At 56.5% G+C, this 57,671-nt stretch carries 52 protein-coding genes and 1 pseudogene (2 of these 53 cut by a window edge); 23 read left to right on the forward strand and 30 right to left on the reverse strand.

All coding sequences use genetic code 11. The annotated features are described in order from the left end of the window. The 9 genes from DSM25558_RS12335 to DSM25558_RS12375 all read left to right on the forward strand — a co-directional run. Positions 1-281, forward strand: partial view of a LysR family transcriptional regulator gene (locus DSM25558_RS12335; protein WP_077105062.1) — the final stretch only. Its footprint begins 652 nt before the window's first position; 281 of the gene's 933 nt are visible here — the last part of the coding sequence; the start codon falls outside the window, past its left edge; the stop codon is at positions 279-281. After that, positions 274-1,182, forward strand: coding sequence for an alpha/beta fold hydrolase (locus DSM25558_RS12340; protein WP_077105063.1), 909 nt, complete (start codon positions 274-276; stop codon positions 1,180-1,182). The genes DSM25558_RS12335 and DSM25558_RS12340 overlap by 8 nt, the downstream gene beginning before the upstream one ends. After that, a complete protein-coding gene (locus tag DSM25558_RS12345) occupies positions 1,172-2,152 on the forward strand; it encodes a LysR family transcriptional regulator (RefSeq protein WP_077105064.1) in 981 nt (326 codons plus the stop codon). The genes DSM25558_RS12340 and DSM25558_RS12345 overlap by 11 nt, the downstream gene beginning before the upstream one ends. A gap of 102 nt (positions 2,153-2,254) precedes the next feature. Next, positions 2,255-3,277, forward strand: a complete 1,023-nt coding sequence (locus tag DSM25558_RS12350) for an ABC transporter substrate-binding protein (protein ID WP_077105065.1) — start codon at positions 2,255-2,257, stop codon at positions 3,275-3,277. Between the two features lie 49 nt (positions 3,278-3,326). Continuing rightward, positions 3,327-4,094, forward strand: a complete 768-nt coding sequence (locus tag DSM25558_RS12355; protein WP_077105066.1) for an ABC transporter ATP-binding protein — start codon at positions 3,327-3,329, stop codon at positions 4,092-4,094. A gap of 7 nt (positions 4,095-4,101) precedes the next feature. Then, on the forward strand, positions 4,102-4,944 hold the full coding sequence (locus DSM25558_RS12360; RefSeq protein WP_083716433.1) for an ABC transporter permease: 843 nt from the start codon (positions 4,102-4,104) through the stop codon (positions 4,942-4,944). A gap of 29 nt (positions 4,945-4,973) precedes the next feature. Next, positions 4,974-6,005, forward strand: a complete 1,032-nt coding sequence (locus DSM25558_RS12365) for a zinc-dependent alcohol dehydrogenase (RefSeq protein WP_077105068.1) — start codon at positions 4,974-4,976, stop codon at positions 6,003-6,005. Continuing rightward, complete coding sequence (locus DSM25558_RS12370; protein ID WP_077105069.1) at positions 6,005-6,736, forward strand: DUF4286 family protein; 732 nt, start codon at positions 6,005-6,007, stop codon at positions 6,734-6,736. The genes DSM25558_RS12365 and DSM25558_RS12370 overlap by 1 nt, the downstream gene beginning before the upstream one ends. 79 nt (positions 6,737-6,815) lie before the next feature. Further along, on the forward strand, positions 6,816-8,288 hold the full coding sequence (locus DSM25558_RS12375) for a DHA2 family efflux MFS transporter permease subunit (protein ID WP_077105070.1): 1,473 nt from the start codon (positions 6,816-6,818) through the stop codon (positions 8,286-8,288). Positions 8,289-8,312: 24 nt separating this feature from the next. Here DSM25558_RS12375 and DSM25558_RS12380 read toward each other — a convergent pair whose 3' ends face one another. After that, complete coding sequence (locus DSM25558_RS12380) at positions 8,313-10,667, reverse strand: helix-turn-helix transcriptional regulator (protein ID WP_077105128.1); 2,355 nt, start codon at positions 10,665-10,667, stop codon at positions 8,313-8,315. A 135-nt stretch (positions 10,668-10,802) separates the two neighbouring features. Between DSM25558_RS12380 and DSM25558_RS12385 the strand changes: the two genes are divergently transcribed. From DSM25558_RS12385 to DSM25558_RS12420, 8 genes are all read left to right on the forward strand, one after another. Further along, positions 10,803-11,831: an ABC transporter permease gene (locus DSM25558_RS12385; RefSeq protein WP_077105129.1), complete on the forward strand. Its 1,029-nt coding sequence runs from the start codon at positions 10,803-10,805 to the stop codon at positions 11,829-11,831. Next, positions 11,831-12,712: an ABC transporter permease gene (locus DSM25558_RS12390; RefSeq protein ID WP_077105071.1), complete on the forward strand. Its 882-nt coding sequence runs from the start codon at positions 11,831-11,833 to the stop codon at positions 12,710-12,712. Before DSM25558_RS12385 ends, DSM25558_RS12390 begins: the two co-directional genes overlap by 1 nt. 3 nt (positions 12,713-12,715) lie before the next feature. Further along, a complete protein-coding gene (gene nikE, locus DSM25558_RS12395; RefSeq protein WP_077105072.1) occupies positions 12,716-14,362 on the forward strand; it encodes a nickel ABC transporter ATP-binding protein NikE in 1,647 nt (548 codons plus the stop codon). 16 nt (positions 14,363-14,378) lie between these two features. After that, a complete protein-coding gene (locus DSM25558_RS12400; protein ID WP_077105073.1) occupies positions 14,379-15,935 on the forward strand; it encodes a hydantoinase/oxoprolinase N-terminal domain-containing protein in 1,557 nt (518 codons plus the stop codon). After that, a complete protein-coding gene (locus DSM25558_RS12405; RefSeq protein WP_077105074.1) occupies positions 15,928-17,061 on the forward strand; it encodes a DUF917 domain-containing protein in 1,134 nt (377 codons plus the stop codon). Before DSM25558_RS12400 ends, DSM25558_RS12405 begins: the two co-directional genes overlap by 8 nt. A gap of 47 nt (positions 17,062-17,108) precedes the next feature. Continuing rightward, positions 17,109-18,704 carry an ABC transporter substrate-binding protein gene (locus tag DSM25558_RS12410; protein WP_077105075.1) on the forward strand — a complete coding sequence of 532 codons (1,596 nt, stop codon included), beginning with the start codon at positions 17,109-17,111 and terminating at the stop codon, positions 18,702-18,704. Between the two features lie 64 nt (positions 18,705-18,768). Beyond that, positions 18,769-19,845, forward strand: a complete 1,077-nt coding sequence (locus DSM25558_RS12415) for a DUF917 domain-containing protein (RefSeq protein ID WP_077105076.1) — start codon at positions 18,769-18,771, stop codon at positions 19,843-19,845. Then, a complete protein-coding gene (locus DSM25558_RS12420; RefSeq protein WP_077105077.1) occupies positions 19,842-21,380 on the forward strand; it encodes a hydantoinase/oxoprolinase N-terminal domain-containing protein in 1,539 nt (512 codons plus the stop codon). Before DSM25558_RS12415 ends, DSM25558_RS12420 begins: the two co-directional genes overlap by 4 nt. Before the next feature lie 69 nt (positions 21,381-21,449). On the opposite strand, the gene treY is transcribed toward DSM25558_RS12420, so the two are convergent. From treY to DSM25558_RS12480, 12 genes are all read right to left on the reverse strand, one after another. Further along, positions 21,450-23,942, reverse strand: a complete 2,493-nt coding sequence (gene treY, locus DSM25558_RS12425; RefSeq protein WP_077105078.1) for a malto-oligosyltrehalose synthase — start codon at positions 23,940-23,942, stop codon at positions 21,450-21,452. Between the two features lie 83 nt (positions 23,943-24,025). Continuing rightward, entirely contained in the window at positions 24,026-24,913 is an 888-nt protein-coding gene (locus tag DSM25558_RS12430; protein ID WP_077105079.1) for a ribokinase, read from the reverse strand. Beyond that, positions 24,910-25,785 carry a MurR/RpiR family transcriptional regulator gene (locus tag DSM25558_RS12435; RefSeq protein WP_077105080.1) on the reverse strand — a complete coding sequence of 292 codons (876 nt, stop codon included), beginning with the start codon at positions 25,783-25,785 and terminating at the stop codon, positions 24,910-24,912. Before DSM25558_RS12435 ends, DSM25558_RS12430 begins: the two co-directional genes overlap by 4 nt. Next, on the reverse strand, positions 25,782-26,759 hold the full coding sequence (locus tag DSM25558_RS12440) for an ABC transporter permease (RefSeq protein ID WP_077105081.1): 978 nt from the start codon (positions 26,757-26,759) through the stop codon (positions 25,782-25,784). The genes DSM25558_RS12435 and DSM25558_RS12440 overlap by 4 nt, the downstream gene beginning before the upstream one ends. A gap of 16 nt (positions 26,760-26,775) precedes the next feature. Beyond that, positions 26,776-28,302, reverse strand: coding sequence for a sugar ABC transporter ATP-binding protein (locus tag DSM25558_RS12445; RefSeq protein WP_077105082.1), 1,527 nt, complete (start codon positions 28,300-28,302; stop codon positions 26,776-26,778). Between the two features lie 60 nt (positions 28,303-28,362). Continuing rightward, on the reverse strand, positions 28,363-29,427 hold the full coding sequence (locus tag DSM25558_RS12450; RefSeq protein WP_077105083.1) for a sugar ABC transporter substrate-binding protein: 1,065 nt from the start codon (positions 29,425-29,427) through the stop codon (positions 28,363-28,365). 92 nt (positions 29,428-29,519) lie between these two features. Further along, positions 29,520-30,491, reverse strand: a complete 972-nt coding sequence (locus tag DSM25558_RS12455; protein WP_077105130.1) for a sugar phosphate isomerase/epimerase family protein — start codon at positions 30,489-30,491, stop codon at positions 29,520-29,522. Positions 30,492-30,720: 229 nt separating this feature from the next. Then, positions 30,721-31,641, reverse strand: a complete 921-nt coding sequence (gene rbsK / locus DSM25558_RS12460) for a ribokinase (RefSeq protein WP_077105084.1) — start codon at positions 31,639-31,641, stop codon at positions 30,721-30,723. 8 nt (positions 31,642-31,649) lie between these two features. Next, positions 31,650-32,510, reverse strand: a complete 861-nt coding sequence (locus DSM25558_RS12465) for a carbohydrate ABC transporter permease (RefSeq protein ID WP_244554181.1) — start codon at positions 32,508-32,510, stop codon at positions 31,650-31,652. Positions 32,511-32,583: 73 nt separating this feature from the next. Continuing rightward, positions 32,584-33,693, reverse strand: a complete 1,110-nt coding sequence (locus DSM25558_RS12470) for a carbohydrate ABC transporter permease (protein ID WP_077105086.1) — start codon at positions 33,691-33,693, stop codon at positions 32,584-32,586. Between the two features lie 99 nt (positions 33,694-33,792). Continuing rightward, positions 33,793-35,454 carry an ABC transporter substrate-binding protein gene (locus DSM25558_RS12475; protein ID WP_077105087.1) on the reverse strand — a complete coding sequence of 554 codons (1,662 nt, stop codon included), beginning with the start codon at positions 35,452-35,454 and terminating at the stop codon, positions 33,793-33,795. Positions 35,455-35,514: 60 nt separating this feature from the next. Further along, positions 35,515-36,576: an ABC transporter ATP-binding protein gene (locus tag DSM25558_RS12480; protein ID WP_077105088.1), complete on the reverse strand. Its 1,062-nt coding sequence runs from the start codon at positions 36,574-36,576 to the stop codon at positions 35,515-35,517. Positions 36,577-36,937: 361 nt separating this feature from the next. Between DSM25558_RS12480 and DSM25558_RS12485 the strand changes: the two genes are divergently transcribed. Next, complete coding sequence (locus DSM25558_RS12485; RefSeq protein ID WP_077105089.1) at positions 36,938-37,378, forward strand: RbsD/FucU family protein; 441 nt, start codon at positions 36,938-36,940, stop codon at positions 37,376-37,378. Between the two features lie 105 nt (positions 37,379-37,483). Here DSM25558_RS12485 and DSM25558_RS12490 read toward each other — a convergent pair whose 3' ends face one another. Together DSM25558_RS12490 and DSM25558_RS12500 are read right to left on the reverse strand one after the other, a co-directional pair. Beyond that, positions 37,484-37,993, reverse strand: coding sequence for an RNA polymerase sigma factor (locus tag DSM25558_RS12490; RefSeq protein WP_077105090.1), 510 nt, complete (start codon positions 37,991-37,993; stop codon positions 37,484-37,486). Positions 37,994-38,212: 219 nt separating this feature from the next. Continuing rightward, positions 38,213-38,446 (reverse strand): DUF6894 family protein, encoded by a 234-nt coding sequence (locus DSM25558_RS12500; protein ID WP_077105092.1) that lies wholly within the window; start codon positions 38,444-38,446, stop codon positions 38,213-38,215. 140 nt (positions 38,447-38,586) lie between these two features. Between DSM25558_RS12500 and DSM25558_RS12505 the strand changes: the two genes are divergently transcribed. Continuing rightward, complete coding sequence (locus DSM25558_RS12505; protein WP_077105093.1) at positions 38,587-39,279, forward strand: Crp/Fnr family transcriptional regulator; 693 nt, start codon at positions 38,587-38,589, stop codon at positions 39,277-39,279. A 33-nt stretch (positions 39,280-39,312) separates the two neighbouring features. On the opposite strand, the gene DSM25558_RS12510 is transcribed toward DSM25558_RS12505, so the two are convergent. The 4 genes from DSM25558_RS12510 to DSM25558_RS12525 form a co-directional block, all read right to left on the reverse strand. Next, positions 39,313-40,383 (reverse strand): lipocalin-like domain-containing protein, encoded by a 1,071-nt coding sequence (locus DSM25558_RS12510; RefSeq protein ID WP_077105094.1) that lies wholly within the window; start codon positions 40,381-40,383, stop codon positions 39,313-39,315. Continuing rightward, positions 40,373-42,778: an ABC transporter permease gene (locus DSM25558_RS12515; RefSeq protein WP_077105095.1), complete on the reverse strand. Its 2,406-nt coding sequence runs from the start codon at positions 42,776-42,778 to the stop codon at positions 40,373-40,375. The genes DSM25558_RS12510 and DSM25558_RS12515 overlap by 11 nt, the downstream gene beginning before the upstream one ends. Continuing rightward, complete coding sequence (locus DSM25558_RS12520) at positions 42,775-43,434, reverse strand: ABC transporter ATP-binding protein (protein ID WP_077105096.1); 660 nt, start codon at positions 43,432-43,434, stop codon at positions 42,775-42,777. Before DSM25558_RS12520 ends, DSM25558_RS12515 begins: the two co-directional genes overlap by 4 nt. 102 nt (positions 43,435-43,536) lie before the next feature. Continuing rightward, a complete protein-coding gene (locus DSM25558_RS12525) occupies positions 43,537-43,788 on the reverse strand; it encodes a hypothetical protein (protein WP_077105097.1) in 252 nt (83 codons plus the stop codon). A 324-nt stretch (positions 43,789-44,112) separates the two neighbouring features. Here DSM25558_RS12525 and DSM25558_RS12530 point away from each other — a divergent pair, with 324 nt between their 5' ends. Beyond that, a complete protein-coding gene (locus DSM25558_RS12530; RefSeq protein ID WP_077105131.1) occupies positions 44,113-44,721 on the forward strand; it encodes a J domain-containing protein in 609 nt (202 codons plus the stop codon). 55 nt (positions 44,722-44,776) lie between these two features. Here DSM25558_RS12530 and comJ read toward each other — a convergent pair whose 3' ends face one another. From comJ to tssH, 11 genes and pseudogenes are all read right to left on the reverse strand, one after another. Further along, positions 44,777-45,259, reverse strand: a complete 483-nt coding sequence (comJ, locus tag DSM25558_RS12535) for a competence protein ComJ (protein ID WP_077105098.1) — start codon at positions 45,257-45,259, stop codon at positions 44,777-44,779. 1 nt (position 45,260) lies between these two features. Then, positions 45,261-45,824, reverse strand: coding sequence for a NucA/NucB deoxyribonuclease domain-containing protein (locus tag DSM25558_RS27740; RefSeq protein WP_200800748.1), 564 nt, complete (start codon positions 45,822-45,824; stop codon positions 45,261-45,263). A gap of 3 nt (positions 45,825-45,827) precedes the next feature. Beyond that, entirely contained in the window at positions 45,828-47,057 is a 1,230-nt protein-coding gene (locus tag DSM25558_RS12545; protein ID WP_077118150.1) for a DUF4123 domain-containing protein, read from the reverse strand. 5 nt (positions 47,058-47,062) lie between these two features. Beyond that, complete coding sequence (locus DSM25558_RS12550; protein WP_077105100.1) at positions 47,063-47,458, reverse strand: PAAR domain-containing protein; 396 nt, start codon at positions 47,456-47,458, stop codon at positions 47,063-47,065. 75 nt (positions 47,459-47,533) lie between these two features. Beyond that, entirely contained in the window at positions 47,534-48,577 is a 1,044-nt protein-coding gene (locus tag DSM25558_RS12555) for a hypothetical protein (protein WP_077105101.1), read from the reverse strand. Beyond that, the gene (locus tag DSM25558_RS12560; protein WP_200800749.1) at positions 48,574-49,173 is read right to left on the reverse strand and encodes a hypothetical protein; all 600 of its coding nucleotides are present in this window, start codon (positions 49,171-49,173) and stop codon (positions 48,574-48,576) included. The genes DSM25558_RS12555 and DSM25558_RS12560 overlap by 4 nt, the downstream gene beginning before the upstream one ends. Before the next feature lie 24 nt (positions 49,174-49,197). Continuing rightward, positions 49,198-49,548 carry a hypothetical protein gene (locus DSM25558_RS29315; protein ID WP_244554178.1) on the reverse strand — a complete coding sequence of 117 codons (351 nt, stop codon included), beginning with the start codon at positions 49,546-49,548 and terminating at the stop codon, positions 49,198-49,200. 146 nt (positions 49,549-49,694) lie between these two features. Next, positions 49,695-51,322, reverse strand: a pseudogene (gene tssI / locus DSM25558_RS12565) (type VI secretion system tip protein TssI/VgrG); the annotation flags it as partial. Positions 51,323-51,481: 159 nt separating this feature from the next. After that, a complete protein-coding gene (locus DSM25558_RS12570) occupies positions 51,482-51,982 on the reverse strand; it encodes a hypothetical protein (RefSeq protein WP_077105102.1) in 501 nt (166 codons plus the stop codon). A gap of 136 nt (positions 51,983-52,118) precedes the next feature. After that, positions 52,119-52,595 (reverse strand): Hcp family type VI secretion system effector, encoded by a 477-nt coding sequence (locus DSM25558_RS12575; protein ID WP_077105103.1) that lies wholly within the window; start codon positions 52,593-52,595, stop codon positions 52,119-52,121. 61 nt (positions 52,596-52,656) lie between these two features. Further along, positions 52,657-55,308 carry a type VI secretion system ATPase TssH gene (gene tssH, locus DSM25558_RS12580; RefSeq protein WP_077105104.1) on the reverse strand — a complete coding sequence of 884 codons (2,652 nt, stop codon included), beginning with the start codon at positions 55,306-55,308 and terminating at the stop codon, positions 52,657-52,659. A gap of 218 nt (positions 55,309-55,526) precedes the next feature. Here tssH and tssA point away from each other — a divergent pair, with 218 nt between their 5' ends. The 3 genes from tssA to tssC form a co-directional block, all read left to right on the forward strand. Continuing rightward, positions 55,527-56,585 (forward strand): type VI secretion system protein TssA, encoded by a 1,059-nt coding sequence (gene tssA / locus DSM25558_RS12585; protein ID WP_244554179.1) that lies wholly within the window; start codon positions 55,527-55,529, stop codon positions 56,583-56,585. A gap of 66 nt (positions 56,586-56,651) precedes the next feature. Further along, complete coding sequence (gene tssB, locus DSM25558_RS12590) at positions 56,652-57,161, forward strand: type VI secretion system contractile sheath small subunit (protein ID WP_077105106.1); 510 nt, start codon at positions 56,652-56,654, stop codon at positions 57,159-57,161. 103 nt (positions 57,162-57,264) lie between these two features. Next, positions 57,265-57,671, forward strand: the beginning of a protein-coding gene (tssC, locus tag DSM25558_RS12595; protein WP_077105107.1) for a type VI secretion system contractile sheath large subunit. The gene runs 1,075 nt beyond the window's last position; 407 of the gene's 1,482 nt are visible here — the first part of the coding sequence; it begins with the start codon at positions 57,265-57,267; its stop codon lies beyond the right edge, outside the window.

The raw sequence follows: 57,671 nt of genomic DNA on the forward strand, positions 1-57,671 counted from the left end.
TGTCCCGGACAACGGCGGTCTATGTACACTTTGTCGAGGCTGCCCTGTCTTTCGTGACCGAGCGCATCGGCATCACAATTCTCGACGCCTTCTCGGCGATAGATTGCGAAGTAAATGGGCTCGTGGCAATACCTGTCGAAAACAGTGTCACTGTTTCCGGTTACGTCCATATCTGCCATCTTCGTCCGCGACAAAGGGGCGTCGACAGCCTGATCAACGCATTGCGGGACATCGCTGCAGTGACGATCAACACGCAAGCAGGACCGAAAATCGATGCATAGACGCGCAAACGACCTATTCCCCGGTTTCAAAGAGACACGTATCGAGACTCCAGACGTTGATTTTGCTGTCCTGACTGCTGGAACTGGCCCCGCAATCCTCTTGCTACACGGCTATCCCGAGACCCGCACAGCGTGGCATCGGATCGCGCCCGCGCTGGCTGACGCGTATACCGTGGTCATTCCAGACCTGCCGGGCTATGGCGACAGCCGCACGACTGGCAACGCGCAAGGCATGGGCTCCAAACGCCACATGGCAAAAAACCTGCATGAGATGATGTTCGCGCTGGGACATCGCCGCTTCGTCGTCATCGGTCACGATCGCGGTGGCCGGGTTGCCTATCGGATGGCGTTGGACTTCACCAATGCCGTCACGGCATTCGTTTCTGTCACCGTCGTTCCGACGCCGGAAATGTGGGAAGGTGCCAGCAAGGCTTTCGGCATGGGTGCCTGGCACTGGTTCATGATGGCCCAACCGGCACCGCTGCCGGAAACGCTGATGGCGGCAGATCCGCGTTTCCTCATCGACCTGACGCTTGGGAAAATGGCAGAGAATATTGAATTGATCGATCCGCTGGCGCTGGAAGACTACAGGCTCGCCTTCGACAATCCCGACGTTCGCCACGCCATGTGCGAGGACTACCGTGCTGGTGCAACGGTTGACGAAGCTGACGATCTTGCCGACCGCACTTCGGGCCGGAAAATCCAGGTGCCGGTTCTGGTGTTGTGGGAAAAAGACCGGCTCTATGGCGGAGGCCGCAAGCCACTCGACATATGGGCTGATTGGGCAACCGAGATCGAAGGAAAGGGCATTGGTGGCGGCCATCTGCTGCCCGAGACCGCGGCTGTCGAAGTGCTCGAAGAACTGCGGCCATTTCTTAGGAAGACCGCTAATGCCCCATGATGAAGATGATAAAGAGCTGGTCTCCCAAGGCTCTGGCGATGGGTTGCTGAGCCTGCGGCAAATGGAAGTTTTCTACGCGGTAATGCAGGCGCGCTCCATCACGGGTGCGTCCAAGGTTCTCAACGTTTCCCAGCCAGCGCTCAGCCGCACGATCCGTCGCATCGAGGACCTGCTTGGTATTCCGCTCTTCACGCGCGACCGCAACGGTCTTGTACCGACCTCTGAAGCACTGGAGATATATGCCGAGATCGATCCGCTGATCCGGCAATTGACCGGTGTCGGAACGCAGATCGGCCGCATAGCCCGTGGCGAAACGGCGGTATTCCGCGTCGGCTCGACAGCAAGCGTGGCGCGTGCTCTAGTACCGCAGGCTTTGCGCACCTTATCCGTCGAAGTGCCAGGGATCGAGTTGTTCTTCGACGTGTTGCCAGTCGACCAAATCGAGGAATATCTGATTACCGGACGTGGTGAAGCGGTGGTGACGATTGCCTCGCCCGACCATCCGTTGATTGCCGTCGAACATGTCGGGCGGGTCGATCTGGTGGCCGTTATTCACAAGAGCCACGACCTTGCCAGTAAATCCATCATTCGTGCGGCTAATCTCGCTGATATGGATTTCATTGCCTTTGCCGCAGGTGGCGCTCACCAAACCGTCGTTGATCACTTTCTCAGCCGGGAAAAATTGAAGGTCAACACGCGGGCTGTCGCACGGTTTTCTGATACCGCATTGGCGCTGGCGAACGAGGCGATGGGCATCGTGCTTGTTGACTACGTCACGACGCTCGGCCCAGTCGGCAGCAACCTCGTTGTTCGGCCCATCGAGAACGCGCCGCAATTCTCGATATCTGTTCTGTGGAACCGTCGCCGCTCGCATTCCGCCAATTTGCGCAAACTCGTTGAGATTCTTACGCGACGATTGGCCGATCTGCCACCACTCGACCGATTGCAAAACTCCATCGACATGCCTTAAAGGCATGGGAGACATAATCATTGTTCGTTGTCTTCCTTTTCAGTCGGTGGCAATGAAAGCATAAGACGCGTCAGACACGTCATCCTTGGGAGGAGAATTGGAATGAATGTATTTTTGAACCGCCGTCAGGCGCTTATCGGCATGGGCGCACTCGGCAGCGCAGCAGCCTTCGGCTTGCCCGCACGGGCCGCCACACGTAATCTCGCGGTCCTTCATCTTGCCAGCCATGCTCCAAGCTTCATCGCTTTTGAGCGCGGCTACTACAAGGAGGCCGGACTTGATATCGAGCTGAAATTCTTCGAGGCCGCTCAGCCGATGGCCGTAGCGATCGCTTCCGGGGATGCGGATTTCGGCGTGACCTCCATGAGCGGTGGTCTCATCAGCCTCGCCCAAAAAGATGCCATCAAAGTTATCGGCGGCGCACTGACCGAGGAGAAGGGCGTCACGGGCGCAATCATCCTCGCATCGAACAAGGCCTATGACGCTGGCCTCACAGACCCCTCCAAGCTCTCCGGCAAAAGCTTCGGCATCACCACGGCAGGCTCCTCCTTCCATTTCATGGCCCACAAGATTGCCGTCGCCAACAACATCAAGCTGTCCGACATGCAGTTGCGTCCGTTGCAAAAGCTGGGTGCCATCGTTGGTGCACTGACGACAGGTCAGATCGATGCCTGGGCGATCCAGCCGAATGTGGCCAAGAAAATGATCCGCGAGGGCGCTGCCAAACAGATCGGTCTGGTCTCCGACTACGCACCGGATTATCAGGTCACGACAGCCTTTACCTCAACCAAGAATGCAGCCAGTGAACGCGAGATGACAACAGCATTCGTCAAAGCCTATTCGCGGGCAATTGCGGATTACAATGCTGCGTTCGTGGACAACAAGGCTGACGACGCCGAGCGCGATGCTCTGGCGAAAATCGTCCATAAGTACGTCGAAAGCGACAGTCCGTTCGAAGACGCCAAGCAGAACCTGGTCGATGGTGCGATGCGCATCAATACCGATCTGGCGCTGTCGCTTGGCAGCTGCGTTGAACAGCTAGACTGGTTCAAGGCCGAAGGCATGGTCAAGGACGCAATTACCCACGAACAGCTCTTCGACGCGTCCTACGTCAAGACGATTTGATCAGCCTGCTATTTTCGCGAAGGCCTCACGGCCTTCGCATGGAGGACCCATGGACCTGAAGCTGAAGAACATCAGCCATTCCTACGGAGCCGTAGAGGTTCTGAAAGATATATCGCTCGATATCCCGCAGGGGCAGATCATCTGTCTGATCGGACCGTCCGGTTGCGGCAAATCAACCTTGCTCCGCTTTCTCGGCGGCCTGGAGCGCCCAAGTTCAGGCGAGGTTTTGCAGATCGGAAACCCGCCGCCGGGCTCCCTCAATCCCCTTACCTATGTCTTTCAGCATTTTGCACTTCTGCCGTGGCGTACGGTTGAAGGCAACATCCGGCTTGTGCTTGAAGACCATGGTATCAGTCGGCGAGAGATGGACGAGATCGTCACGGATGTTCTCGACCGAACCCGCCTGTCGGACTTCCGAAAGGCCCTTCCGAAACAGCTTTCGGGTGGCATGCGCCAACGCGTCGCAATCAGTCGAGCGCTCGCAGTTCGTCCCGCCGTGATGCTGATGGACGAGCCGCTTTCGGCACTCGACAGCCAGACACGCGAGCTTTTAATGGATGACCTGATTTCGCTGTGGACAAGGCAGCCGTTTACATCCGTCTATGTCACTCACAACCTCAACGAAGCGGTCCGGCTGGGCCACCGTGTCGTGGTGCTGTCCCGCCGCCCGGGCCAGATCCGGGAAATCGTCGATATCGACATCCCTCTATCCGACCGTCATCTCGGTGATCCCGTGCTGGAAGAAAAACAGAAACAGCTTTGGGACCTGATGCGCGATGAGGCCATGGCCGCCGACAAGGAGTTGGTCAATGTCTGACGTAACCATGCATGCCAATGCTGCCGAAACGGCCAGCAACAAAAGCACTGACAGCAAGACCGTGCCGGTGCGTCCGGTGACCTTTCGCGGCGGTGGCTTTGCACCTATCCCGGTGCGCGGCATGGGCATCGCCGTCTTTATCATTTTGATCGCACTTGCCGAAATTGGCACACGTAGCGGCTTCATTTCCAACCTCACTTTGCCACGGCCTTCCGCCGTGCTCGATACTTTCGTACAACTCTGGCAGACCGGTCTTTTGTGGAAACACCTGCTGCCCTCGTTACAGCGTTTGTTCGTCGGCGCTTTCTTGGGCATTGCGGTCGGCATATCGGTGGGTGTGATGATCGGCCTGTTCAGCTACGTTCGCGCAGGCCTGGTGCCATTGGTCGCGGCGCTGTTTCCAATCCCGAAGATCGCGCTTCTGCCACTCTTCGTTATTTGGTTCGGCATCGATGAAACATCGAAATACGCGTTGATCGCCTTCGGAACCTTCACGCCGACGGTGGTGGCAACCTATGGCGCAGTCGACAATGTTGATCGCACGCTCATCAGAATGGGCCAGAGTTTCGGGCTGAGCTGGTGGTCGATCATCCGCAAGATCGTCCTGCCCGGTGCTTTCCCGGCCATCCTTTCCGGTCTGCGCGTATCGATTTCGATCGCCATCATCCTTCTGGTTGCGGCGGAAATGCTGGGGGCACAATATGGTGTGGGTTCTTACATCCTTGAGGCAGGCTCGCTCTACGATCTCGAAAAGCTTTTCGCTGGGGTCGCGATCCTCTCAGTCATGGGTCTGATTGTGAATTTTGCGATCGGACAGGTCGAGAAGCGCTTCCTGAGCTGGCGCGGCTGAAAGCAGAACTTAAGAACGGAGATTTCCATATGCTGGCATTGCAAAAGGTCCGGCCCGGCAGCGGCGTGCAGTTCAACACGATTGCGCAGCCCGACAACGTAGCCGCTGGCGAGGTATTGATCCGTGTGCATTCCGCTGGCATTTGCGGTACCGACCTGCATATCGCGCAGTGGACGCCGGGCTACGAGTCGATGGAAAGCGTCATGCCCATCACACTCGGCCATGAGTTTTCCGGCATGATAGAACAAGCTGGCACCGACGTTCCTGCTGACGCAATCGGAACCCGTGTGACCGCCAGGCCCTCCACCACATGCGGAAGCTGCAACGCTTGTCTGGCGGGAGACGAAGACAATTGCACGCGACGCAAAGGGGTCGGCATTGGCCGAAGCGGTGCCTTCACCTCCTATGTCTGCGTTCCCTACAAGAACTGTCACGCCCTACCCGACAGTCTCGACATGGATGTCGCTGCTTTGACCGAACCGATGACGGTCTGCGCAGAGGCTGTCGCGACAGCCGAGATTCAGGCAGGCCAGAACATTCTGGTCATCGGCCCGGGCTTTATAGGCCAAGGTATCGCAATTCTGGCGCGCTCCAGAGGTGCAAATGTCGTTGTCATGGGACGCGATGATGGGCCGCGCCTCAAGCGCCTTGCCGCTGTTGGCTTCGACCATCTGATCGATACTGCCGTCGTCGATATGAAAACTGCGCTCTCCAAATTCGAGCCTTTCGATGCAATCATCGAAGCGGCGGGCGTGCCAACGCTGGTTGCGGCTACGCTGCCATTTCTGAAGAAGCGCGGTATTTTCACCATCGTCGGCATCCACCCCAAACCCGCAGAGATCGATCTGACCTCACTGGTCCGCATGCACCAGCAGATACGCGGATCTTATCGAGCGCCGGCTACCGAATGGGACGCAGTGATCGCCTTTCTCGATGGTCATCAGGATTTGATGCGACACCTGATTTCGCACACCCTGCCGTTGACGGACGCTCTCGCCGGCTTTGATGCTGCGCATGACCATGTCGCCTCTAAAGTCATCTTACGCATGGGAGATGTCTGATGGCTGCTGCCATTCTAGCACTCTGGAACGATTATCCGTCCAAGCTGGCTGAGGAATACGAAGCCTGGCACACGTTCGAGCATGTGCCAGAGCGCCTGACCGTGCCCGGCATGCGCGCCGCGTGCCGTTACGTGTCTTCAGCCAACAGTGAAAGCTATTTCACCCTCTACGAGCTTGAAGACCTCAGCGTGATCCAGCACCACGCCTATCTTGACCTCGTGCGCAACCCGACCCCTTGGTCGCTGAAGATGCGTCAGCATTTCTCGAGCGTCCTTAGAATTCCTGGCGAGATCGCGACCTTTGGCGGAAACGGAATAGGCGGGGCCGCAATCGTTCAGGCTTATTCGGTAGAACGCAACAAAGCCCGGGATTCGGTGCAGCAGCTGGAAACGACAATACAACAGCTCATCACCGAAGCCCGCATTGTTCGCTTCCGAATAGCCGTTGCCGAGCCCAACCAGAGCTATGAAGTTTTCACGCAGGAAGAAACGACCGATCTGGACACGGTTAATGTCGTGGTCATCATCGAGGGTGGTTCGGTCGAGGCACTGTCTGAGGTTCAGACGATCATCACCCGACGTATCGAGGCCATGCTCACGCCCCGCAAATGTCTACGCAACGACCTGTTCAGTCTGCTCATAAGCTACCGCGAAGATGAGTTTCCTGCTAACCGCGCACAAATCACAACGGGTAGATTTGCGAATAATTCGGCGCGGTTGTCGGAACTATAGCGTCTCGCACGTCATAATGAAGCAACATTGAAACCAGGACGGCGAGATCGTGATCGCCACTCCATTTCGAGGCGATCAAATGACACGCGAGATCTCGTCAGTACCCGAGGCAGAAGGCAAGATTTCCGAGGATCACACAGCGCGCAACAGGCTTGTCATCACCCTGTTGCTGGTGTCGGCTTTCGTCGTCATTCTCAACGAAACCATCATGGGCGTGGCATTGCCGCATCTCATGGCCGATCTCAAAATTACCGCCAGTGCCGCGCAATGGCTGACGACGGCATTCATGCTGACCATGGCCGTCGTGATCCCGGTCACCGGTTTTCTGCTGCAGCGTTTGAACACACGGCCTGTTTTCATCCTTGCGATGTCGTTGTTCAGCGCAGGTACACTGATCTGCGGTCTGGCACCCGGATTTCCAGTGCTGGTCGCCGGTCGCATTGTGCAGGCCTCCGGCACGGCCATCATGATGCCGCTTCTGATGACGACCGTCATGAATCTTGTCCCGCCGGAAACGCGTGGCAAGACGATGGGGAATATCTCGATCGTCATCTCGGTTGCCCCGGCAATCGGGCCGACATTATCTGGACTGATACTCTCCTTCCTTGACTGGCGTTGGATGTTCTTTCTCGTGCTGCCCATTGCGCTGGCGGCGCTGGCGCTTGGAGCAAAACGAATTGAGAACGTCACCGTACCCACAAATGCACCCATCGATGTCCTCTCTGTTGTCCTTTCAGCCATCGGCTTCGGTAGTTTCGTTTATGGACTGAATGCTCTGGGAGAGGCCGCTGTTAACCCATCCGCAGTCTCCCCTTGGGTGCCTCTTCTACTCGGAGCCGCCGTCATCGCGTTCTTTGTCTTGCGCCAGCTGTCACTACAGAAACGAGACCGCGCACTGCTCGATCTGAGGACATTGACCTCTAAACCCTTTACGATCGCGGCTGTCCTCATGGCTATCATGATGATGTCGATGTTGGGCGTGTTTATCCTCTTGCCAATCTATCTGCAGACCGTATTGGGGCTGACGACGCTACAGACTGGACTGCTTCTCCTGCCGGGTGGATTGATCATGGGCCTGTGCGCACCGGTCGTCGGTCGGGTGTTCGACAAAGTCGGTCCCGCACCACTGGTCATCCCGGGCGCGCTCCTGTTCAGCCTGTCGATGTGGAGCCTGGTGTTTATCGAGACAAACACATCCGTCTGGATGCTGCTCGCCGCCCACGTCGTTCTTAGTATCGGGCTGGCGCTGATGTTCACGCCACTTTTCACCGTCAGCCTTGGGTCGTTGCCGCAGCACCTTTATGCCCATGGCAGTGCCATGATTGGCACCACCCAACAGGTTGCAGGAGCGGCCGGCACGGCTTTGTTCGTGGCGATTTTGACGTCGAGGGCTTCATCTCTCACCTCTGCGGGTGGCGATGCTCTTGCTGCCACGACAGGAGGGGCCAAAGCTGCCTTTCTCTGTGGTGCGCTGATCTCGCTTGCTGCAATTCTTGCAGCCTGCCTCCTCAGAAAGCCGAAACTTCAGCGGAGCGAAGTGGCGGGACATTAGGACTTCACGCCCTTCAAAGCTGACCTACAGCCAGCCAAGCGCAATACCGGCCCTGATGGCTTCAGAGCGGCGTTTGCAATCGATTTTTCTGTACAAGTTTCCCAAGTGGAACTTGACCGTCACTTCGGAGATATTGAGCGCTTGGGCGATGCGTTTGTTCGACATGCCACCAGCCAGGAATTGTAGCATCTGAACCTCTCGCTGAGACAACCCACCGTGCAAAGCACGCGCCTGCGGCGAGTTGATCGAGGATGCGAAGATCGCCAGCGCCGCACGCACATCGGATGAGGTCTCGATGAAAGCGCAGATGCGGCGATTTTCCAGGATGGGAGACAGGAATATCCGCTCTTCGGATAGTACGCCGTGACAGCCGAGACGCTTGGCCGATTCCAGCGCCAGAAGAATATGTGAGCGAGCCGCTGCATTATCGCGGCGTTGATGGGCCGTATAGCTTTGCCATATGTGCAGCGCGACCCTTTCGCGATTGGTGACTTTCGGATTGGCTATCAGGGCATCAAGCTGGCGGGAAAGATACGGGCGCGGCGTCCAGAGGTGAACCGCGTCCCGCAGCCATGCCATGACATAGGCAATCTCGTCCCGGCGCGTAAGGCGCGAAAGCTCATCCTGCGCGCTCTCCACCCAGTTTTTGCCCATCGGCATGCGGATCGACGTGAGCGTCGCCGCAGCCTCAGCCCAACGGTTGGTGTTTTGATAGGCAATGGCCGTGCGGATTTCCATCATCGCATGGAATTGCAGCCCTTCTGACAGATGAATCCAGAGGCCATCCAGAAACCCCGGCCTTATCGTCGTTGGGAAATGGTCGATCACGACCTGCGTGGCATAATGCAAGCCGAATTGCATGAGGCTCGGCCAGACCTCGGAAGCGGCGAATTGTTCGAAATCATTCTGAACGAATTGCAGAAGATCGTGAGATCGGCCTGCTTCGTAGGTAATGCATGCATCCGCAAGCCGCAACATCCGGAACTCCGTTTCGGACTCGTGGTTGACTTGTTCCAGCCGGTTGCGGGCGTCCTGTGCTGCACGCCTTGCCATCAGCACATCGCCGCTCATCAGACGCAAAACGATCTGGTGCAGGTGGATGAAGAACTCGAGAAGCGGCTGACCACCCATTTTTCGGAGATAGATGAGAGCGCGGGCAGCGGCGGCCTCCGCCTCACGGAAATTGCGGCGACGAATTTCGAACTCGAGAAGCGCGTTGTAATAGCTCGCCCATTTGCCATGGTCCCCCATCGGATAGTCAGCCATGAATTCCCCAAGCCGGTTGATCACGGTATCATTGGGGGTCAAATCCTCGCTGATCATCAAATTGAGCCGGAAGGTGCGGGCGGCGAAGGAAAATCTTGATCCGAGCGACAGCACTTTAAGCGGATCGAGATAATCCGAACCGAGATGTTTACTGACGAGATGGCGAACGCGTTGAAGTTCGCCCTGCTTGAGAAGAGATCGGCAGACGGCAAACAGCACCGTCTCATTCGTGGCAATCATCTCATGCGAAAAGCGCGTGATAATGTCCTGAAACGCGTTGACACTGGTGCGATAGATCAGCTCCCGTCCCTGGGCCCGCTCAAGTATCTGCGCTGCATGGGTCTCGTATCCGTGATCGAGCAAGAGAGCCATGGCGCGAAGTGACTGCCCTGATGCTTCCAGTGCCGATGCCAGTTCGACCACGGCGCTGCCGGTTTTAAAGGCGGTGAGGCGTTCCTGAACGGCAATGGATAGAAGCCGCAGAAGTTCGGTATGATTTTGCGGCTCACGCGTTAGGAAGGGCGGCAACTGACTGGCCCAAGGTTCATTGGCGGCGGCGACCGGCGCTTCGAGCCATATGGCAAGCATCATGGTCTGCGATGGCGAAAGGTGACCGAGGAAAGCCTCTCGCAGATAGTCGACACGCGTCGGCTCATCCACGCCCTCATCAATACACAGAAAAGCTGGCCAACCCGCATATCCCTGACGCATTCGAGTGGCTGTTGAAGCTGTCAGAGCAGACAGCTCCAAATCGCTCAACGTCAGATCGTCCGCATTGATCGTATCGTACCCCAAATGCAGTATCTGCCGTGCCAGACCGCTAATGCGCTGTTCAGGACGGCAGGCGATGACAAGCGTGCGGACGGTTTCAAGGATAGCAGCGGGCAACCGCGCGGTCCGTGCAGAGACGGGAATATCCCATAACAGCCAGCCGTCCTGCACATCCACCGCGCCCGGCTGCCGAGACGTGCAAACATTTCGTTCCGCCTGCTCTGCCACCATGCTCAGCAGCACTGTCTTACCAGCACCCGCCGGGGCGCGCAGAAAGATGACGCCTGCGTCGTTGTAGAGAATACGTGCGCTCAAAACCGGGCGTTGGATGATCGAGGTCATGAAATCGGAATAGGCGAAACCGCGTTGAAAACCTATACCATATAGCAAAAAAACTATACCTTTTCCGGATTGCTGTCATCCGGTCTGAGGAGGATGTTCGCTTATCAGGAAGCGACAACCAAGAAAGCCTCCCCGATGCAGCAACATCCTTTGTTGGCAGTCATGACCCGGCTTGGCACCTTCGTGCTGGGTATGGTTGCTCTGTCGATCATGATCTTTACGCTGGCACGCGTGGTGCCCGGCGACCCGGCGCGCATGGCGCTAGGCCCTGCAGCGACACCGGAACAGGTGGAGTCGCTGCGCCTTCAAATGGGCTTGGACAAGCCGCTGGCGCTGCAATATTTCGATTATGTTGGCCATGCGTTGCAAGGTGATCTCGGCCAATCGCTGGTCTCTCAGCGGCCTGTAACGACAGACCTTGCCCAGACAGTTCCGGCCACGGTCGAACTGGTTCTCGTCTCCGTCATCTTCATGTTTCTGGTCGCGATACCGCTTGGCGTGATCACCGCGCACTACCGGGACAGAGGCCTCGATCATATTGGTCGTATTCTGTCGCTGACCGGCGTCACCATCCCGAGCTTCCTCTTCGCCATAACCCTTCAATTGCTGGCAGCAAAGTTCATATCCGGCTGGCCTATCATCGGCAGGCTTGATCATTCTTTGGGATGGCAGGGCGGGCCGACGGGCTTTCTGATACTGGATGGCTTGCTGGCTGGAAGATTCGATGTCGTGCTCGATGCACTGAAACATCTGGCACTACCGGCTTTCGCGCTCTCCATGGCGGGTATCGGGCAGATCACCCGCATCACCCGTTCCTCGATGATCGAAAACCAGCGCAAGGACCATGTTCTGACGCTCCAGAGTTTCGGTGTGCCTGAGCGTGTCATCATTTTCCGTTATCTGCTCAAGCTGTCCTCCATCGCGCCTTTGACGATCATGGGGTTGGAATTTGCCTCGCTGATTGGAAATGCCTTCGTGATCGAAATGGTGTTCGCCTGGGGTGGCTTTGCATCCTACGGGCTGACCTCGATCCTGCAAAAAGATCTCAATGCCGTGACCGCCGTGGTGCTGGTCGCAGGCCTGTTTTTCATCGTTGCGAACATGATCGTCGACATCCTGATATCGATCATCGACCCGCGCCTGGGTCGCAAGGAGGCACGTTGATGACCGCTATGAAAATGCTCGATACATCCGACAGGGCACTGAGTGCCGGCTATATCATGTGGTACCGCTTCAGCCATAATCCGACGGCGGTCATCGGCGCGCTGATCCTGCTTTCCGTTGTCATTCTCGCCGTCTTCGCACCCTGGCTTACGCCCTACCCCAAACATGTGGGTGCGGTGGTGGATTTCCGTGCCCGGCACCTGGCTCCCGATGCCCTGCACTGGTTCGGCACGGACAAGGCCGGACGCGACATCTTTTCACGCACCGTGTTCGGTTTGCGGGTGTCGCTGCTTCTGGTCATCGGCGTTCTTGGCATTTCGGTGCCGATTGGCACTGTTTTGGGTCTGATCGCCGGTTATTTTGGTGGCTGGACGGAAAAGCTCATCACCGGGCTGACGAATGTCATGCTGGCCATGCCGCCGCTGGTCATGGCGCTTGCCGTTTCCAACCTTCTGGAACCGACACTGACCAACGCCATGGTCGCGATTACGTTGTTATGGTGGACCTGGCACGCACGGCTCATTTACTCCGTCTCGAAATCCATCGCCTCGGAAGATTACATCGAAGCTGCTCGTCTGGCCGGTGCAGGACCTATGCACATTCTGTTTCGCGAGATTTTGCCGAACTGCGTGTCGGTCATCTCGGTCAAGACCACCTTGGACGCGGCCTTCGTCATCCTGTTCGGGGCAACACTCAGCTTCCTCGGTTTTGGCGTGAAACCACCGACACCGGATCTCGGCTCGATGGTCGCAGACGGTCGCCAGTTCATGCCTGACTTCTGGTGGGAGGTTCTCTGCCCGGGTGCTGCGGTGTTCTACGTCACCTTGGGCTTCAACCTGCTGGGCGATGGCCTTCGCGACATGTTTGACGTGGAGAACTGATCGATGAGCGAAGCGCTTCTCAAAGTCGAAGGTCTTGATGTTTCCTTCACCACCTATGGCCGCACCCGCCAGGTTTTACGCAATGTCAGCTTTACCGTTGCCGCAGGTGAGCGCGTGGCATTGATTGGCGAAACCGGTTCAGGCAAGTCGGTCACGGCCAAGGCGATCATCGGCACGTTGCCGAAAAACGCTGCAATCACCTCCGGTTCGATCATTGTCGGCGGCAAGAACATTCTGGACATGCGGTCTGCTGAAAGAGAAGCACTGAAAGGCATCGCCTTCTCGCTGATCATGCAGGACCCGCTGTCATCCTTCAATCCGGTGTTCAAAATCGGCACCCATCTCGATGACGTCATGCGGTTTGCAGATCGCCGCAATGGCATCTCATCACCAAAGGCCGAGCGCCGGATCCGTATTGCCGAGGTTCTACGCCGGGTACAGCTTGCCGATACCGACCGCATCATGAATGCCTATCCGTCCGAACTGTCCGGCGGCATGCGCCAACGGGTGCTGATTGGTCTGGCACTGTTGCACCGCCCGAAACTGCTGATCGCCGATGAGCCCGGCACGGCGCTCGACGTGACCACGCAGGATGAGATTCTCAATCTCATCAACCGGCTGGTGATCGAAGAAAACATGGCGCTGCTGATGATCACCCATAATCTGGGTGTCGTGCGCAAAGTGGCGGATCGTGTGGTGGTGATGCACCATGGCGACATCGTTGAAACGGGTGCCTGTGCGGACATTCTTCACAGCCCAAAGGACGCTTACACCAACGCATTGCTGGATGCCGTTCCGCCGCTTTACGGATCAAAGGTCAAGGATGCGCAGCAAAGCGACCGGCAGCCAATCGTTCGCATCGGAGGCCTGAACAAGATTTTCGGCAGGCGTAACGGCTATCATGCCGTGCGGGACGTTTCCCTGACCCTTCGTGAGGGCGAGGTTTTTGGGCTTGCGGGCGAATCCGGCTCTGGCAAGACGACCGTGGCGCGTATGATCATGGGGTTGGTGACGCCTACATCGGGCGTGCTTGCCATCGATGCACCGCAACCGGAACGCGGCAAGCGATTGACGCAGATCGTCTATCAAAACCCCGGCACGTCGCTCAATCCCAAACGTTCGGTTCGGCAGACGCTGTCGTTGCCGTTGAAATCCATCGGCATGGACACGTCAGCGCGCGAAGCGCGGATGTCGGAACTGATGGATTTGGTGCGACTGCCGCAGGCCTATCTGGCGAAATATCCGCATGAGCTTTCTGGCGGGCAAAAACAGCGCGTGGCAATTGCCCGTGCACTGGCTGCCGAACCGAAAATTCTCATCCTGGACGAACCGACCGCCGCGCTCGATGTGTCCGTGCAAAAGACCGTCATCGAATTGCTGGAGCAACTGCGCCGGGAACTCGGGCTGACCTATCTGATGATTTCGCACGACCTGTCGCTGATGCGCAATTTCTGCTCGCGCATCGCCATCATGCTGCGGGGTGAAATCATCGAGGACGGGCCAACCGGTGATGTCTTTGCCAATCCACAACACCCCTATACCCGCGCTCTGATTGCCGCAATTCCCGTCGTAACAGACGAAGAAGAGCGCCTGAAACCGATTGTGACCACCGAGGAGCGTCAGCGCTTCCTGGTCAAAACGACAGACTGATTGAGGAGGAACTGACGTGTATCGCGTTGGAATCGACGTAGGCGGCACCAATACGGATGCCGTTGTGCTGAAGGATAAAACCGTTCTGGCCGGGGTCAAGGCATCGACCACCGAGGATGTGACATCCGGCGTTATCGAAGCGCTGGGAAAGGTCATCGCCGCATCTGGCATCGACCGCAGCGGCATCTCTGCCGTGATGATCGGCACCACCCACTTTACCAATGCGGTGATCGAGCGTCGTCATATGGAAGAGGTCGCGGCGATCCGCCTTGGCCTGCCATCTGGAGCTGGACTGCCTCCGATGGTGGATTGGCCGGACGACCTGCGCGAAATCGTGGGCAATCACGGCTATCAGGTTAAAGGTGGCTATGAGTTCGACGGGCGCGAAATCTCGCCTCTGGACGAAGATGCCATTATCCGCATTGCTGGAGACATCCGCGCCAAGGGCCTCAAGGCTGCCGCCGTGACCTGCGTGTTCAGCGGTATCAATGACGCCATGGAGCAACGCGCCAAGGAAATCCTACAGGAGCGCTGCCCCGGCCTGCCTGTAGTGATGTCCAAGGATATCGGTCGACATGGCCTGCTGGCGCGCGAAAGCGCCGCCATCATGAATGCCAGCCTGTTGTCACTGGCTGACCGCACCGTGACGGCTTTCGGCAAGGCGCTCTCCGCCGCCGGTTTGACCTGCCCATTCTACATCACCCAGAACGACGGTACGCTGATGGCTGCCGATGTCGTGCGTGCTTTCCCGGTTCTGACCTTCGCCTCTGGCCCCACCAACTCCATGCGTGGTGCCGCCTTCCTCACTGGCCTGAAGGATGCGGTCGTGGTCGATGTCGGCGGCACGACTTCGGATGTCGGTTCCTTGTCGCATGGATTTCCACGTCAGGCTTCGACCACCGTCGATATTGGTGGCGTTCGCACCAATTTCCGCATGCCGGATGTGTTCTCCATCGGTCTCGGTGGGGGCTCACTGGTGGTGAATGGCGACAAGGGCATCACTGTCGGCCCGAAGTCCGTTGGATACCGCGTCCGTAGCGACGCTCTGTGCTTCGGAGGTTCCACCCTGACCGCAACCGATATCGCCGTCGCTTCCGGGAAAGCTGACATTGGCAACAGGAAGCTCGTGGAAGGGCTGGACCCCAAGCTCGTCGAAGCGGCCGTAGCGAAGATCAATGCCATGCTTGAGGCCTGTGTCGAACGCAGCCGCATTTCCTCCAGCCCGGTGCCGGTCATTGCAGTGGGCGGCGGGTCGATCCTGATGCCCGACCGCATCGGCGATTTGGAGGTGATCCGTCCCGAGAACTTCGCCGTGGCCAATGCCGTCGGTGCCGCCATCGCCCAGATAAGCGGCGAGACGGACCGCGTCTTTTCACTGATCGATGGTCGTACCCGCGAAAGCGCCCTGGCCGAGGCCGAAGCCGAGGCCCGTGAAAAGGCAATTGCGGCAGGTGCCATGGCCGAAACGCTTGAGGTTATCGAGCGCGAAGATATGCCGCTTGCCTACCTGCCGGGCAATGCCACCCGCATTCATGTGAAAGTCGTCGGAGAAATGGGAGCCCACCATGGCTGAAACGCGCAAGCTGAAATATGACGAGGCCGATCTGCGGACATTGACGCGTGAAGACCTCGACGCTCTCGAAATCGGCGCGGGCATCCTCGGCACCGGCGGCGGCGGCAATCCTTACCAGGGCAAGTTGCTGGTTCTGGAAGCCATGAAGGCCGGTTACGAGATGAAGATACTCGCGACTGACGCCATCGAACCCGATGCGCTCTGCATGTCTCTCGGCGGCATCGGCGCACCGGTGGTCGGCGTTGAGCGCATACGTGAGGGTCGCGAGGGCCTACGCTGCCTGCGCGCCATGGAAGAGCTGATCCGCACACCCATCGATGCCATCGTCTGCGAAGAAATCGGCGGCGCGAACTCCATGAACCCGCTGGTAACCGCGGCACTCGGCGGCCTGCCGATCCTAGATTGCGACGGCATGGGCCGCGCTTTCCCGGAAATGCAGATGACGACATTTTCGATTTATGGCCACAGCTCGACACCATCTGTGATGTGCGACCTGCACGGCAACGCAGTCATCTTCAGCCACGCCGTCTCCGAGGTCTGGCATGAGCGTATGGCGCGCGCCTGCGTCGTGGCGCAAGGCGGTGGCGCTATGCTGGCGACCGCGCCGATGCAGGCACATTACGTGCATCAATATGGGATTCCCAAAAGCTACACCAAGGCCATCGCGCTGGGTGAAGCGGTTATCAATGCCCGCAAGGCGCAGGAAGACCCGATTGCAGCTGTCTGCACGCTCGAAGGTGGCCGACGCATTTTCAATGGCAAGATCACCGACCTGAAACGGCACCTGCGCGGCGGTTTTTCCGTGGGCGATCTGGAGCTTGCAGGCTTTGATGATTTCAGCGGGCAGACCGCTGGCGTCGCCATTCAAAACGAGTTCCTGATCTTCCGCCGCAACGGCCAGGTCGAGGTTTGCGTGCCTGATCTTATCGTTCTGCTGGATGTGGATACCGGCTATCCGATCACCACCGAAATGCTGCGCTATGGCCAGCGCGTCGCGGTAATTGCCATTCCCTGCCACGACCTACTGCGCAGTGCCCGCGCTCTTGAAGTCGTTGGGCCGACGGCCTTCGGATACCCGGACATCAATTTCTCGCCGCTGCCCGCGCCGGTGCGAAAAGCTGCCTGATAACAAGCGGGGCCGTTCCGTTCCCGCATATAAAGAGGAGAACTTCCATGACATCACATACCAGACACTCCCGCCTGGCTGCCTTGGCGCTGGGCACCGCAATGGCTCTGAACTTCGGCTTTTCCGCTCATGCAGCGGATGAGAAGGTGTCCATCGCCGTCAACACGATGCAGATTTTCAGCTCGCTCGACCCGGCAAAGGTCACCGATTACACCGGCTACATGGCCGTGGTGAATATGTATGACGGCCTGACGACGGTCAGCCCCTCGGGAGAGGTCATCCCACATCTGGCGAAATCCTGGGAGATTTCATCCGATGGTCTGACTTACACCTTCCACCTGCGCGATGACGTAAAGTTTCAGGATGGCACCGCGCTGAAGGCCGCCGATATGGTTTGGTCGATCCAGCGTCTGATCGGCATCAACAAAGGCCCGTCGAACCTCATCGTCGGCCTCGTCAAGCCGGAGAACATCACCGCGCCCGACGAAAAGACCGTCGTCATCAAGCTCGACCGAAAATTCTCGCCCTTCCTGGCGATCACGCCGTTGATGGTTGCGCTGAACGAAAAGCTGGTGACGGCAAATGCCAAGCCAGATGACAAATGGGGCGAGGCCTATGTCGGCGAACATTCTGCCGGCTCCGGCCCGTATAGCCTTGTCAGCTATAACCGCTCTGCCGACATGGTCATTGCCCGCAACCCCGATTACTTCGGTGGCTGGACCAAGGGCAAACCAATCGATGAAGTCCGCTTCATCCAGACCAGCGACGATGCCACGGTCAAGGCGCTGGCGGAAAAGGGTGACCTCGGCCTCAGCTCGCATGGCCTCGGCAACGACACTTATGAATCCATCGGCAAGATGCCCAAATACAAGTTGATCCAGACCCGCATCTCTGGCGGCTTCGTCATCAAGCTGAACACAAAGACCTACCCGACCGACGACATCCACGTCCGCCGCGCCATTGCCTATGCGACCGACTACAAAACCATTCAGGAAGTGATATATCCCGGATTCGACATGCAGGGACCGCTGTCTACGGCGTTCAAGGATGCCCATAATGACGGCATTCAGCCGGGCGTCTTCGATCTCGAAAAGGCCAAGGAAGAACTAGCGAAGTCAAAATATGCTGGCCAGAAGATCACGCTGGTCAACAGCTATGTCGCATCCTTAGCTTTCGAAGCGGAAGTGGCGCTGATGCTGCAGGCCAATCTCGAGCAGATCGGCATCACGCTCGACATCAAGCCTGAGCCATGGAACCGCATCGTTGAGTTGTCCTCCAAGGCAGAAACGACACCTGCCTCGACACAGGTCAACATCTCGCCCACCTACCCTTCGCCGGACGCGATGTTCTACAACCAGTATCATTCCAAGGCATCAGGCACATGGATGTCGATGGAATGGCTGCAAAACCCCGAAATCGATGCGCTGATCGATAAGGCGCGCGGCACGACAGACGTCAACGAACAGAACGCCACATACAAGGAACTTCAGACGAAGATTGCCGATCTTCAGCCTGATGTGTGGGCCGTCTCGCCCAACCGTCGCTATGCCGCAAACAAATGCCTTCAGGGCTACGAGTTCATTCCCATGCAAAGCTGGGACTTGAACTTCTCGCGCTTCCACTGGGATTGCGTGGCCAAGTGATAGCCGGATGAACGCTGGTCCCGCAGTGTTGCGGGGCCACAGATGCCATTGCCGAAGGTGACACATGCTTCAGGAATTTGCAGAAGAAAACATCGAGCCGCTGGCCACAGGCGCGTGGATTTTGGGTACGGGCGGCGGGGGCAATCCCTATATCTCGACGCTGAACCTCAGACGGCTCTACGCCGAGGGAAAGCGCGTGCAGGTCATGGACCCGATGGCGCTTGACGATGACGATATGGTCGCCGTCGTCTCGATGATGGGTGCACCGCTGGTCAGCCAGGAACGTCTGGGCGATCCTGCCCATCTGGCCCGTGCAGTCGAGGTCATGGAAGATTTTCTCGGCAAGCCGTTCCGCGCCATCATGAGCGTGGAAATCGGTGGGTCCAACGCCATCTCGTCCTTCCTCGCCGCAGCCATGTTGGACCGTCCGGTGGTCAATGCCGATGCCATGGGCCGCGCCTATCCGGAAGCGCAGATGACCTCTTTTGCCATCGGCAACCTGCCGATGTTTCCGCTTTCGCTGGTCGATGTCCGCGACAACGAAGTGATCGTGACGCGCGCCGCATCCTGGAAGTGGATGGAACGTATCTCCCGCAAAGTCTGCACCGAAGTCGGTTCGACCGCTGCCACCTGCAAGGCTCCCCGCACCGGCAAGGAAGTCAAAGAGTGGGGCATCCACTACACCGTCACCAAGGCGGTTGAACTTGGTCGTGCCGTCATGGACGCCCGCACACGTCATGACGATCCGGTCAAAGCCGTTCTCGATCATGAAGGTGGCAAACAGCTTTTCCGCGGCAAGGTCATAGACGTGGCGCGCGAAACGACCGGTGGCTTTTTGCGCGGACGCACCATTATCGAAGGCAGTGATGCCGACCGCGGTTCACGCATGGAACTGGGCTTTCAGAACGAATGGGCCGTCGCCTTCCGCGATGGTGAACCCGTGGCAATGACGCCCGACCTCTTATGCCTGCTCGATACGGTATCCGGCAGCGCCATCGGCACGGAATCGGTTCGTTACGGACAACGCGTGACCGTCGTTGCCCTGCCGGCACCGGAACTGCTGACGACACCGGCCGGAATAGCCGCAGTGGGGCCGCGTGCCTTCGGTTACGACATTGATTTCAGATCGGTATTTTCATGAAACGCATCGGTATTGACGTAGGCGGCACCAACACGGATGCCGTCCTGATTGATGGTGATACGATCATCACCTCCATCAAGGTTCCAACCACAACGGATGTCCTATCGGGCGTTCGCGCCGCACTCGCGCATGTGTCTGCCCACCCGCAGGCGGCTGGTCGCCCGGTCGATGCGGTCATGATCGGGACCACCCATTTTACCAACGCCGTGGTGGAGCGAGCACGGCTGGAGCGCGTGGCGGCCATCCGCATCGCGCTACCAACAGGTGCCTCCCTGCCGCCGATGTGCGACTGGCCGGACGACCTGCGCACCGCTATCGGCCCGATGATCTTCATGGTGCATGGCGGCCATGAATATGATGGCACACCGCTGGTGCCGATGATACCGGATGAAATTCGCGAAGCGGCGATGAAAATCCGTGACGCTGGCATCACCTCCATCGCCATTTCTGCGACATTCTCGCCCCTGACGACGGAATGCGAAGTGAAGGCCGCCGAGATCGTTCGTTCGGTCATCCCGCAGGCACGTATCACGCTTTCGCATACGCTCGGTCGCATCGGCCTGCTGGAACGCGAAAACGTCGCCATCCTGAACGCTGCCTTGCAGTCACTCGGCAAGACAACCGTTCAGGCATTTTCCGATGCGCTCCGCGATGCAGGCGTTACCGCCCCGTTTTTCCTGACGCAAAATGATGGCACCGTGGCGCTGGCGGACGTTGCCTCAGCCAGTCCCGTCCATAGTTTCGCATCCGGTCCAACCAACTCCATGCGCGGCGCGGCTTTCCTGACCGGACTGACCGATGCCATGGTTGTCGATGTTGGTGGGACAACGTCGGATATCGGTTGTCTGGTGGGAGGCTTCCCACGCGAGGCGAACAACATCGTCCATATCGGTGGCGTGCGTACTCTGTTCCGGATGCCTGATCTGTTGCCGATAGCGCTGGGCGGCGGCACGATCATCGACCCGGAAACCGGCAAGATCGGCCCGCGGTCTGTGGGTTATCGCATTCTCACTGAGGCGCGCGTTTTTGGCGGCGAGACATTGACGACCTCTGACATCGCCGTTGCGGCAGGACTGATCGACATAGGCGACCGCGACCGGGTGAAAAACCTCGACCCCGCTTTCGTGAAGGCAAGCCTTGCCCGCATCCGCGATATGGTCGCCGACAATTTCGACCAGATGAAAACCTCGGCTGATGGCGTTCCGCTGATTGCCGTGGGCGGTGGCGCGTTTCTGATACCGGATGAAATTCCGGGCGCGTCCGAAGTGCTGCGTGTGGAAAATGCCGGTGTGGCCAATGCGCTGGGTGCCGCCATGGCGCAGGTTTCCGGCGAGGTCGATCAAGTGTTTTCAGGCATGAGCCGCGATGAGGCGCTGGCAAAGGCGGAAGCCGATGCGCAAGAAGCTGCCGTCGCCTCTGGTGCGGGACGCAGTACGCTCAAGACCCTGGAAGTCGAGGATATTCCGATCGCCTACCTGCCGGGCGGTGCACGCCGCGTGCGGGTTCGTGTCATCGGCGATATCGATTTCAACTGATAAAATAACCGGCGGTGATAGCCGCCGGTTATGATCAAGCAACGATTATGAAAATCGCAAGCCGTGCGATTATCTTGACCGAAGCAATGCAAAACTCTGCTCAACGTCCAACGTGTCGCCCAGTTCAAGCTTTGTTTGGGTCATCACATCGATATAGCCACGTTTAGAGAGCTCCTGCGGAAGCGAAATCTTGGCCTTCAGTGAAGCAAGATTGCCGTTGTCTTGCGTCGACAAACGCGGTGCTATCACGATTAGCGCACCCTCAGCCGTCGTCCTCGCATAAGCCACGACGCGATTTGCATCATCGCCGGTCACTTCTAGAGGCAGATAGCGTCCTTTGCTGAACAGTTCAGGAAGCTCGCGGCGCATATGAAGGACGGTCGCGATAAGTCGCTGTTTCGCCTCCCCACTTGCCTCCCATTCATCGCTTTTGTCAGAATTATCGATTGCTGCAAGTTGTGCCTCAAACGCTTCGAAATCCGACTCGCGCCGGTTATCGGGATCAACAAGGCTGAGATCGAGACCTTCGCTTCCCTGGTAAATGTCTGGCACGCCGGGCGCAGTGAGTTTGATGAGCGTTTGAGCGAGGCTGTTCGACAACCCGGCTTTAATAAAGGGGACTAAGGTTTCGCTGAAATCTTTCAGAAATGCTTCGTTTTCCGGTGAAAGAAGCTTGCGCGCGTAACCGACGACGGCTTCTTCGTAGACGTCGTTGCTATCGCCCCAATTGGTGCGAAGCTTTGCTTCGCGCAAGGCCTTCTCTACATAGGCGGCGAAGCGGTCCTCCAGCGATTTCAGAGCTCGCTCATCCGTCGTTTCGAGGTCGGAAGGCCACGCACCAGCAAGAGCTTGGTACAGCATCCATTCCACTGCCGGCTCCGGTGCGGGGCCATCGTCCAGCGCCTGTTTGAGACCAGCATTCATAGCCTGCCAGCGCTTTACGGCACCGGCCCAAAGTTCAGGTGCCTCCGTGAGTGCATAGAGCCGGGCGCGAGCGTCTTCACCTCTTTTGGTGTCGTGGGTAGACGTGGCCGACAGGGCGTCTGGTTGTTTATCACGCCTCTCGGTCATTTCGGCGTGGAAACGTTCAACGGAATATGGGTGGGGTAATGGTTCTGCGCCGACTTCGTTGAGTGCGAGAGCCATGTTCTGCCTGTAGAAAAGCGTATCTTCGACCGACTTCGCCATAAGCGGGCCGGTAAGTTGCTGGAAACGGGTTCGGAATTCGTATGCCGCCTGCCCTTCCTCGCTGCGCAAAATCCGCTGCAAGCTGTGCAAAGCATCTGTATCCGGCACGTGAGAGCTGGAGTTGATCGTGTTGACCACCTCTGCCAGCACCGCATCGCTTTCCTGCGGCAGGCCATCTTGGGTGCCGTAGGTTCGATAGACCGGAAACGAGACGACGAGTTCGCGCAGTGCGGCGCGGATGGCCTCTTCACTCGGCCGCGGCTTTTCCGTTTCTGTATTGAGGATGTTCTTTGCCTGTGCGACAAGTGTGGCGAACTCGCCAGCGAAATTCTTGTCAACCATCAGCAGTTTAGCGTCTCGCAATTGCGACGGCATGTGGACGGGTTGGCCAGAGACTGCCTCATAAGCCGTCTGCAATTGACCGAGCTTGTCATTGTCTACGAACACATTGCTGAGGGCAGCGATGAATTCGTAGCCGGTGGTGCCGGAAACGGGCCAATCGGCAGGCAAAGACTCGCCCGCGCCCAGTATTTTTTCAACGGTGATATAGCAGTCCGGCCCGGCTTCAAGGCGCAGGCGCTCCAGATAGGCCTTGGGGTCTGCAAGGCCATCCACATGATCGACGCGAAGACCATCGACCGCGCCGCTGCGCACCAGCTCCAGAGTGAGGCGATGGGTATCGTCAAAGATTTTTGGGTTTTCCACCTTGACGCCCGCCAAGCCAGTGACTTCGAAAAACCGGCGATAGGAAAGATCGTGGCTGGCATCACGCCAGCATGTGAGGCGGTAAGGCTGTTGATCGTGAAGGTCCGCGATGCGTCTTTTATCGGTCGTTTCGAGCAGTTCCGCGTTTCTACCGGCATAGGAGGCGGGGTTCAGCGGATAATGGGCATCGTGGTAGCACAGAGCGGGCTTGCCCGTGGTGGGGTCAGCTTTGATCTGGATTTCGTCCGCTTCTAGTGCATCCGCAAAATCCGCGCCGAGAAAAGGCAGCGTCAGCCGGCGGGACCAGTCTATATCGAAATGATGAGCATAGCGGCTTTCCGCGCCATGCTCGATGACATCTCTCCACCATGGGTTTTCCAGCGACGCTGCCATATGGTTTGGCACGATATCCAGAATGAGGCCAAGCCCTTCCCCCTTCAGCGCTTGTGACAGCCTGTCGAAGCCCTCTCGACCGCCGATTGCCGGGTCTATCTCGTTGGCATACGTGACATCATATCCGTGTGTCGAACCCGACGTCGCGGTAAAAATGGGCGATGCGTAGAGATGGCTGATGCCGAGTTTCTTGAGGTAGGGTGTAATCTCTGCGGCGCGATCAAGGGTCATGCCGTTGCGAAACTGAATGCGATAGGTTGCTGTGGGAATGGTCATACGGCGCTCCAGTGGGAGAGCAAGCCCAAACCGGATGGGCGCGATCTGGTTCCACTGTCGCGGTCGAAAGATGCGTCTTTACGTCAGCCACGATCTTTCTCAGGCGTGCTGACCAAAACAGCCGCTGCCTTGTTTGCCATGTGCAAAGCATCGATCATGGCTTTTCCCAAGGCGATTTCGGAGGCTAGCACGCCGATGAATTCATCTCCGGCACCGTGTGTACTTTCAACCCTTATCTTGATGGCCGGGATTACCGTCTCTTCGCCGCTGCGACTTGCATAAGCAACACCGGCACCGCCCGCCGTGACTACGACTTGCGGATAGGATTTCGCTAGAATTTTGGCGGCGGCAAGAGCCCCATCGAGTGTTTCCACCACAGGGGTCGCGGCCAGCATCTCGGCCTCGATAGCGTTGACGACGAGGATGTCGATGTGATGCTGGATATCCTCCGAGAGTGCGCGCGCTGGTGCTGCATTGATAAGAACGCGGCCACCGGCTTGCTTCACAGCTTTTGCAGCCGCGACATTGGCGACATCGGAAATTTCATTCTGGAGCACCAGCACAGTCGTCTTCGACAACAGTTCTCCAGCCGCTGCAATATCGGCATCGCCAAGAGTGAGATTGATGCCGGAGACAATCACTGCACCGTAATCGCCCTCGTCATCAAAGATGGCCACGCTCATGCCGGTGGATTGGGACGCATCGCGCCGGACGAAGGTGTGATCCACGCCTTTGCGTTCCAGATTGGCAAGAAGAAAGCGTCCGAAATCGTCATCGGCAACCGCACCGATCATAGAGGTGGCGATACCCGTGCGTGCTGCCGAGACTGCCTGATTGCCGCCCTTGCCACCGCTTTTGGGGTGCCATGAGGTACCGGTGACCGTCTCGCCCTTGCGTGGCCGCGATGGCCCCATGACGGCAATATCATAATGCAGACTGCCGAAAACGGTGACGAGAGGCGAGGATGTCATGAAGGCTTATCTTTCCGTTTGGATTTGACCGCAGACATGGTCCGGTCAAGATTTCGTTCCGCTGATTGATAATCGCGTTGCGCGACCGCCATGAAGACAGCGTCGAGAATATTCAGTTGTGCAATACGTGCCGCTGCGTTTTCCCCCATAAGGGGAGAGCCCTGAGCCGTGGAACAGAGGACAACGTCAGCGGCCTGTGCCAAAGCAGACGAGTTGTAGTTGGTGACGGCAATTGTCTGCGCGCCATTGCGTTTGGCGAGCTGAAGCGCCTCGATGATGGCCGTCGTATTGCCCGAATGGGAGAAGCCGATAGCGATATCGCCCTCGGACAACAGGGCTGCCGACATCAGCATCATGTGCACATCATCGAACACGCTGGCGCGCACGCCGATGCGCAGGAATTTGTGCGAGACGTCCCGCGCGATCTGCGCCGAACCGCCAACACCGTAGAAATCCCGATGCTTCGCGCTATGGATGAGGTCCGCTGCTTTGTCGAAGGCAACCATATCCAAAATGGAAAGTGTTTCCTCCAGGGCATTGATGGAGGTGCGGAAAACCTTCTGAACGATCTCAAGCGACGTATCATCCACCGAGAGTTCCTGGTGCATTTCGGCAGTCGGTTGGCGGTTATACTGGCTGACGGCCGTGCGGAAATCGCGGTAGCCGGAAAAGCCAAGCTTCTTGGTGATCTTAACCACCATGGCTTCGGAAACACCGGCATCGTCTGCAATCTGCTTCAGCGATGTCTCATCGCTGAAGTCACGCAAGGCAAACACGGTATCGACAACCTTCGCTTCGAGCGGCGTCAGCAAGGGCATCATCATGCGAATGCGCGGGCCGACGGCCTTTGTGTCGAAGCTTTCGGAATTCATTCTCTTCCCCTTGTCGCACGATCAATCATCATGGCAACGAGGATTATAAGGCCAGTGGCGAGCAGTTGATAGAAGGCCTGAACATTCATCAACGTCAAACCATTGCGCATTGCACCTAAGATGATGGCACCCAAAATTGTGCCAAGAATGCTGCCCTTGCCGCCCATCAAAGATGCGCCACCAATGGCCGCTGCCGCGATGGCATCGAGTTCCCAAAGGTTACCAAGGATCGGTTCGGCGGCACCAAGCCGACCGATGAGGATGAGCGAGGCCAATGCGGCCAGACCACCGGAAATGACATAGGCCGTAATCTTGGTGCGGGCGATGGGAACGCCTGCAACATAAGCGGCTTCCTCGTTACCTCCGACCGCCATCAGATATTCACCAATCGGCGTTTTCTTTAGCAAGACCCACGCGGCAATGGCAACGACCGCTACGATCAGAACAGGTGTCGGAATGCCGAAGAGATTGCCGTTGAACAGCGAGCGGAAGCCGGGAGGAATACCGAGAACAGGATTACCGCCGGTGTAGATCAGCGCGATGGCGCGGTAGGTGCTGAGCGTTCCCAGTGTGACGATGAAGGGTTGCAGGCCGACATAGGCAACGAGCCCGCCATTGATAAAGCCGCAGAGAACGCCAACGCCGAGGCCCGCGAGGATTGCTAGCGGTATTGGCGTGCCTGCGACGAGCAGGCTGGCGGTGACGACGGCGGAAATGGCAGCCGTTGGGCCAACCGAGAGATCAATGCCGCCAGAGATGATGACGAGCGTCATGCCAAGCGCAAGGCACGCATTGATACTGGACTGCTGGAGAATATTGACGAGGTTTCGCTCAGAAATGAAGCCCGGAACCAGTGCGGCAAACACCGCCATGATGACTATGAGACCGATCAGCGTTCCCGCATCGCGCAAAGAAAACGAGAAGCGGCGGAAGGCCGGAGCGGAGGTGGCGGGCGCATTGGAAGTGCTGGTCATTGGTTGTCCTGTAGGTTCACACGGGTCGCGCAATGCGTGCGTCATCCGCATCGGCATTCGCCCCTGGAATGGCATGCGCGACAATCGCGCTTTCGCTCAGTTGATCACGTTCAATGGTCGCGGCAATCCGCCCTTCGCGCATGACCAGCACGCGGTCTGACAGGCGGATGACTTCCGGCAGTTCGGAAGACACGACGATGATGGAATGGCCCTCACGGGCGAGGTCTTCGATCAGGTGATAGATTTCCGACTTGGCCCCGACGTCGATGCCGCGGGTCGGCTCATCGAACAGCAGGATTTGCGACTTGGCCGCCAGCCAGCGCGCGATAATCGCCTTTTGCTGGTTACCGCCGCTGAACAGGCGGATCGGGCGATCCAGTTGGAAAGGCCGCAGATTGACGCGCTTCAGCAAATCCTTCGCGGTAGTACGAAGCTTGGAATTGTTGATCATACCGCCAGACGAAAAGCTGCCGAGGGAGGCCAGCGCCATATTGGTGGCGACGGGACGCAAGGGAATGATGCCTTCCCGCTTGCGCTCTTCCGGCACCAGTCCGATGCCAGCTGCAATCGCATCACGCGGATTGGCGAAGCTTTGCTCCTTGCCGTCGATGCTGATCGATCCCGCGCTCAAACGGTCGACACCCGCCAGCAGGCGCAAAAGCTCCGTGCGGCCAGATCCGACGAGCCCGGCAATGCCGAGAACTTCGCCCTTGTGCAGCGTGAATGAGACGTCGCGAATTCGCGTGGCCGAGGACAGGTTTTTTGCTTCAAGCTTGACGGTATCGGTGACGAAGGAATTATGCTCTTCCTGCATCAGCTCACGACCGACCATCTTGGCGATCACGTCGGTTTCCGAAACCTTGGCAAGATCGACAATGTCCACCAGCTTGCCATCGCGCATGATGCTGGAGCGTTGGCAGATGCGGAACACCTCATCCATCTTGTGCGATACATAGATAATGGAAACGCCGCTTTGCGACAGGCTGGCGATGACCTCGGCCAGACGGTCGAACTCGCTGGGTGTCAGGCTCGATGTCGGCTCGTCCATGGCGATGACCTTCGCCTTGTCGAGAAGTGCGCGGCCGATCTCGACGATCTGGCGCTGCGCGACTTTCAGGGACGAAATGGGAGCTGAAGGATCAATGCTTTTGTCGATCATCGACAGCGCTTCGGCAGCGCGGGCTTCCTGCTCGCGACGGGATACAAACATGCCACCCATATGTGTCAGCGAATGACCGAGAAACATATTCTGGGCGACGCTCAAATGCGGCACCTGCTGAAGTTCTTGATGGATCATCGCGATACCGGCGGCACGGGCATCCATCGGCTTCTTGAAGGCGACAGCTTCACCATCCACGAAGACGGTACCGGATGTCGGGCGAAACACGCCGGACAGGATGCGCAGAAGTGTGGACTTGCCGGCACCATTTTCGCCGAGGAGTCCGTGGATTTCGCCGGGAGCCACATCAAACGAAACGTCCGTCAGCGCGTTGACGCCGGGAAAGCTCTTGGAAATCGTCTCGAATCTCAGTCGTGGCGTCATCGTTCCACCTCTTGGCTGATGGAGATGCCGAGGATACGTCGGCACCTCCTTGAGCGTTGGTTACTTGGCAGTCTTGGCGTCTTCCATCAGAACGGCGCGCACATCGACGCCCTCGCCCTGATAGCGGCTGAGGTTATCTCCAGTGATCAGCGCCTGCGGGGTGGCAACCACGCGCGGCAACTTCTGGCCGGCAACCAGACGCAGTGCAGTTTCGAGCGCGACTTCGCCCGTCAGAACCGGGAAGCTGTCCACGGTGCCGGTGAGTTCGCCAGCCTTGATCGAAGCATAGGCATCGGAAATGCCATCGGTACCGAACACTGCGACTTTACCAGCAAGACCTGCAGCCTTGACCGCCTCGACAATACCCAGCGCCATGCCGTCATTGTTGGCGTAAAAGCCAATCAGGTCAGGATGCTGGTTGAGGATGTTGGTGGCAGCGTCATAAGATGTCTGACGATCCCAATTGCCGGGAACGCTGGCAACGACCTGGAACTTGTCGTTCTGGGTAATCGTGGACTTGAAGCCATCGGTACGCTGCACGGCGGCATAAACACCGGCCTGTCCTTCAACGATCGCCACCTTGCCGCCCTGTGGGCGGTTCTGGATGAACCACTTGGCAACCCGCACACCATTATCGCGCTGGACATTACCGACATAATGTTCCGCCTGCGGAATGACGGCATCATTGACGTTGACGACCGGAATATTGGCGGCCTTAGCCTGCTCGATCACCGGCTGTAAGTTGGCATCCGTCTGCGGCGAAACGAGCAGAACATTATAGCCCTGCGTGATCATGCCTTCGGCAATCGTCAGCTGGCCCAGTTGGTCGCCTTCGCTCTGAGCTGCCTGATAGGCAACGGGAACGCTGACCTTCTTGCCGAAAGCCTCATATCCGAGACCGAGCGAGCGCCAGTATTCATTGGTCAGCGTCTTCGAAACCGCGCCAGCCTTCGTGCCTTCAGGCAATTTCGGGAATGGACCAAGCTTGGCTTCAAGCTGCGACCAATCCATGCGGTCTTTTTCCGTGTCGGAATTGAGCGGCGCAAGTTCCTGCGCAAAGGCTGCGCTGAACAGGAAGCTGGCGGCAAGCCCCGCAGCCAGTGTCGTCTTCAAAAAGGTCTTCATCGGTTTCCTCCCGGATGGTGTTGTTTTCGGCACACCTTCGGCGCGCCTTTTGGTGAAAAGGTTGAGATATTGAGGCTGTTGGCGGTATCGGATCAGCCGAGCATCAGCTCCTGAATGACGGCCTGCGCGGAAACGGCATCCTGACGCTCGACCGCACCAGAAAGACGGTTGTCCTGCTCGATACGGTCCACGATTTTCAGCATGCGCTTCACGGTCTGTATGTTCACTTCACATTCGTGAACGGGGTCAAGGCCGGTCATGTCAGGGAATGTGTCAAAATAGATTGCGCCGTCATAACCATCCTTGCGGATCTGGCGCAGAAGCTCGATCGTCTGCTGCGTGTGAACAGCGCCGACCATCAGACCGTCATCACGCTTGGCGTAACCATCATTGAGGTGGACGCCGAGGACGCGGCTGTAACGGGCAATCAGGGCGGCAGCGAAAGCAGGCTGCTCGTCGGCGTAGAGAACGTGGGCAAAGTCCAGCGTCACGCCAAGATTGGGCATGTCCACATCCTTGATCGCCAGAAGTGTCGTCGCGCAATCGGGCATCAGGCTGTAGGAGCGCGGCTCGTTCGGCTTGTATTCGATGCTGATGAGACAATCCGGGTCATGCGCACAAACTTCACGGATTCCATCAATCTCGTGTTGCCACAGCGTGTGGTAATCGGCCTGGAAGGCGTAGTCGAAGCCATCCTGCCCCAGCCACAGCGTCATCAGGTTGGTGCCAGCAGCACGTGCAGCATCGATACCCTTCTTCGTCAGATCAATCGCTTCACGCCGAACAGTCGCATCAGGATTGGTGAAAGCACCGATCTTGAAAGCCGGATTGGTATAATAACGCATAGCAAAGCCATTGATCGCGAGGCCGTGATCGCCGATCTGGCGTGCAAGAAGCGCCGGATCATCGGCCACATGGTCAGGATAATTCAGGTCAAGATCCGTCAAACCCTCAACCTTTGCCGCACGCTTTGCCATTTGCAGCATGGTCGGCTTGCCGGAAAGGTCAGGCCACTCGGCAGCGGGCTTCGAGGCGAAGGAATTCAGTCGGGTGGCGAATTTCAATTGGGTCACTGGTCTTGCTCACTTCGGTCGTTGTTAACGCAACTTCACAAATTAATTTTATTTTGTAAAGCTATATATGTTGCGCATCGTATCTTTTCGTTTGGAACCGCCGTTTTGTGATCTTATCCTTCGCCATCAAGACGCGCGGAAACCAGCCGCCGGAATTCTAGCGGCCATGAATGGTTTGGCATGACAAAGGCCACGAATTGCGTAGCCAAATTCCGTGGCGTCAGCGCGCCATCACAGCCTCAATTTCAGAAAGCATCGGCATTGCAGGGGCCGTTCCGCGCCGCGTAACGGCAATACCCGCCGTCGCACAACCGAATCGCACGGCCTGCACCGGCCCTGCACCTCGCGAGAGCGCGGATGCAAAACCACCGACGAACGCATCACCGGCCCCGGTGGTATCTATTGCCGGACCACACGACGTGGCAGGCACATGCACGGACTGCCCCGGCGCATGAAACAACACGCCGCGTGCACCCAGCGTAATGATGGCCACGCCGACACCACGGGACAGGAAAACGTCGCCAGCACTTTGCGCATCATCAAGCGTATCGATTGGAAAGCCGACCAGGGTTGCGGCCTCCGTCTCATTGGGAATGATAAAATCGCAAAGGCGGTACATTTCCGCCGGAAACGCTTCAGCCGGTGCGGGATTGAAAATCGTCGTGACACCGGCGCTGCGAGCAATTTTTAGCGCATGTAGGGCAGCTTCTACCGGCTGCTCAAGTTGCGTGACGAAGACTGCCGACTGCGCAATGGTTTCCTGTGCCGCCTCCACATCGCTGACATCTATTGTACCCGCTGCTCCCGCATAAACGATGATGGCATTATCGCCGGTGCTGTCATTCACGTAGATAAAGGCGGCACCTGTCGGCTGGTCATCCATGATTGTCAGCTTTGTCGTCACGCCAGCCTGCTCATAGGTTTTCAGCGCAAGATCGCCAAAGGTGTCGCGGCCGATCTTGGAAATAAACGAAACCTCGGCACCGGCCCGTGCTGCCGCAACCGCCTGATTAGACCCCTTGCCACCCGGACCGACGGAAAAGCCACTGCCGGTTATGGTCTCGCCCAGAGCAGGCATGCGCGGTGCAAGATAGGCGGTATCGGCAACGAAAATGCCAAGAATGGAAACGCCAGACTTCATGTTAGACCTCATTTAACAGCGCCCGCAGTCAGACCCTTCACGATGTAACGCTCCAGGAAGATGCCGACGAGGACGAGCGGCATAATGGCCGCAGTAGCGATGGCAGCCATGGACCACCAATTGATGCCCTGTGAGCCTGTCTGGCTCGCGACCATCACCGGCAGCGTCTTGGCATTGGAACTCGTCAGAAGCGCGGCGAAGAAATATTCGTTCCAGCATAGAATAATTGAGAGAATGAAGGCCGCGACCATGCCCGGCAGGGCAATAGGCAGAACGATCCGCATGAACGCACCCCAGATGGAGCAGCCATCCACCAGAGCTGCCTGCTCCAGCTCAACCGGGATCGTGTCGAATTGATCGCGCATGATCCAGATGACGATGGGCAGAACCATCAGCGTATAGACGAGGATGAGACCGACCAGCGTATCGAGCAGCATCAAGTGCTTGTAGAGAACCAGAAACGGCATCGCCAACACAACAGGCGGCAGGATGAGTTGCGACAGGAAGAAGAAGGAGATATCCTTATTTCTCATCCAGAGAAATTTGTAGGAAAAGCGGCTGAGCCCATATGCCGCCAGCGAGCCGATCAGCACGGCCAGGAACGATGCGCCCGCCGAAGCGACGATGCTGTTGAAAAAGCGGCGGATGAACTCATCGCGGACGGTCGATTGGGCAAAGATCGTGTCTGGAGACAGACCCAGCGAACGCCAACCTTTCCAGTCCGGCGTAAAATCCACGAAGGGAATAAGATGTCCCTGCGTCACGTTCACCGCTGTTTTGAACGAAGTGGTAATCGTCCAGTAAATCGGAAACAGCGAGATGAAGGCCCAGAACACCAGAGCCGCGTAGATCAGTAGACTGCTGGTCATAAATTGTGGGCGGCGTGCCCAAAGGCTTGGCCGTTTCGTGGATGGTTCATTTGTGATTGCCATGGCGTCGACCTCAGTTCTCACGTTGCATCCATCGGCTCGCCCCTTTTAGGATGAGTGCGACGAAAATGATGATGATGACGAGATAGAATTCCGCGAGCATCGTGCCGTAGCCGACATTGGAGCGGTCACGATATTCGCGGAAAATGAAGCTCGACACAGTATCCGTCGCGCCGCCCGGCCCGCCTGCCGTGACGTTTATGACGATGTCGGCAAGCTTCAGCTGAAAAATGATGCGCAAAATGATGACGGTGATGCTGACCGGCAGCATCAGCGGAAAGGTGATTTCCTTGAAACTCTGCCATCCCGAGGCACCATCCACCTTCGCCGCCTCCTTGATTTCAGAAGGTAAGGCTTGGAGGCCCGCGAGCAGCAGTATCATCATGAAGGGAATGGACACCCAGGCATCCATGGCGATGATCGAGGAACGGGCAAGCCATGGCGTGGAAAAGAACGCAGGATTATCCCAGCCCAGATGACGCGCAAGCGTCGCTGCCGGCCCAAAACGATATTCCATCAGCGATTTGCCGATCATCCAGCTTACGGCAACGGGGCTGAGCATCAGCGGCAGCAGGAAAGCAACACGGAAGAACTTACGTGCTTTGATTTCGGCGTTCAGCAGCAATGCCAGTCCGAAGGCAATGGCATACTGGACCAGCACCGACAGAACATAATAGACCATGTTCAGCAGCGCGTTCCAGAAATAGCGATCCGCAAACAGGGTGCGGAGGTTATCGAGACCATTGAACCGGCGGCCCGCCACCGCACTCAGGTTCCAGTCGGTAAAGGCGATATAGAGGCCGAAGACGGTTGGAAAGACTACCATGGCAACGGTAAAAAGAACGGCAGGCAGTACAAAAGCGGCCCGCTGGCCCGCCTCCCCGCGGATCATGACTTGTGCCGCGCACAGCGCCACGGCCCAGATGACATAGGCGAACAGCAGCGGTCGCCAACTGACGAAACCAAAGGCGGTGATGCCCGCCACATCGGTTATCTGCGCAAGAAGGACGCCAAAGAGCAGCACCGTCGCGGCCACCAGCAGCAGCTTGCCGCGCCGTGCGGAGCTTGGTGGAACGAGGCTTCGCTTCACGGGGCTGATGGTTTGCGTAATCGTATGCGACATGGGCAGACCTCTGGGCTGGTAAGCCTAACGGAAGACTATGGCTCAGGCGGCGAAAGCCGTGCCGCCTGAGTTATTGCTGAAACTCGATAGCTGCTGGGGTCAGCCTCCGAGCGACGCTTTATAGAGCGCAACCTGCTTGTCTCGGCCAAGCTGGTCGGTGAGCTTTTCCCATGCCGCAGCGATGGCATCGGCCCCGGCCTGAGCGCTGGCCTGACCGGCAAACACCTTGGCAAGTTCATCTTCCGCTATGCTGTAATATTGGAAGATGCCCGGAATACGCGGCTCGATGGCGGCATTGGGGTGGTTGTAGGAGTTCGACTGCGAAGCGAGATAGTTCGAGATAAACGCTTCGTCGTAACCAGCCGTCACCCATTCCTTGATGTCGAACTGGCTCTTGCGATAGCACTGGAAGCCGGATGGATAGGCCGCTGTCCACAGCGCGATATCCTTGCCGCCGAGATGAGCCGCTGCACTCCAGGCTGCCTTCTTCTTTTTCTCGTCACTATCGACCCGAGACATGACGTATACGCCCCAGCCGAGATAGGCCATGTTCGGTGCATAGTTCGGGCCACTGGCAAGCTTTTCCCATTTACCCGTCTTCGCGTTATAAACGTCGTCCGAGCCCGGCAGAATATCGAAGCCGATCGTGTCACCCACGACCGAACTATCGCTGGTACGCGCGGCAGCACCCACATCGCCCCACCACGACACCATAGAGCCGGTTCCAGCCAGAAACTGCTGGAACGCCGTGGTGCCCGGATCGGCGTTGAGCTGGTCGCCCGCCTCTGATGGCAAGGCATCGATAACGTCCTGAATGGCACGAACCCAAGCGGGGTTGTTGATGCGCGGCTTCATCGTATCAGCGTCGAACAGCCACGCTTTGTCATCCGGATGCTTGGCATAGGCCGTCGCACGGCTGCCGAGGAAGTAGAAGCCGAAACCGCCCCAGGCCTTTGGTGCATCGAGATAACCGATGGCATCAGTACCACCAATTTTCTTGCCCTTGAGGAATTTGGTGACTTCCTGAACCTTCTGCCAGGTCTTCGGCACGCCCCACTCGCCTTGATGGCCTTCGTCCTTCCAGGCTTTGGCAAGGTCGGCATCCGTGAAATAATCGGTGCGATAGTTGAAGTTGTGGCAATCGCCATCGACGGAAACGCGGTAGGTCTTGCCATCCCACGTACCGACGGGCGCTTTCAGGTAATCGACATAGTCGTCCATGTCGATCTGGGCCTTGACCCAGTCGGGCATTTCCGAGGCGAGCCCCTTGCCGCAAACATCGCCTTCGAAGGGAGCGCCCATTTCGAGAAGGTCGAAATCGACCGTGCCGGTGGCAATGGCCTGCTGAAGGCGTGGATTGTAGTCGGCTTGCGCCAGATCGATCCAGGTAATCTTGGCCCCGGTGTAGTCTTCCCAAGGCTTGAGGAAACCTCGAAATAGAACGTTGTGAAGGTTCTGGTTGTTGAGGCCCATGAAGGACAGTTCGACACCGGCAAACTCGCCTTGCTTGACGTTCTTCTTCGTCGCCTCAAGGCACATCTCGCCAACTTTTTGCCAATCGGCATCGGTGGGAGAGCCCTTGCCCACACCCGGCACCTGCAAGATTTGGCTGCGCAAGGATGCATCCTGCGCATAAGCTGCTCCAAGCGGACCCAGCATACTGCCCGCCGCAGCCACGGCACCCAAGCTTGCGCCCGTTTTCAAGATGGCACGGCGGCTCAGGCCGATCGCCATCATTCTCTCGAAATCACTGACTTTCATGCGGTTCTCCTCCCGTTGATTGTTATCGTCGCTTTTCTCCTCGCAGCGACGACCAGAGCTTTAGTCCAGCCTCAGCCCGCTTTCTCCATCGAACAGATGGACCAGCGCCACCTCAGGCGTCATGGCAATCGTACCGCCCGCGGGCTCTTCCACGCGGTCGCGAAACACACCGATGATCTTTTGCTGTCCGAGTTTGGCAAAGACCTGTGTTTCCGAGCCGGTGGATTCCACCACAGTGACCTGCGCGCTGACAGCACCGCCAAGCATGAAGTGCTCCGGTCGAATACCATAAAAGGCAGACTTGCCATCTGAACCAGCAGGCGCACGCGAAAGCGGCAGGCGAATGCCATCATCCGTTTCGAAGTATGGTTCTGCGGCGCTGCGAATATAGCCTTTGATCAAGTTCATGGACGGGGAACCGATGAAACCGGCGACAAACGTGTTGGCAGGCTTGTCATAAAGCGTTAGCGGCGAGCCAATCTGCTCGACCCGGCCATCACGCAACACGACGATGCGGTCGGCCATGGTCATGGCTTCCACCTGATCATGCGTCACATAGATCATGGTCGTGGCCAAGCGACGCTGCAATTCCTTGATTTCGGCACGCATCTGCACGCGCAGCTTGGCATCGAGATTGGATAGCGGCTCATCGAACAGGAAGACCTTGGGGTCGCGCACGATCGCCCGCCCCATGGCCACACGTTGGCGCTGGCCGCCGGAAAGCTGGCGGGGGTAACGGGTGAGATATGGAATGAGATCGAGAATTTCGGCGGCTTTGCGGACCCGGGCGTCGATATCGACCTTGGTTTCGCCGCGCATTTTCAGCGCAAAGCCCATATTCTCCGCAACGGTCTTGTGCGGATAGAGTGCGTAGCTCTGAAACACCATTGCGATATCGCGGTCTTTCGGCGGCAGGTCGTTGACCACCTTGCCGTCGATCTGGATATCGCCAAACGTAATCGGCTCCAGCCCTGCGACCATGCGCAGCAGCGTCGATTTTCCGCAGCCGGAAGGCCCCACCAGAACGACGAATTCGCCGTCGGGTATTTCAACGGAAACGCCATGGATCACCGTCAGGCTGCCATAGGCCTTTCCGACATTGACGATATTCATCGATGCCAAAAGCTTTTCTCCTCCCACGGTGTCGCGCACTCCTCGCGACGTCGCGCCTCCCTTTGAATGGGCGGATGCCGCCACCCGCTGCACCCGCCATCATCATCTTATCCTTGGGAGGACATCATCCGTTTTCAGAACTTCACACATCTTTATGATTTTGTAAATTGCACTTTCAGAACTTCTTAAATATTTTCCTCTTCGGCAAACGAAACTGAGCCACGGAAGAATTTTCAGGCGGAATATTTAATGTATTCAGGTGGCGCAACGAGAAGACTCGGAGGGGATTTGCGTACCACTCAATTGCACACATTACGAATATGATATAACTCGTGAAGAATAAGTCTGCAGTTCCAGGGAGGAGAAAGCAGTGCTCAAAGGGATCGACCCTATTATCAATGCTGAACTGATACACGCCCTGATGCTGATGGGACATGGTGATCAGTTGGTCTTATGCGATATCAATCATCCTGCACAAACCATCGCGCGTCAAACGACTTATGGCAGCTTGATCAATGTTTCAGGATGCGGGCTGGAGCGCGCTGCGTATGCCATTTTGAAGCTATTTCCTCTGGACACATTCGTTGATGCACCCGTAAAGCGCATGCAGCTCGTCGGAGACCCCAACGGCCAGGTTCCGATTTTCGCGACCATGCAGGGTGTCGTTGACAAGGCAGAAGGACGCCCTGTCGAGATCGAGCCGTTGGAACGGTTTGAGTTCTACGAGGCCGCGAAGAAGTCCTTCGCAATTGTAAGAACATCTGATCCGGGGCCATATGGCTGCTTCATTTTCAGCAAGGGCGTCTGTTAAGCGCTACTCCAAACGAGGAATAGCGCAATAAAAACCCAGCAATCTGGTGGTTGCCGGGTCGTAAAAGTAACCGTTTTGGCTTCTGGAAAGAGGGCCAATGCGCCCTTAGATGGCGGCGACCGTGGACATGGTGTCTCCCATGTGGTTGGCCAGAAAGTGCTTTGCCCGGTTCACACGGCTTTTCACCGTGCCGACAGAGATTTGGCATTCACTGGCAGCCGCGTCGTAAGCCTGGCCATCTTCGATAACGAGGTGAAAAACGTGCCGGTAGACGGGCGGCATTGCTGCCAATGCACGATCATATTCTATTTTGCGGATAGCCCACTCCTGCGGGGATGATGCAGCGGGAATGAGGTGTTCCATGTTGTTTGTTCCCACAGTAACCCGCCTGCTCTTTTGATAAGCGGTGTGATGCGCGTTGCGCATGATCGTGAACATCCACGATTTGAGACTGGTTCCTGGTGTAAAGGAAGGAAGCGCCCGAAGAGCCTTGAGCAGGGTTTCCTGAACCAGATCATCCACATCCGTCTGGCTACGGTGGAAACGCCACGCGAACTTCTGAAGAGCGGGTATAAGAGAGACAACTTCCTGCTGGATACTCAACTCTGCTGACATGCCCTTGATCTCCTTGTTTGAGCTAGATCAAGTCGCAGAGAGCCTCATCGTTCCGGTCAATGGCAGACAGTACGTTAGCGTACCATTATATCTAATAAGCTTGCATAGGCTGCGATTTAGCATAAGTGCTGCTGCGTTTTTGGGCGCGTTGTTCAACCGTATTCAGCAAGTCGTGGCACGATGGTAAACGGTCTTTTGTTGTTGTTACTGGCTCTGTTGTCAATCAAAACGCACCGCTGTTCTGAATGGAACTCTTCCAGCGATATCACCGTTTTCGGTGGTAATTTCAAATATCTCGCCGTCTATCACCTCACCCCGCGCCAGACGCTCAGCCAGTATCTCGCGCGCGGCCTGAAAGGCTTCATCACATGCTGCTTCGAGCGTGTCGAATTCCGCTCCCTCCGGGTCTCGTGCCAGTCTCCCATGGCTGCGGACGTGAAAGTAGTATCGCATTGCAGTTCTCCGATTTCACTCCGAACCATCGGCAGTTGCGAAAGTTTCATTGATTTCGATACGTGGCAGAAAAGAGGGAGTAGGTTGAACTCGTCTTGCCGCAGCACCCCACATTACAGACCCCATGAAAGGGCACGACTTTGACCTGGACCAACAACGGCCTGCTTAAAACCCTGTCTGAAGAGGACGTAGACCTCGTGCGACCACACCTCGAACCTGTCACCCTGCAACAGGAACAGTCCCTGTTCGAGAGATACGAGCCGATCACTCACGTTTACTTTTTCGAAAGCGGCCTTTCATCGGAAGTTGTTGTTGCCAGCAAGTCGATTGAGGTCGGCTGCATCGGTCACGAAGGCTGTTCAGGCGTGCCAGTCCTGCTGGGCGTAGATGCCAGTCCGCACAAGGCCTTTATGCAGGCTGGCGGCAAAGCGGTAAGGATCGCTTCGCATGAGCTTCAGGGACTTATGGATGACAGCCGTACGCTCCGGGAACTTCTTCTCCGATACGCCCATGTTTTCATGATACAGATTGCTGCAACAGCACTGGCTGACGGACGCTACGGCGTAGAGCAGCGCCTCGCACGCTGGCTTCTGATGTGTCAGGACCGTCTGGGAGATGAGCTTCCCCTCACACACGATTTTCTGGCGGTCATGCTGGGCGTCAGACGGCCCAGCGTCACGGATGCCCTGCACAAGCTGGAAGGCAACCGCGCCATCAAGGCGGAACGCGCCATGATCACGGTTAGGAACAGAGCGATCCTTGAGGAAACGGCTGGTGACTCCTACGGGATTCCGGAAGAGGAATATCGTCGGCTGATTACAAAACGACAATGACAGGCTTTGCGTCGGTCAGGTCGACCAATCGGTTCAATATCCGGTCATTTCCAGATAACCAACGCCAGAAGTGGTTCCATCGAAGGAAATCGGCCCTTCCCAATAAGGCGTCGACGTTGCCATCCACGCTTGGTCATTCAGAGCAGTCGTGGTGATATCAAGACCCTTGCTTGGAATTTGGACGCGCCACGCCACCGGAATGTCTTTTCCGTTGACCTTGGCGCGCCGTACAGGCTCCAGAACGACGTCATCAGATGAAAGCGGCGTCGTTTCTCCTTCTTTCGATATCCAGTTCGCCGAGGTGTAGCCCCCACCGGAATCCCGCAGGCGAAACGCCATGACCTTTTCTCCCGAGGCAAGATGCAGTGAAAACCAGTCCCAGCCGGTTTGGTTGGCGGCGAGCGGCTGTGAAGACCATTCCCGGTCCAGCCACGCCTTGCCACTGACCTTGACCGGGGCTCCTCCGATGGTGACAGTTCCCGTCACCTGATAAAACGGCTGCGAATAATAGTAGCTTGCCTGCCCCGCCTGCGACTTGATCGAATAACCCCGATCACCCTGCAGCACCATTGGGCCGTTGGCAGACAGGGTGAGCTGGTAGCCAAAATCTTGGCCTTCTGCGTGGAGTTCAAGGCGGCTCAACTGGTCTTCTTCGTACGAAGACGATGACTTCATTTGCCAGTCATCGATCCAAGCTTCGAAAGGGCTGGCAACGACGCCTGCTTGACCGACCCCTCCCCGTCCCAACCGTTCCGCGACATAATGGCGATCGACCGCCGTGACTGCGGCATGCCCCAGCCATATCTGACGACTGGAAAAGCCCTCCTCATCTCCGGGCGCAAGTGCGGAACGAAACAGCGTCCACTGCGCGCCTAAATGAGTGCCATCCTCTCTCTGAAGGTTGGCGGTAACATACCACCACTCTATTCTAAAATCCGGATGTGGGCCATGATCGCCGGGAAAGGTTAGCGGCACGCCGCGCTCCGGCACCCGAAACCCTTGCGCATCTGACCCAAGACCCGCAAATCCCTGTGCCTGAACGCCTGCGGGAAGGCAGATCAGGATAAGGAGCGAAATAAGAACAGCGAAACACCTAGCGTTCATTTGCAAATACCCGCAGCAAATCGGAAGGGTTGATCGTCGCCAGCCTGATAACCGGCAGCAGAACGGAAAGCGTCGCCGCCACCAGCGCTATTGCGGCTAGCCTCAGCCAATCGAGAGGGAATATCATCATCGGCAATCTCCAGCCGAATGCCTCCACATTGACGATGACCAGCAGTACCCAAGCGAGCGCAAGCCCCACTGGCACGGATATGACGAAGGTCACGAACCAGAGCGCGATCGTTCTCAACACCTCAAGCAGGGCAAGATTTCGCCGGCGAATGCCCATGGCCCAAACCGGGGCAAGCTGGGGAAGTCGGGTCGCGGAAAGGGTCAAAAGGCTCGCAAACATCGCAAATCCCGCCACGCCAAGTGTCAGCACGTTGAGGGCTCCGGTGACGGTGAAGGTCTGCTCGAACACCGCTCGTGATTGCTGCTTGAGCGACGCCTGATCCACTATATTGCTTGGTGGCAGCCCTAGTTCTTCCACGATCTGGCGTTTGAGCTCAGGGGCTTTCGCAGGGTCTACACGCACGCCATATCGAAGTTTGGGGGTGTTGGGGTAATGTGCGACCAGTGCATCCACATTGACCATGACCTGCCCTTTGGGATTTCCATAATCGGAATAAACGCCCACCACCGTCACGGCCCAGCCATCGGGCAGTGTCATGACCTGCCCGAGCTGAACGCGTTTTTCGCGCCAGAGCTGCTCATTGATCAACGCACCGCGCCCTTGCGCGACCTCATCCCAAACATCCGGCACGCTTTCGAGAAGCGGCCAATGATCACGGTACGTGGAATGATTTGCGATGCCCGCTATCTGTAGCTCATCGCCCAGGATATTGCCCTGCGTGCTCCATATGGGCAGCACGGCGTCGGCGTGGCGAGGCAACCATTGCCTGAGCTTTCCGGCCTCTGCCTCATCACGTGCGTTGACATAAAGTTCTGCGACAAGTCGCTGATCAAGCCAACCGAGAAACGTCGTGCGAAAACTCGATACCATCGTGCCAACCCCAACATTGGCGGATAAGGCAAGGAGAAGCGCCATGAGCGCCAGCGAAAGGCCGGGCAACTGTAGCCGCGTATCCGCCCAGAACCACGACGCCATGGCGCTTCTTGACCGCCGCTCTGCCAGTCGAAGGATTTGTGACAGGAATGCGGGAAGCAAAAGTGCCGAGCCAAGCAGAAGCGAACCCAAAACGATGAACCCGGAGACCAGCCCTGATCTAATCGTCGCGAAGACGATAGCAACAATGAGGAGCGCTGCGCCGCCAAGCGACTGCACCCGCAACGCCGCTGTGGATGCCAGCGCCCAGGCCTGCGGTTGAGCTCCCGCCAGAATTGGCATTGTGCGTACACGCCACAAGCTCTGCACCGAAGACAAGGCCGTGCCGGCCAACGCCATGCCGATGCCAGCCAGCCACCACTCTGGTCGCAGAGAAAGACTACCGGAAACCTCAGCACCATAGAGCCCGCGGAGTGTTGCTGCCACGCCGGGCAGTAGCAGTGATGCCATGACATAACCGATGACCACTCCGATGAAACCCGACACGAGGGCAAGCAGCATAATTTCGAGGGTCAACATCACTGTCAGTGCGCGCAACGAGACACCAAGGCAGCGAACGGTCCGGAAGGTTGCACGCCGCTGTTCGAAAGAGAGCCCGGTCGCAGAGTAAACGATGAACAGCCCGACGATGAATGCGAGAAAGCCGAAAGCGGTCAGGTTCAAATGGAAGCTGTCCGTCAGCCGCTCCATGTCCGGTCGCTCTGAGGTCAGTACACGCAGTTCAGGAACAAGGGTCGTAAGATCAGGTAAACCCGGCCTCTGGACTGGCGCGATCACTATCCTACTAAGCGCGCTCTTTCTCTCAAGTAACCTGTCGGCCACGCCGATATCCGTAAAGGCTGCACCATCCGGGATAGCATCGGACGTCTTGAGGCGTATTCCACCCGCATCTGAAAGACGTGCCGCCGTGGCCGGTGAAACGACAAGCAGATCCCGCCCGCCGATGAAGTCCACCAACTCCGACGAGCCGGAGATCGTCACCACGCGGCCCTCGCTGGGCATGGTCAAGGGATCGATCCCGACGAGCCTGATGCGGACCGAACCAAATCGGTGATCGCCTTCGATAACCGGCGACACGTTCCACCCGGCGCGTCGCAGTTTGGCGAAGCTCGCCAGTGATATTCCGCCACCGTTTTCAGCCACCAGCTGAGAAAGTCCGCTCTGTTCCAGAATGGCCGCAGACCGCGCGTAACTGGCCCGCGCTTCCGCATTGATTGCCTGAACGCCGGACCATAAGGCGGTTGCGAGAGCGATGCCGAGTATCAACGTTACAAGTTGGAGCGGGCGATGACGCCAATGGGAGATGAGGACGATGAACGTTGCCGCGTTCATGCGACGATTTTCCCGCCGCGCAACAGAACCTTTCGATCCAGTTTGTCGGCAAGCCGCATCGAATGCGTTACCAGCAAGAGCGCGCAGCCTGCTCTTCTGCTAAGCGACAGCATGAGTTCGAGCACGGCATCACCGGTCGCCTCATCAAGATTGCCTGTGGGCTCGTCGGCAAGAACAAGCGGCGGCCTTGCTGCCAGCGTTCTAGCGATGGCCACGCGTTGCTGCTGGCCTCCCGAAAGCTGTTCTGGATATCGATGGGTAAGTGGGCTGAGGCCAAGTTGCGTTATCAGTTCATTCTGCCATTCGGCATCAAACCGGCCAGCAAGTTTCGCGTGAAACGCAATGTTCGCCGCGACATCCAGCGACGGGATGAGGTTGAACTGCTGAAAAATCAATCCGACTTCTGTGCGCCTGTAAAGTGCCCGCCCAGGCTCATCTAACGCCGTGATGTCGCGTTCATTCATGAGGATGTGGCCATCATCAGGTCGATCAAGACCACCAGCCAAGTGCAACAACGTACTTTTTCCGCTGCCGGACTCCCCCGTCAAAGCAACGCTCTGCCCGCTTGATACGAACAGATCGATGCCCTTCAGAACCTCAACCGGCCCTTCAGGCGTGCTGTAAGATTTAACTATATTGGAGAGGGACAAAAGCATTTGGCTCACTGTCGCACTCGCTTGGCCAATCTGCAAGCCACAGCCACCACCGACGAAACGTGCAGACGATGGCGGCTATGAACACTAATGCTTCTAAAATTGCTATTTGTTTGAGGTGTCATCAACCACATCAGTGTCAGGTCGATCTCCGCCGCGGACATGTTGTTCCTGCCACTGGCCATCAGCCAGCTGGAAGGAAATGTCCACCTCTTCGCCACCAATCTGCTGACGCCTTGCGGCATCTTTTGCGGCTCTTAGTGCGGAATCGTGATCCGGGAAAGTCTCCGACCAAACATCTCCCAGCCTGTAGCCAAATCCACCGTCGTGTTCACCAACGTGATAGGTAACTGCCATCTCATTCTCCTTTGCTAGCGTTTGAAAACGTTACCATGGGGCAGATGTTCCACCGGGGCCGACTGACAATTCTGTTCCTACTGTCGCGGCATGTCGCGTATTGACGTTGCGCGCGTAAATCGATGGTCGTCACCATCGCGTACAACACCCACGAAACATCGTGTCACCTTGCAAGATATCAAGCCGTACACGCACCTTGAATTTCGCACATTTAGACGGCGTCACAAGCATCATCACGAGTGGCCCACCTCAATTCGTGGAAACCATCGTGGCTTGGCCTCGCAAACTCTTGCCATGATGACGCGCTGCGTTCATATAGGCGCTATGACGGCTGATTCAAAAATATTCGTTGGGCTTAAATCTGCGCGCAAGAAGTCCACTAGCGCAAGCGAACCTACAGGTCCAAAATGCCAGTGGGATGGTTGCGACAAGGTTGGCACAAACCGGGCACCCGTTGGGCCGGGTGGAGAAGGTTTGTATCTGCTGTTCTGTCTTGAGCACGTGAAAGAATACAACAAGGGATACAGCTTCACGACGGCTCCATCGAGCCCGGACGTGGCACGTTACCAGAAGGAAGCGACGACTGGCAGCCGCACCACATTTGGAACGCGGGTCGAAAAAGCGACCGAAATGCCGATGCCGTCGACCGTTCGCTCCGGTTCCGCGAAAGCGTTGAATGCGCGCAAGACCGCCGCTCAACGTCAGGCCCAAAAACTAGATTTGCAGAAGCGAAAGCTCAAGGTGCTCGAAGCCAAGGCTTTTGACACACTCGGCCTGCCTGCAGAAGCCACACCCGAGGAAATCAGAGCCCGTTACCGCGAGCGGCTTAAAATGCATCACCCGGACGGTAACCAAGGTGATCGCACCTCCGAAGACGCGCTTCAGGCGACGATCGAGGCACACAAGATTCTCAAGCTCAATGGATTTTGCTGAGGTCCTTAGCGCTGGAGCTTCCGGCTCCAACGCAGATGACGGCCGATTTTGCCATTCAACTGGCGCGCTCTGCGTCCCGTCGCAAAACCGTATCTGTTGCCAATTCTTCGCCCTGCTTCAAGATTTCGAAAGACGGACTGGTTGCGGGAACAAAGGTCAACAAAAGCAGGAATGCGAATTCAGCTTCCGGAATGACCGAGCCTGGCAGAGCCTGAAAAACAAGATTGTACAGCCCATTGGGAACCGCAACATCGCGCATGTTCGCGATCGTCCCGATCTTCAAAGGTGAAACAGACGCGTCAAACGGTGTTTGCACCGCCCACTCGGCATCAGCCTCGACCTTCACCGCATCGGCAACATCAATCCTGATGAGGCATTCGCCATCGTGGTCTGGAACCCCAAAACTCACAATTCCCTCAGACCACGCAAATCCCTGGTCAACATGCGCGTCGTCCCACAACAAACCGGGGCGCGGTAAATTCGGAAGGTGAACGACGACCTGCGTGTAAAGTACGGTCAGGGGAAATTCTTCTATCATTTCAAGGTCCTACTGCCATCGTTATTTTGCAGCCATCAGGCGCGCCAGCAAGTTGAGCTCCTATCTGCCCGCCTGCGCTGCGATTGTCACTGCGCGGAATATGTCGAACGCTAGCACCGGCACCGCCTTCTGCAAAGGTAGCCGGTGGATATTCATCACGATCCATCCCAGGTTTGGTGGGTATGCCACGCAAGGAAGCTGCACGTCGAGCACTGGTTCCGGGCCGATCCAAGGTGAGCACGCTCGGTTGGCCCAATGCCTGAGCATCGACGATATGCTGGGCAGCCTTTGGAGAAGCGGCACGCGAAATGACCACCGTCCGCTGGCAAGGGCAATCATCACACGGCTCATCACGCGCCTTCGTCTGAGCGAGCTTTTGCGCCGCGGCGGCAGCAGCAGCCAACTGCGCAGCCTTTCTTGCTCTCTCTGCTGCCAAGGCGGCCTCGGCTGCGGCAGTTGCGGCTTCAGCGGCCCGCGCAATACGGTAACCCTGATAGGCCCGATAACCAAGCATACCGAGGCGACCCAGCCCGACAACGACAGGCACTGCTAACGGAAGGGCCATCAGTTAACTCCCCAATATCCGTTTGCCCTGCGTTTCCGCCTGCCCGATTTTCACCATTTCCTGCATGATATCCGAAAGCGTCTGATCCGGATTTCGCGAGGTCTTCACAGCAGTTCGAATTTCCTGCTCTTCTCCGATTGCGCCATCCGTGGTGGACATGAGAAAGGCCCACTGGGCATGAGCCCGCTCAGACCTAAGACCCATTACCTTCCCATCTGCTTCGTAGAAAACAGTCTTTTTGAGAAGGTCTGCATCGGACAAGTAATTGTTATTGTCGGGATCTGTCTCCCGCAGATAGGCCATGACTTTCTTACGGGATATCTCAAGCCGCAAAGCACTCATCGTCTGCATGGCATGGGAATCGAGAGTGAGAACACCTGCGGGCGGAGCCATATCAGACTGTCTTCTGGCCCGCTTGACACCTCCACCCCAGATGGCGTCCGGGGCAAACTGCAATTGAGTGGCCGGTCCGAAAAGACGCCCGAGTTGAAGCTCATCGAGAGCAGGAACGGTCTGCATCATGACATTGGCATCCGCATGACGGAAAATGACCATCTCATGACCGCCAGATTTCACTTCATCGGCTACCGGTTCATCGCCTCCTGCGGCAGCAAACTCGTCTTGGTTCGGCACATGGGGACCATCGTCAGAAGTCTGACCATTTCGCCAAATCTTCGGCACAGAAATGCGGTTGATCCCGCGCAGGTGCCGGTGAAGTTTGTCTTCAGTGAGAGAACGACGACCCGACCAGAAAACCAGCGCCGGTTTACCATCACTCAATTCGATAATTCTATGAAGACGCTCCACAACCGCAGTTGGATCACCCTCATACGTAGGCAGCACACCACCGCCCGTCGGATCCCCCGCCTCTAAAGCCGCCACCATCTCTGAGGACAATGCAGCTGAGCGTGCGTGAAGCTCATCATCCGTGAGGTCCTGTTCGACGAGATCCGCCGAAGATGCCTGTTCTACCGAAGGCGGCGAAGCGACTTGATATGGGTTGATCAGCCATGGCCCACCAAGAATAACGGCATAATCACCACCCGCGTAGCGATACAAAGGCCGATGCGAGACATTCGCTTCCTTCAGCAAACGCGGCAAATCGCTGAACTGCGCACCGTCCATAACCGCATAAACACGCTGGTCTGGAGCCAAAGCAAGCTCGGAAACACTTTTCAAAAAAGCCTCAGCGACTGAAGATAGCTGTTTCTCATCAACGGCTTCAGGGATCATCAAACCTACCCTCGCACCGTCGGCATCGATTGGGAGGCCATGTTCTTCTGACACTCCGTTCCACCCCCGCCACCAGAACCGGAACCGGAACCGGAACCGCGCTCATCGCCGATAAACACATTGGGCGAACCAGTTTGCGCTTGCCCGCCACAATCGATGGCATCGCCAATGCGGCCGGCAGGCTTGCCGTTGATAAAGACGGTTGAGGAACCAGCGGCCAACTTGCGACCATGCAATGGCTGCGGGCAGACGGGGCAACCGTGGGGTACGTAAGCGTCACCCACTCGCATCAATGGTTTATTGTTGACGAATACGTCGGGGCTTCCGCCGGTTGCGAGGGTAGGCGGAAAGTGGCAGGAATGGCCGGAGCCTATATCTGTGCGGCGATGTGCTTGGGGCACAACTGACACTCCAATTCGAGCTATAAGAATAGCACCTGCATCACAGCAGAGCTAATTTTTCGTTCTGATTATTAGTTAAAATGCGCTCCGAATTTGCTCTTTCAATTGCCGCCACGATTGTCTAGGCAGTGGAACATGATCTTCTATCCCACGGAGCCAGTCGCCGCTGGCATCTCGTCCAGTATGAGCCGCATTCCAATCCGATAAATCCATTTCGCCAGCAGCGACAATCTGCTGAGGTGAACCGTTGCCCGTATAATCATTCGCAAGATCGACATGAACCTTGGGGCCTAGAAGATCGCCTGGTAGCCAATCCACAGTTAGCAACGTACGTGTCATCGGCAATGATCTGCCGCTCGGAAGCTGGGTTGCAGCTGTGCCTATGCGAATGTGGGTCCCCAAAAATATGACATTCTTAGCAGAGTCTAATAAGAAGCTTTCGCAGTTTGGAAAACCATCGCCCGATATCGCAGAGGAAACTTGAATCTTCTTGCTAGAGCGATTAATTCGGAAACTGAATTCGTGAGTAACATCCAAGTCTGGAACCATTCCGCCCCAACGCTCCCAAACCTTTGCGCTGCCTCCTCGCGTATCAGGACCACCGTCAGAAATATTGCCCCCTAGTATGAAGTGGCCTGCGTCCGTATCTGCTCCGTAAAACGCAAAGTTTTTGCCAGCATACGATAAGCGCCCATTAACACTTTGATCTCCGTCTTCGCGGTATGGCGTGATTTTTCCTGAAATATTCTTTCTTGGATGTTTTCTTACTTGCGAATAATCATTTGCCATTTTTGGCAAAATATCACCGCTTTTAGTCCACTCATTTTGTGGCAGGTCTACTCCACGGTCCCCAACCTCGTCCCTCACCATTGTCTCAACAGCACGATGTCCACGCAACTCAAGGACCCGAGGTATAACTTCATTAGACGAAGGATCGGAGGTGCATATCTGATCGACAAATTCCGAAGCTCTAAGATCAATTGTGACTTGGTGAAATATTCGAGACGTTACTCTCGTGCTAGACGAGAACCCGCGCGCGTCACCATGGAAACCGAGGCCGCCAAGCCCAAAATTTCGGTCAGGGTGGAATGAGCGTGTGATGAGAGTAAAATAAGTCATTTTGTATCTCTCACATAAGCATCTATCGCAGCATCGGATAAGGCAATTACCCGGCCTCCCGGAAATTGATTCACAAGTATTTGCTCCGGACTTGCAAAACGAAATGCAGTTGCGAATGTTGACGTGAGTATTCGCGCCCACCCCTCATCATAGTGAGATCCTTGAATGTGAATGACACTCATGGAAGGCCAATCCACCTGTTGTCTCGTCTCAGGATCTGTTACCTCAGCACTGCCAACTTGAATTTCGCGACTTTGTAACGGTGTTGCCGAATTCTGCGAAACAGACTCTAACTTGAAACTATAGGTACCGCTTTCTGGGTAAACGAATTCGACAATTGAGGCGGGCGATGAAACCCGGACATGAAACTCTTTTTCATGTTCACTTTTATTGGGCACGGAACTGGGCAGAAGACGCCATTCATTATCAGCAATTGGACGTCCAGATACTATAACTGCTCCACCTTTTTCACGTATCGGCGTATCAACAGTGATAATCAAACGAGTCGACAAATTTGGCTCCTTTGCCTGATTAATTGCGAATGTAGAAAAAGTAACAACGAGCAAAATGGATAACAAAAGGATAGATTTCTTCAAAACTCCTCCTAAAGACATAGACGTTTAATTTAAATCTATGCGGCTAGCGGTCATATTTATATTTTCCTCCTTTTCGATAATGAGATTTTTTCCTTTTATCCTTACTGTACCATCTGAAAGCATGCGTAACTCTGATTTCCCGCAACGAAAGACGATTTCGTCATGAGCATCAATCGTCTTTATACCGCCCACGACCTCACTTGATGCGGTGACAGCGCTCTCGTAGATAGCACCACCAACATTGAGAGTATGGATACCTCCTACAGTCACGATATTTGCTCCTCCAACTGTAAGCGTTGAAGCACCAAGTGCGTTGATCGAAACCGCGCCAGCAGCGTTGACAGTATAGTGCCCGCTGCCACTCATTGATGACATGGTTTTAGCAAGGAAATACCCTGCATCTCTCACCCCAAAGGTGCTTGAAGCAAGCAGCCCGCGTACGACACCACCGCCTATACCTGTACCAACATTCAGTGTGGCATTTTGGCCGATATGGGTCATTTGACTGGATTGAACCTCGGTTAAAGATGCCCCCCACAGATGTAACTTTATTTGCGTCAACCCTTTCAGTTGCGTGATTTAAAACTTTTACCGTCAAATCTCTTTGAGCATGAAGGAAAATCTCCTCAAGCCCATTATCGTCTTCGAAGCTAAGCTCGTTGAAGCCTTGCCCTTTGTGAGTCTGCGTCCTGAAAGTGCTTTTCGTCTTATTCGCCGGCAATTCATACGGCACCGTCTGCCTCGCATTCGGCACCACCCCCGTCACCAATGGCCTGTCCGGATCACCGTCCACAAACGCAACCATCACCTCCATACCGATGCGGGGAATGATCTGCCCACCCCAGCCGCCGCCAGCCCAGTTTTGGGCGACCCGCACCCAGCACGTATCGGTTCCATCCTTCTTCGCCTTGCGGTCCCACGGGAACCAAAGCTTGATGCGGCCATATTGATCTGGATGAATTTCCTCTCCCTCTGGACCCGCAACAATGGCCACCTGCGTGCCCTCGATCTTTGGGCGCTTCGTCGTGCGGTGCGGCGTGAGGGGTACTCGGGCTGGAATGGCCTCGAAGGCGTTGCGGTATTCCGGTTCGTTGCTGTTGGTCTCGTAGGAGCGATCCACGATGGTGTGGCTCGCCCTGATAATCACATGCTCTTCGTATGCATGCTCAGGATGGGCAACTTCGTAGGGGGTAAAGCGACGACCGGCTTCGAGAATGCGGGAGGTAGAGGCGCCGAAGACACGGTCGTGGTCCGCTTCGACAGATTGCGTCCGCAGTTTCTGGGCGCGCTCGGCCTCATCCACCGTCTTGATGCGGGCTGGATATTCGTAAAGCTCACGCTTGGTCGCATCCGGCATCTGCACCAGCGACGGTGTCATATTGCCTGGCACCATGCCGGGTGTTTCAAAATTCCAGTCTGCCCCGGCACGCTGGCCCGGCACGTAGGAAAAGCGTCGGGCCCAGTCATTGATGTGGTTGCGATCCGATGAGCCCTGTGCCAATCTCACTTTGCCCTCGCCTTGAGCGGAAGGTGATGGTCCAAGCCATCCATTGGCGGTATCGGCCACATGCAGCTTGTGAGAGCCATCCTCGTGGCTGAAAAAATAGTACAACCCGTCTTCTTCAAAACGGCGCAAGAGATAGTCGAGGTCGGTCTCGTTGAACTGGGTGCTGTAGTGCTGTGCAGGCGGAGTTTTGATAACGCCTGACGTATCCGGGGCTGGGATGCCGTGTTCGGAAAACAGCGTTTCGACGACATCCACCTAGGTCTTGTCCATCCAGATGCGGCAGTCGGAACGGCGCGACAGCAACCACATTTGCGGACGAATGGTCATCGCATAGGAGCGTAAGCCACGGGTGATCGGCGGCCCCTCATGCAGGTCCGTGACCAGCCCGTTGAAGGGACGGCGCACGCCACCACCATCTTCGCCTTGTTGAACCTCTACCGAAACATCGATCAGACGGCCGATCAGTTCTTCCGGCTTCACCGATTCCTTCTTGGCACGGACATTCAGCTGTATCTCGAAGAGTTGCGACACGCCCTCGCTGATCTCCATCCGCTCGGGCAGCAACTGATCCTCGCCGAGCGGCGATTTGACCTTCAAAACACGGCTGGCCTGGATGAAATCGGACGAAGGCTGGTCGGTCATAGTCTATCTCCGCTCTGCAACTCATAAGTACCAAGAGGAATAATCATCATGGACACGTCCCACGAATATATATATTATAGTGATCGTAAGCGTATATTTGCGCAATCGGGGAGAACGCGCCCATGGAGCACTAGCCTATGCGTCACGATTAATCCTGAATCAGGCGCGCTCTCCGACGAGATGTGCATATTTAAACTTCGTCGCATTATTGGGAACATCATCGATCTTCGGGCCAAACATGAGCTCAGGCGTCAGGACTGACCCGATGTCTTTTGCGGACGGCGCAGTTCCCAGGAGATAAATGTCTCGCGACATGAACATCTGATTACCGAAAGAATTTCCGACGGCGTAGTTTACCTGTAAGGCAAAAGCAGAGTGACCTTTTGCAAGAAGAGCCTGCTTGATCTTGGCATCATTCGCCCCCAGCCACTTTTTCAGCCAAACGGTAAGTGAATATTCATTGACCCCTCCCGATATCTGACTCACAACGGCCGCTACCGCACCGCCGGCAGCCATACGGGAGTTGAATTGGCGAGGTCCATCAGGAAGAGACATGTAGGATGAATCAGGTCCTTTTCGCATCTTTTGGACAGGGACGACCTCATCCTCCCGAACCGGGCGTACGACGAAAGAATCGGTAGAAACGGCAAAATTAGGCATTGGTAACTTCTCCTAGCAACATCCGAGAATGGACAGGCTATATTTGGCGCTAAAGGCGCTTCCGCGTATCGGCAATATCAGAACTGCAAAGACGGAAGAGACGACCCGGTGCCCAAAAGACACCGGGTCGAATCTGTTAGCCAGCCTTGGTGGTTGCAAGGTCGTAAGACGCGATCATCGGTGCCTGCTGCGTATTGTTTTCGTCAGCAGGTGTGTACTTGACTTCCATCTTGGTGAAGTTGAGCTTGATGGTCTCAACAGGACGATCACCGCTGGAATCCACCGAGTAGCTGGCGATAAGCGTGTTCGTCAGCAGGTACTGGATGTAGGTATTGCCCGGATCACCTGTCGTCACGAGGTGGATCGTCGCGAGTTTGCCCTGACGGCCAGAGCAAGCTTCCTGGAACAGTTTTGTGGAAGACGAGTCGCTGACCTTGGTCAGGATGACTTCCGAAATGGTTGGCTCAGATGCTTCGCGGTTTGCAGCAGAACCAGCAGAGGTGTTCATGTTGCGCACTACGTTCCAGTGAATGGCTTCGATATCCATCCACTTTTTGTGTTCCTGGTGCGTAGCGTCACCCTGGATACCGTCGATCTGCAAATAAATTGGCATACTGTAAGCTCCTGTAATTACTGAAAAGACCTCTTGCTTCGAGGCCGCGTTTGCCTTTCCACTACTGCCGCATGCGTCGGGACTTGCCTTCCGACGCGGCAACTTTATCCGCTGCAACCGGGGCGGCCGCAGTGAATTCATTACTTTCCCCAACCGCTTCCGCACGAATGCAGAACCCGGTTTCATCAAAATCAACGGTGATGTGCTTCACCCTGTCACCCGAGATGACTTTGTCCAGAAAGTAGCTGGACATGGGTGGCAGCAAATCCCTGCCGATCATGATTTCGATGGCGCGTGCGCCTATTTCGCTGGAACCCGACCGCCCCACCAGCGCCTTACGCGCGGCGTCTGAAAGCGTCAGTTCCGTGCCGTATGCGGAGCGAACCCGCTCGGCAATTTTCTCGATCTGGATGTCTACGATGCGCGACAGTTGCTCGGGTCCAAGCGGCATAAATGGCAGAATGACCGTGCGCCCCAGAAAAGCGGGTTTGAAATGCTTCGTCAACTCAGGCATGAGCAGCGCCTCAAGCGCCTCACCTTCCGGCATGGTGTCGGGGTCTGCCGCCAGCGCCGTCAACAATTCAGAACCGGTATTTGCGGTCATGAAAATCGTCGTATTCTTGAAATCTATATCCCGACCTTCGCCGTCTTTGAGCATGCCCTTATCGAAAACCTGATAAAATATATCCTGCACACCGGGATGCGCCTTATCGATCTCATCCAGCAGCAACACGCCGAACGGGCGGCGGCGCACGGCCTCGGTTAGCACGCCACCCTCACCGTAGCCGACGTAACCGGGCGGCGAACCCAGAAGCAGCGAAACCTTATGCTCTTCCTTGAATTCGGACATGTTGATGGTCGTGAGATGGCCGTTACCACCATATAAAAGATCGGCCAGCGACAAGGCGGTTTCCGTCTTTCCGGTGCCCGACATGCCAACGAGCAGGAAGACCGCCGGCGGGCGGCGCGGATCGGACAGGCCAGCACGCGCGGCGCGCATGGCATCTGCAATACGGCCAATCGCTATATCCTGGCCGATGACACGCTGCTTCATCCGCTCATCCAGGGACTTTGCGCTCTCGATTTGATCGGCCAGCAATTTCCCAAGCGGAATACCGGTCCAGCGTGAGACGACCGATGCGATCATTTCACGATCAACCACCGTGGGGACGAGTTTCTCGTTAGCATTACCTGGCGCGATAGACACAGGCCGCAACGGCGCGACGTTGGGCGCATCGGTTACGTGCGCGTCGCCTTCCAACAATTCGGTGATCTCGGCGTCATAGCGCGCTCGAAGGCCATCGATAGCGGTTTCGAGATTGCTTATTTCCGCGCTTATCGCGTCAATCCGGGATTTCGTTTCTTCATCGACAGGCTCACGGGAGAGCCACTCTTGCTCGGTGCTGAGTAACTGCTTCTCGCTCTCCATGGATCGAAGTTTTTCAGGCAATGTCTGCCGAGCAAGCGATACGGCAGCGGACGCAGTGTCCAGAAGGCTTACGGCCTTATCCGGCAGCTGACGGGACGGCATGTAACGCGCGGACAGTTGTACCGCCGCAACGATCGCCTCGTCACGTATGATCACGCCGTGGTGCTTGACGAAAGTATCGGCGATACCGCGCAGCATGCGAATGGCCGTCGCCTCATCTGGCTCGCGAACATGCACGGGCTGGAAACGCCGGGTCAGAGCCGCGTCTTTCTCAAAATACTTCTTGTACTCGCTCCATGTCGTTGCAGCGACTGTGCGGACCTCGCCACGGGCAAGCGCGGGCTTGAGGATATTTGCCGCGTCACCCTGCCCTGCCGCACCGCCGGCACCGACAAGACCATGCGCTTCATCGATGAAGAGAATAATAGGCTCGGGCGACCGCTTGACGGCATCGATAACACCGTGAAGGCGTCGCTCGAACTCGCCCTTGACTCCGGCACCGGCCTGAAGGAGTGACAGATCGAGCGTCAGCAGACTAACATTCCTGAGCTTTTCAGGAACATTGCCAGAAACGATCTCCAGCGCCAGCGCCTCTGCGACAGCCGTCTTGCCGACGCCAGCCTCTCCAACGAGAATGGGATTGTTCTGCCGACGTCTGGTCAAAATATCGACCATCTGCCTCAGTTCGTCGTCACGCCCGATGACAGGGTCCAATTTACCCTGACGAGCATCCTCGGTCATGTCCTGAGTGTAGAGGCGAAGGAAATCGTTCTGATCTTTGCCGTGCGAAGCACCGACAACCGCGTCATCACTCGATGACACGTGATTGGCCCCCTCCTCACGAAGTTGCTCCAATGCAGCGCGATCCATCAGCTTGAGTGCGGGGAAAGCGGCGCGCACAAGACTGCGCAACGATGTCTCTTCATCGAGAGCCAGCAGAAGGTGGGTCAGCGCGATGTGGGAACGCCCATCCTGCAACGATGCAAGCAACCAAGCCTCCCGCCCAGCAGTCAGGATATTCTGCGACAGCGACAAAGCCTCACCGTCCCCAACGGCCGCATCGTCAAGCGCTCGGTCAATTTGAGCGCGAAGATCGTCTCTGGAAATTTTCAACCGTTCGAAGGTGTTAGCGAATGCATCGTTATCTACAACCGCACTCAACCAATGAGCAATATCAACGAACTGATGACCGCGTCGGACAGCAACGGATGCTGCCGTTTCAAGCGATACACGCAAGTCAGGCTCAAGCGCTTCCACCAGGCGGTTGAGATCAATATGCGACATGCAGCGAGCCTCCAGATTGGATCATTCCACAACGTGACGTGGCATAGTTAGGTCGATGAAACTCACTTGTCCAGCAAAAGTTGCTTTTTTATTTGACGAGTTTAAAACCAAGTCGCCACAATTTCGCCTAATTTTCCATAAGTCTGTTTAGTGAATAACCTTACGTAACGGAAGTAACTGATACATATCTATCATATTTAATGAGGGATAAACTGACATTGGACACACAAGAGTCGGTACATAATATAGAATATTTAAGTGATTGCGGAGAAAATATTCGAAGCAATGCAAGAACTCGTGAACTATACTATAGAATTAAGGATGAAAGAAACCAAGCTCGCGCAGAAGAACGCACTGTTTCACCCCAAGAAGTTCTAAGAGTTTCCAGCAACTGGATTGAAGTCAGCAATCTCGGATTGCATATTATATATTCTGAAAGCCGTGACGTTGAAATATTGGCATGGCTTGCAGAAGCAGAGCTAAGGCTAAAAGGCTTTCACGGTCTGCGTGAAGTTTATCGGGTTACATATGATATATTTTGCAACCAGTGGGAATCGCTTCACTCGATTAGTGACGATGACGACGAAGAGAAATTCGCTCCTTTCGCCGGATTGAACGGGATTGGAAGTGAGGGAACGCTCATACAGCCATTACGTCTCAGCTCCCTCATTCCGGGTGGCAAGTTTGGCGAACATACGCTGTGGGATTTCCAGCTGGCGCAGCGATCTTCTGAAACGAAACGCAAGGAAAAACTCTATAATGCCGCTTCCGAAGCGGGCATTGCAGCCATGTCTTCGCATCTGGCAGATGTGAATGCGTGTCTCTCGACATTTGATGAGATAGCCAAGATTTTGTCTGAACGGTGTGGACACAACGCGCCGGCCAGCTCGAACATCCGAAACATTCTGATCGAGGCCGCATCTGCGATTCGCACATTGGGCGGAAGGGATGACACGCAGCCTGCCGTTGCCAACAATGCACGGATAGCGGATAGTGATTCCGCATCGATACAGCCCGAAGTTCCTAAAAAATCGTCATCTGGCACAGAAGAAATCGCTTCACGTGACGAAGCATTTGAAACTCTTCTTACAGTTGCGCGTTATTTCCGCCGGACGGAGCCGCATTCTCCGATATCGCTGGCAATTGAAACACTGGTCCGCAGGGGGCGCATGGATTTTTCAGAACTGCTCGCAGAGCTTTTGCCGGAAGTACAGGCACGCCACGCCGTTTTGACGGCAGCTGGAATAAAGCCCGAGAGCGAGAACAACGGAAAATAGTGAAACCAGGGGAGATGCGACGCTCCCTATAGTCAGCAATGCCGATACGGCATCAAGGAGGTTTGAATGGCAAGTGTACATGAGAAGCTGGAGCGGGTTCGCAAACCTCGCGTTCACATAAAGTACGAAGTGGAAACCGAAGGCGCGATGGTGGTTAAGGAACTGCCGTTCGTCGTTGGTGTTCTGGGTGATTTTTCCGGTAATCCAACACAGCCCCTGAAGCCATTTGGCGAGCGAAAGTTCGTCCAGGTAGACCGGGATAACTTCGACGAAGTCATGCGCCGCATGACACCTGGCCTCAACATTGCCGTCCCCAACACGCTTCAAGACGATGGCACAGATATCCAAGTCAATCTGAAGTTCGAGAGCATGGACGACTTCCTGCCCGCATCTGTTGTCGAGCAGGTACCAGCGCTCAAAGCGCTTCTGGATGCACGCAACGAACTGCGCGACCTGTTGTCAAAAGCTGATCGTTCCGAAGATCTGGAGCGGCTTCTAGAAGACATCCTCCAGAACAAGACCGATCTCGGAAAGCTCGTATCCGAATTGAAAGAGAAAAACAGTGCGGGCACCTGACCTCGAAACCTGAGGACTGCTTCGTTGAGATGCCCCGGCGCACGGGGCTTCACCTGTTCTAGCGGCAAAACAAGACAAGAGCCGCATTTGGAAGGATTGAAACATGAGCGCTGAAAGCCTGCTGAAAAACGAGGCACAGACAACGACCACCGAAGAAAACGGCCTGCTGGCCAAGGTGGTTGCCGCGACACGTCAGACCGAACCGGACCGCGCACAGAACCTGCTGCGCACGCTGACAGATCAGGCCCTGAAGGGTACGGTCAAGTATGACCGGAACCTGACCGTAACGCTGAACCATGCGATTGCCGAAATCGATAAGGCGATTTCCGCCCAGCTCGCGGCCATCATGCAGGCACCGGAGTTCGCGAAGCTCGAAGGCACATGGCGCGGTCTGAATTATCTCGTGAAAAACTCGGAAACCAGCGTCAACCTCAAGATTCGCGTGCTGAACGCTTCCAAGCGTGACGTGGGACGCGATCTCGAAAAGGCCGTTGAATTCGACCAGTCCAG

Source organism: Agrobacterium sp. DSM 25558 (assembly GCF_900100825.1).
Taxonomy (GTDB): Bacteria; Pseudomonadota; Alphaproteobacteria; order Rhizobiales; family Rhizobiaceae; genus Agrobacterium.

Coding starts and splice junctions, on each gene's coding strand:
- rbsK (WP_077105084.1), bottom strand. CDS start 31,641: ATGAAGTCTGGCGTTTCCATTCTTGGCATTTTCGTTGCCGATACCGCC.
- nikE (WP_077105072.1), top strand. CDS start 12,716: ATGAGCGAAGCGCTTCTCAAAGTCGAAGGTCTTGATGTTTCCTTCACC.
- DSM25558_RS12570 (WP_077105102.1), bottom strand. CDS start 51,982: ATGCCTAATTTTGCCGTTTCTACCGATTCTTTCGTCGTACGCCCGGTT.
- DSM25558_RS12510 (WP_077105094.1), bottom strand. CDS start 40,383: ATGAACGCTAGGTGTTTCGCTGTTCTTATTTCGCTCCTTATCCTGATC.
- DSM25558_RS12390 (WP_077105071.1), top strand. CDS start 11,831: ATGACCGCTATGAAAATGCTCGATACATCCGACAGGGCACTGAGTGCC.
- DSM25558_RS12410 (WP_077105075.1), top strand. CDS start 17,109: ATGACATCACATACCAGACACTCCCGCCTGGCTGCCTTGGCGCTGGGC.
- DSM25558_RS12440 (WP_077105081.1), bottom strand. CDS start 26,759: ATGACCAGCACTTCCAATGCGCCCGCCACCTCCGCTCCGGCCTTCCGC.
- DSM25558_RS12575 (WP_077105103.1), bottom strand. CDS start 52,595: ATGCCAATTTATTTGCAGATCGACGGTATCCAGGGTGACGCTACGCAC.
- DSM25558_RS12475 (WP_077105087.1), bottom strand. CDS start 35,454: ATGAAAGTCAGTGATTTCGAGAGAATGATGGCGATCGGCCTGAGCCGC.
- DSM25558_RS27740 (WP_200800748.1), bottom strand. CDS start 45,824: ATGGCCCTTCCGTTAGCAGTGCCTGTCGTTGTCGGGCTGGGTCGCCTC.
- DSM25558_RS12385 (WP_077105129.1), top strand. CDS start 10,803: ATGCAGCAACATCCTTTGTTGGCAGTCATGACCCGGCTTGGCACCTTC.
- DSM25558_RS12345 (WP_077105064.1), top strand. CDS start 1,172: ATGCCCCATGATGAAGATGATAAAGAGCTGGTCTCCCAAGGCTCTGGC.
- DSM25558_RS12525 (WP_077105097.1), bottom strand. CDS start 43,788: ATGGCAGTTACCTATCACGTTGGTGAACACGACGGTGGATTTGGCTAC.
- tssH (WP_077105104.1), bottom strand. CDS start 55,308: ATGTCGCATATTGATCTCAACCGCCTGGTGGAAGCGCTTGAGCCTGAC.
- DSM25558_RS12490 (WP_077105090.1), bottom strand. CDS start 37,993: ATGTCAGCAGAGTTGAGTATCCAGCAGGAAGTTGTCTCTCTTATACCC.
- DSM25558_RS12350 (WP_077105065.1), top strand. CDS start 2,255: ATGAATGTATTTTTGAACCGCCGTCAGGCGCTTATCGGCATGGGCGCA.
- DSM25558_RS12430 (WP_077105079.1), bottom strand. CDS start 24,913: ATGACATCCTCGCCTCTCGTCACCGTTTTCGGCAGTCTGCATTATGAT.
- DSM25558_RS12515 (WP_077105095.1), bottom strand. CDS start 42,778: ATGAACGCGGCAACGTTCATCGTCCTCATCTCCCATTGGCGTCATCGC.
- DSM25558_RS12450 (WP_077105083.1), bottom strand. CDS start 29,427: ATGAAGACCTTTTTGAAGACGACACTGGCTGCGGGGCTTGCCGCCAGC.
- DSM25558_RS12360 (WP_083716433.1), top strand. CDS start 4,102: ATGCATGCCAATGCTGCCGAAACGGCCAGCAACAAAAGCACTGACAGC.
- DSM25558_RS12405 (WP_077105074.1), top strand. CDS start 15,928: ATGGCTGAAACGCGCAAGCTGAAATATGACGAGGCCGATCTGCGGACA.
- DSM25558_RS12545 (WP_077118150.1), bottom strand. CDS start 47,057: ATGATCCCTGAAGCCGTTGATGAGAAACAGCTATCTTCAGTCGCTGAG.
- DSM25558_RS12415 (WP_077105076.1), top strand. CDS start 18,769: ATGCTTCAGGAATTTGCAGAAGAAAACATCGAGCCGCTGGCCACAGGC.
- DSM25558_RS12555 (WP_077105101.1), bottom strand. CDS start 48,577: ATGACTTATTTTACTCTCATCACACGCTCATTCCACCCTGACCGAAAT.
- DSM25558_RS12340 (WP_077105063.1), top strand. CDS start 274: ATGCATAGACGCGCAAACGACCTATTCCCCGGTTTCAAAGAGACACGT.
- DSM25558_RS12435 (WP_077105080.1), bottom strand. CDS start 25,785: ATGAATTCCGAAAGCTTCGACACAAAGGCCGTCGGCCCGCGCATTCGC.
- DSM25558_RS12500 (WP_077105092.1), bottom strand. CDS start 38,446: ATGCGATACTACTTTCACGTCCGCAGCCATGGGAGACTGGCACGAGAC.
- DSM25558_RS12365 (WP_077105068.1), top strand. CDS start 4,974: ATGCTGGCATTGCAAAAGGTCCGGCCCGGCAGCGGCGTGCAGTTCAAC.
- DSM25558_RS12445 (WP_077105082.1), bottom strand. CDS start 28,302: ATGACGCCACGACTGAGATTCGAGACGATTTCCAAGAGCTTTCCCGGC.
- DSM25558_RS12380 (WP_077105128.1), bottom strand. CDS start 10,667: ATGACCTCGATCATCCAACGCCCGGTTTTGAGCGCACGTATTCTCTAC.
- treY (WP_077105078.1), bottom strand. CDS start 23,942: ATGACCATTCCCACAGCAACCTATCGCATTCAGTTTCGCAACGGCATG.
- tssB (WP_077105106.1), top strand. CDS start 56,652: ATGGCAAGTGTACATGAGAAGCTGGAGCGGGTTCGCAAACCTCGCGTT.
- DSM25558_RS29315 (WP_244554178.1), bottom strand. CDS start 49,548: ATGTCATCAATGAGTGGCAGCGGGCACTATACTGTCAACGCTGCTGGC.
- DSM25558_RS12370 (WP_077105069.1), top strand. CDS start 6,005: ATGGCTGCTGCCATTCTAGCACTCTGGAACGATTATCCGTCCAAGCTG.
- DSM25558_RS12420 (WP_077105077.1), top strand. CDS start 19,842: ATGAAACGCATCGGTATTGACGTAGGCGGCACCAACACGGATGCCGTC.
- DSM25558_RS12465 (WP_244554181.1), bottom strand. CDS start 32,510: ATGACCAGCAGTCTACTGATCTACGCGGCTCTGGTGTTCTGGGCCTTC.
- DSM25558_RS12530 (WP_077105131.1), top strand. CDS start 44,113: ATGACGGCTGATTCAAAAATATTCGTTGGGCTTAAATCTGCGCGCAAG.
- DSM25558_RS12355 (WP_077105066.1), top strand. CDS start 3,327: ATGGACCTGAAGCTGAAGAACATCAGCCATTCCTACGGAGCCGTAGAG.
- DSM25558_RS12520 (WP_077105096.1), bottom strand. CDS start 43,434: ATGCTTTTGTCCCTCTCCAATATAGTTAAATCTTACAGCACGCCTGAA.
- DSM25558_RS12375 (WP_077105070.1), top strand. CDS start 6,816: ATGACACGCGAGATCTCGTCAGTACCCGAGGCAGAAGGCAAGATTTCC.
- comJ (WP_077105098.1), bottom strand. CDS start 45,259: ATGATAGAAGAATTTCCCCTGACCGTACTTTACACGCAGGTCGTCGTT.
- DSM25558_RS12470 (WP_077105086.1), bottom strand. CDS start 33,693: ATGTCGCATACGATTACGCAAACCATCAGCCCCGTGAAGCGAAGCCTC.